The 57,671-nt window shown below is 64.5% G+C and carries 48 protein-coding genes and 1 pseudogene (2 of these 49 only partly in view); 27 read left to right on the top strand and 22 right to left on the bottom strand.

Annotation, left to right across the window (positions count from 1 at the left end):
- Positions 1-978 carry the 5' portion of an MBL fold metallo-hydrolase gene (locus ACVJGD_RS36835; protein WP_456638795.1) on the bottom strand. 183 nt of this gene lie to the left of the window's left edge, so only the first 978 of its 1,161 coding nucleotides appear in the window; its start codon is at positions 976-978; its stop codon lies beyond the left edge, outside the window.
- Positions 979-1,457: 479 nt separating this feature from the next.
- On the opposite strand from ACVJGD_RS36835, the gene ACVJGD_RS36840 reads away from it, so the two are divergent.
- Complete coding sequence (locus ACVJGD_RS36840) at positions 1,458-1,670, top strand: hypothetical protein (RefSeq protein ID WP_456638796.1); 213 nt, start codon at positions 1,458-1,460, stop codon at positions 1,668-1,670.
- A 52-nt stretch (positions 1,671-1,722) separates the two neighbouring features.
- On the opposite strand, the pseudogene ACVJGD_RS36845 reads toward ACVJGD_RS36840, so the two are convergent.
- Positions 1,723-2,641, bottom strand: a pseudogene (locus ACVJGD_RS36845) (LysR family transcriptional regulator).
- Positions 2,642-2,735: 94 nt separating this feature from the next.
- Here ACVJGD_RS36845 and ACVJGD_RS36850 point away from each other — a divergent pair.
- Positions 2,736-3,179: a nuclear transport factor 2 family protein gene (locus tag ACVJGD_RS36850; RefSeq protein WP_456638797.1), complete on the top strand. Its 444-nt coding sequence runs from the start codon at positions 2,736-2,738 to the stop codon at positions 3,177-3,179.
- A 98-nt stretch (positions 3,180-3,277) separates the two neighbouring features.
- Here ACVJGD_RS36850 and ACVJGD_RS36855 read toward each other — a convergent pair whose 3' ends face one another.
- Positions 3,278-4,138, bottom strand: coding sequence for a tetratricopeptide repeat protein (locus tag ACVJGD_RS36855; protein ID WP_456638798.1), 861 nt, complete (start codon positions 4,136-4,138; stop codon positions 3,278-3,280).
- Positions 4,139-4,246: 108 nt separating this feature from the next.
- Positions 4,247-4,906, bottom strand: coding sequence for a FecR family protein (locus ACVJGD_RS36860; RefSeq protein WP_456638799.1), 660 nt, complete (start codon positions 4,904-4,906; stop codon positions 4,247-4,249).
- 451 nt (positions 4,907-5,357) lie between these two features.
- Between ACVJGD_RS36860 and ACVJGD_RS36865 the strand changes: the two genes are divergently transcribed.
- Positions 5,358-8,264, top strand: coding sequence for a VCBS domain-containing protein (locus ACVJGD_RS36865; protein ID WP_456638800.1), 2,907 nt, complete (start codon positions 5,358-5,360; stop codon positions 8,262-8,264).
- Positions 8,265-8,363: 99 nt separating this feature from the next.
- On the opposite strand, the gene ACVJGD_RS36870 is transcribed toward ACVJGD_RS36865, so the two are convergent.
- The 3 genes from ACVJGD_RS36870 to ACVJGD_RS36880 form a co-directional block, all read right to left on the bottom strand.
- Positions 8,364-9,050, bottom strand: coding sequence for a glutathione S-transferase family protein (locus ACVJGD_RS36870; protein ID WP_456638801.1), 687 nt, complete (start codon positions 9,048-9,050; stop codon positions 8,364-8,366).
- 137 nt (positions 9,051-9,187) lie between these two features.
- Complete coding sequence (locus tag ACVJGD_RS36875) at positions 9,188-9,514, bottom strand: hypothetical protein (RefSeq protein ID WP_456638802.1); 327 nt, start codon at positions 9,512-9,514, stop codon at positions 9,188-9,190.
- 307 nt (positions 9,515-9,821) lie between these two features.
- Positions 9,822-10,955, bottom strand: coding sequence for a DNA methyltransferase (locus ACVJGD_RS36880; RefSeq protein WP_456638803.1), 1,134 nt, complete (start codon positions 10,953-10,955; stop codon positions 9,822-9,824).
- A 392-nt stretch (positions 10,956-11,347) separates the two neighbouring features.
- On the opposite strand from ACVJGD_RS36880, the gene ypfJ reads away from it, so the two are divergent.
- Together ypfJ and moaB are read left to right on the top strand one after the other, a co-directional pair.
- Entirely contained in the window at positions 11,348-12,283 is a 936-nt protein-coding gene (ypfJ, locus tag ACVJGD_RS36885) for a KPN_02809 family neutral zinc metallopeptidase (RefSeq protein WP_456638804.1), read from the top strand.
- A gap of 141 nt (positions 12,284-12,424) precedes the next feature.
- Positions 12,425-12,988, top strand: a complete 564-nt coding sequence (gene moaB / locus ACVJGD_RS36890) for a molybdenum cofactor biosynthesis protein B (RefSeq protein WP_456638805.1) — start codon at positions 12,425-12,427, stop codon at positions 12,986-12,988.
- A gap of 134 nt (positions 12,989-13,122) precedes the next feature.
- On the opposite strand, the gene ACVJGD_RS36895 is transcribed toward moaB, so the two are convergent.
- From ACVJGD_RS36895 to ACVJGD_RS36905, 3 genes are all read right to left on the bottom strand, one after another.
- Entirely contained in the window at positions 13,123-13,266 is a 144-nt protein-coding gene (locus ACVJGD_RS36895) for an RSP_7527 family protein (RefSeq protein ID WP_456640491.1), read from the bottom strand.
- A 5-nt stretch (positions 13,267-13,271) separates the two neighbouring features.
- The gene (locus ACVJGD_RS36900) at positions 13,272-14,195 is read right to left on the bottom strand and encodes a bifunctional helix-turn-helix transcriptional regulator/GNAT family N-acetyltransferase (protein WP_456638806.1); all 924 of its coding nucleotides are present in this window, start codon (positions 14,193-14,195) and stop codon (positions 13,272-13,274) included.
- 215 nt (positions 14,196-14,410) lie between these two features.
- Positions 14,411-14,992 carry a glycosyl transferase gene (locus ACVJGD_RS36905; protein ID WP_456638807.1) on the bottom strand — a complete coding sequence of 194 codons (582 nt, stop codon included), beginning with the start codon at positions 14,990-14,992 and terminating at the stop codon, positions 14,411-14,413.
- Between the two features lie 163 nt (positions 14,993-15,155).
- Here ACVJGD_RS36905 and ACVJGD_RS36910 point away from each other — a divergent pair, with 163 nt between their 5' ends.
- Positions 15,156-16,319, top strand: a complete 1,164-nt coding sequence (locus ACVJGD_RS36910; protein WP_456638808.1) for a PA0069 family radical SAM protein — start codon at positions 15,156-15,158, stop codon at positions 16,317-16,319.
- Positions 16,320-16,580: 261 nt separating this feature from the next.
- On the opposite strand, the gene ACVJGD_RS36915 is transcribed toward ACVJGD_RS36910, so the two are convergent.
- Positions 16,581-17,918: an IS1182 family transposase gene (locus ACVJGD_RS36915; protein WP_456633186.1), complete on the bottom strand. Its 1,338-nt coding sequence runs from the start codon at positions 17,916-17,918 to the stop codon at positions 16,581-16,583.
- Positions 17,919-18,282: 364 nt separating this feature from the next.
- On the opposite strand from ACVJGD_RS36915, the gene ACVJGD_RS36920 reads away from it, so the two are divergent.
- Together ACVJGD_RS36920 and ACVJGD_RS36925 are read left to right on the top strand one after the other, a co-directional pair.
- A complete protein-coding gene (locus tag ACVJGD_RS36920; protein WP_456638809.1) occupies positions 18,283-19,026 on the top strand; it encodes a ribonuclease HII in 744 nt (247 codons plus the stop codon).
- Positions 19,027-19,135: 109 nt separating this feature from the next.
- A complete protein-coding gene (locus tag ACVJGD_RS36925) occupies positions 19,136-20,641 on the top strand; it encodes a glycosyltransferase family 39 protein (protein WP_456638810.1) in 1,506 nt (501 codons plus the stop codon).
- 143 nt (positions 20,642-20,784) lie between these two features.
- Here ACVJGD_RS36925 and ACVJGD_RS36930 read toward each other — a convergent pair whose 3' ends face one another.
- A complete protein-coding gene (locus tag ACVJGD_RS36930) occupies positions 20,785-21,618 on the bottom strand; it encodes a uracil-DNA glycosylase (protein ID WP_456638811.1) in 834 nt (277 codons plus the stop codon).
- 143 nt (positions 21,619-21,761) lie between these two features.
- On the opposite strand from ACVJGD_RS36930, the gene ACVJGD_RS36935 reads away from it, so the two are divergent.
- From ACVJGD_RS36935 to ACVJGD_RS36945, 3 genes are all read left to right on the top strand, one after another.
- Entirely contained in the window at positions 21,762-23,420 is a 1,659-nt protein-coding gene (locus tag ACVJGD_RS36935; protein WP_456638812.1) for an electron transfer flavoprotein-ubiquinone oxidoreductase, read from the top strand.
- Between the two features lie 287 nt (positions 23,421-23,707).
- Positions 23,708-25,492: a tetratricopeptide repeat protein gene (locus ACVJGD_RS36940; protein ID WP_456638813.1), complete on the top strand. Its 1,785-nt coding sequence runs from the start codon at positions 23,708-23,710 to the stop codon at positions 25,490-25,492.
- Positions 25,493-25,525: 33 nt separating this feature from the next.
- Positions 25,526-26,413, top strand: a complete 888-nt coding sequence (locus tag ACVJGD_RS36945; RefSeq protein ID WP_456638814.1) for a 4-(cytidine 5'-diphospho)-2-C-methyl-D-erythritol kinase — start codon at positions 25,526-25,528, stop codon at positions 26,411-26,413.
- A 133-nt stretch (positions 26,414-26,546) separates the two neighbouring features.
- Here the strand turns inward: ACVJGD_RS36945 and ACVJGD_RS36950 are convergent, their stop codons facing one another.
- Positions 26,547-27,557 (bottom strand): polyprenyl synthetase family protein, encoded by a 1,011-nt coding sequence (locus ACVJGD_RS36950; protein WP_456638815.1) that lies wholly within the window; start codon positions 27,555-27,557, stop codon positions 26,547-26,549.
- 167 nt (positions 27,558-27,724) lie between these two features.
- Between ACVJGD_RS36950 and ACVJGD_RS36955 the strand changes: the two genes are divergently transcribed.
- The 7 genes from ACVJGD_RS36955 (at position 27,725) to ACVJGD_RS36985 (ending at position 34,857) form a co-directional block, all read left to right on the top strand.
- Positions 27,725-27,952 (top strand): putative signal transducing protein, encoded by a 228-nt coding sequence (locus tag ACVJGD_RS36955; RefSeq protein ID WP_456638816.1) that lies wholly within the window; start codon positions 27,725-27,727, stop codon positions 27,950-27,952.
- On the top strand, positions 27,945-28,721 hold the full coding sequence (locus ACVJGD_RS36960) for a methyltransferase (protein WP_456638817.1): 777 nt from the start codon (positions 27,945-27,947) through the stop codon (positions 28,719-28,721). The genes ACVJGD_RS36955 and ACVJGD_RS36960 overlap by 8 nt, the downstream gene beginning before the upstream one ends.
- A gap of 232 nt (positions 28,722-28,953) precedes the next feature.
- Positions 28,954-29,865, top strand: coding sequence for a S49 family peptidase (locus tag ACVJGD_RS36965; protein WP_456638818.1), 912 nt, complete (start codon positions 28,954-28,956; stop codon positions 29,863-29,865).
- A 92-nt stretch (positions 29,866-29,957) separates the two neighbouring features.
- Positions 29,958-30,149: a hypothetical protein gene (locus ACVJGD_RS36970; protein WP_456638819.1), complete on the top strand. Its 192-nt coding sequence runs from the start codon at positions 29,958-29,960 to the stop codon at positions 30,147-30,149.
- Between the two features lie 270 nt (positions 30,150-30,419).
- Positions 30,420-31,355 carry a glycine--tRNA ligase subunit alpha gene (locus ACVJGD_RS36975; RefSeq protein ID WP_456638820.1) on the top strand — a complete coding sequence of 312 codons (936 nt, stop codon included), beginning with the start codon at positions 30,420-30,422 and terminating at the stop codon, positions 31,353-31,355.
- A complete protein-coding gene (gene glyS / locus ACVJGD_RS36980; RefSeq protein WP_456638821.1) occupies positions 31,355-33,469 on the top strand; it encodes a glycine--tRNA ligase subunit beta in 2,115 nt (704 codons plus the stop codon). The genes ACVJGD_RS36975 and glyS overlap by 1 nt, the downstream gene beginning before the upstream one ends.
- Positions 33,470-33,765: 296 nt before the next feature.
- Entirely contained in the window at positions 33,766-34,857 is a 1,092-nt protein-coding gene (locus ACVJGD_RS36985; protein WP_456638822.1) for a hypothetical protein, read from the top strand.
- A 423-nt stretch (positions 34,858-35,280) separates the two neighbouring features.
- Here the strand turns inward: ACVJGD_RS36985 and ACVJGD_RS36990 are convergent, their stop codons facing one another.
- On the bottom strand, positions 35,281-35,643 hold the full coding sequence (locus ACVJGD_RS36990; protein ID WP_456638823.1) for a DUF1236 domain-containing protein: 363 nt from the start codon (positions 35,641-35,643) through the stop codon (positions 35,281-35,283).
- A gap of 385 nt (positions 35,644-36,028) precedes the next feature.
- Between ACVJGD_RS36990 and ACVJGD_RS36995 the strand changes: the two genes are divergently transcribed.
- The 3 genes from ACVJGD_RS36995 (at position 36,029) to ACVJGD_RS37005 (ending at position 42,327) form a co-directional block, all read left to right on the top strand.
- The gene (locus tag ACVJGD_RS36995; RefSeq protein WP_080663951.1) at positions 36,029-36,184 is read left to right on the top strand and encodes a DUF3096 domain-containing protein; all 156 of its coding nucleotides are present in this window, start codon (positions 36,029-36,031) and stop codon (positions 36,182-36,184) included.
- Positions 36,185-36,275: 91 nt separating this feature from the next.
- On the top strand, positions 36,276-39,236 hold the full coding sequence (gene ppdK / locus ACVJGD_RS37000) for a pyruvate, phosphate dikinase (RefSeq protein WP_456638824.1): 2,961 nt from the start codon (positions 36,276-36,278) through the stop codon (positions 39,234-39,236).
- Positions 39,237-39,765: 529 nt separating this feature from the next.
- Positions 39,766-42,327 (top strand): ATP-binding protein, encoded by a 2,562-nt coding sequence (locus tag ACVJGD_RS37005; protein ID WP_456638825.1) that lies wholly within the window; start codon positions 39,766-39,768, stop codon positions 42,325-42,327.
- Between the two features lie 51 nt (positions 42,328-42,378).
- Here ACVJGD_RS37005 and ACVJGD_RS37010 read toward each other — a convergent pair whose 3' ends face one another.
- A complete protein-coding gene (locus tag ACVJGD_RS37010) occupies positions 42,379-42,834 on the bottom strand; it encodes a winged helix-turn-helix transcriptional regulator (RefSeq protein ID WP_456638826.1) in 456 nt (151 codons plus the stop codon).
- A gap of 129 nt (positions 42,835-42,963) precedes the next feature.
- On the opposite strand from ACVJGD_RS37010, the gene ACVJGD_RS37015 reads away from it, so the two are divergent.
- From ACVJGD_RS37015 to ACVJGD_RS37040, 6 genes are all read left to right on the top strand, one after another.
- Positions 42,964-44,205 (top strand): MFS transporter, encoded by a 1,242-nt coding sequence (locus ACVJGD_RS37015; protein ID WP_456638827.1) that lies wholly within the window; start codon positions 42,964-42,966, stop codon positions 44,203-44,205.
- 268 nt (positions 44,206-44,473) lie between these two features.
- Complete coding sequence (locus ACVJGD_RS37020) at positions 44,474-45,949, top strand: cell wall hydrolase (RefSeq protein WP_456638828.1); 1,476 nt, start codon at positions 44,474-44,476, stop codon at positions 45,947-45,949.
- A 269-nt stretch (positions 45,950-46,218) separates the two neighbouring features.
- Positions 46,219-47,469, top strand: a complete 1,251-nt coding sequence (locus ACVJGD_RS37025) for an MFS transporter (protein WP_456638829.1) — start codon at positions 46,219-46,221, stop codon at positions 47,467-47,469.
- A gap of 150 nt (positions 47,470-47,619) precedes the next feature.
- Positions 47,620-48,606: an acrylyl-CoA reductase (NADPH) gene (acuI, locus tag ACVJGD_RS37030; RefSeq protein WP_456640492.1), complete on the top strand. Its 987-nt coding sequence runs from the start codon at positions 47,620-47,622 to the stop codon at positions 48,604-48,606.
- Between the two features lie 105 nt (positions 48,607-48,711).
- Positions 48,712-49,299, top strand: coding sequence for a hypothetical protein (locus ACVJGD_RS37035; RefSeq protein ID WP_456638830.1), 588 nt, complete (start codon positions 48,712-48,714; stop codon positions 49,297-49,299).
- 148 nt (positions 49,300-49,447) lie between these two features.
- Positions 49,448-49,681, top strand: a complete 234-nt coding sequence (locus ACVJGD_RS37040; RefSeq protein ID WP_225118947.1) for a DUF6894 family protein — start codon at positions 49,448-49,450, stop codon at positions 49,679-49,681.
- 206 nt (positions 49,682-49,887) lie between these two features.
- Here the strand turns inward: ACVJGD_RS37040 and ACVJGD_RS37045 are convergent, their stop codons facing one another.
- From ACVJGD_RS37045 to ygfZ, 7 genes are all read right to left on the bottom strand, one after another.
- The gene (locus tag ACVJGD_RS37045; RefSeq protein ID WP_456638831.1) at positions 49,888-51,762 is read right to left on the bottom strand and encodes a CHASE2 domain-containing protein; all 1,875 of its coding nucleotides are present in this window, start codon (positions 51,760-51,762) and stop codon (positions 49,888-49,890) included.
- 6 nt (positions 51,763-51,768) lie between these two features.
- Positions 51,769-52,302 carry a FecR domain-containing protein gene (locus ACVJGD_RS37050; protein ID WP_456638832.1) on the bottom strand — a complete coding sequence of 178 codons (534 nt, stop codon included), beginning with the start codon at positions 52,300-52,302 and terminating at the stop codon, positions 51,769-51,771.
- A 201-nt stretch (positions 52,303-52,503) separates the two neighbouring features.
- Positions 52,504-55,194, bottom strand: coding sequence for a DUF2339 domain-containing protein (locus ACVJGD_RS37055; protein ID WP_456638833.1), 2,691 nt, complete (start codon positions 55,192-55,194; stop codon positions 52,504-52,506).
- 217 nt (positions 55,195-55,411) lie between these two features.
- Positions 55,412-55,918: a tyrosine phosphatase family protein gene (locus tag ACVJGD_RS37060; RefSeq protein WP_456640493.1), complete on the bottom strand. Its 507-nt coding sequence runs from the start codon at positions 55,916-55,918 to the stop codon at positions 55,412-55,414.
- Between the two features lie 133 nt (positions 55,919-56,051).
- Positions 56,052-56,666 (bottom strand): YfbR-like 5'-deoxynucleotidase, encoded by a 615-nt coding sequence (locus tag ACVJGD_RS37065; RefSeq protein WP_456638834.1) that lies wholly within the window; start codon positions 56,664-56,666, stop codon positions 56,052-56,054.
- Complete coding sequence (locus tag ACVJGD_RS37070; RefSeq protein ID WP_456638835.1) at positions 56,663-57,289, bottom strand: DNA-3-methyladenine glycosylase I; 627 nt, start codon at positions 57,287-57,289, stop codon at positions 56,663-56,665. The genes ACVJGD_RS37065 and ACVJGD_RS37070 overlap by 4 nt, the downstream gene beginning before the upstream one ends.
- On the bottom strand, positions 57,286-57,671 hold the end of the coding sequence (gene ygfZ, locus ACVJGD_RS37075; protein ID WP_456638836.1) for a CAF17-like 4Fe-4S cluster assembly/insertion protein YgfZ. Its footprint extends 496 nt past the window's final position; the window shows 386 of its 882 coding nt (coding positions 497-882); the start codon falls outside the window, past its right edge; its stop codon occupies positions 57,286-57,288. Before ygfZ ends, ACVJGD_RS37070 begins: the two co-directional genes overlap by 4 nt.

The raw sequence follows: 57,671 nt of genomic DNA on the forward strand, positions 1-57,671 counted from the left end.
GAATCCGCCCATTACCGCATGAACCTTTTTCACCCCTGAGGCCGCCTGGGCCTGCTTGACTGCATTCACGACGCCGCGGTGGCTGCACGACGTCAGCACCACCAGCCCGCGTCCTTTCAGATTGAAGGTGGTTGCAATCTCGTGACGGAATTCGTCGGGGACGACACCCTTGGCGCGATCCTCTGCGGAGACCCGTTGGGGATAGCAGCCGAATCCCTGCTCCACACCGACCTTCATTGCACTTGGGGACAGCAATCTCTCGAAGCTGGTCAGCCGGATTTGGCCGCTCGTAAACCCGTGGTCGGCGACCAGCGCCGGTCCCTCGGCATAGGTGACGGTCACGTTGGCATCGTTCAGCGCCTTGCGGTCGAGCGCGCCGAAATCTCCCCGCACCGGTGGCGCCGTCCACTCGCGCGAGCAGAAGCAATCCTCGCCGCCAACGTAGAATGGAAGCCCCGTTCTCAGCCTGCCGCTGTTTTGCTTCAAGAAGCCGACCAGCCCGCCGAAATGATCGTAGTGGCCATGACTCAGGACGAGGGCGTCGATCGCGGCTGGGTCGATTCCCAATAATTCAATGTTGTTGTTGAGCGCTTCCGGCGTGAAGCCGAAATCCACCAGAATTTGGCGTCGGTCGTTTCCGAATTGGGACTCGGCATGCATCGAAAGACCAAACTCGCTGATCAGCGTCTTGCGCGGCGGTTTGCCACCACCGATGCCCCACCCAAACCGCTGAATTTCGACATTACCGGCCTTCGTGCTGGGCGCCACCGCGATCTGATAGCTATCGATGACGACGCGTACTGCAACACGGTCGACCTCGGGCACGGGACCAGAGATCGGCTGGGCCCGCGCAGGCTTCGCGCCGCCGAGCAGCGAGGCTACGATCGCGCTGAACACGGCGGCACCACCACCGCAAACAACATCCCGTCGACGCATGGATATGTCTTCGCTGTCAATCAACATGACGCCACCCTCCATCGATAGGGCTTCGCCGCTCGAAGGCGCCCGCCGGTTGCAACGGAGCAAGTGCTTTCACGCGGTCCGCTGCCTCATGGGCGTAGGAAGAGGTCTGCAAGGGCGAGTTCTGTGCGGTCGACGTTCGTTGCGAGATGCCGCCGCTATGGCCGCACGACCCGCGACGGCATAACGAAAAAAACTTCCTTCAGATCCGGATCCATTACAAGACAGTACCTCTGCCGAAATCTCGCGATGGCATTCCTCACCGGCAGTAATCAGCGCCAAGTCAGCCCCTGGCTCTTTTTTGACCTCGCGCGATGTCCGGCCTGAGTTGGTTATGCGCACTAAAGCGAACATCCGCTGGCCAGCAAAATCGTGAACTCACAACTTGGAAGACACGAGCGCGTGAGATGTGAGGCAATTCACGCTCGCCGGCCGCGTTTCAACCTATTCAAGCTGCTGCAAGCTGACCTTTCGAAATCGAACAGGAGGTTTCACACATGAAGCATCCGATGATTTTTGCAATCGCAGCCGTCGCCTTGCTCGCAGCAACCACCATGCTCTGGTCGCATACGCCGTCAACCAGGATGTCCGCCGGAGCTGCCGCTATGCCGCCATTACAAGATCTCCACGTCACGGCCAACTTAGGTAGGCTCCCCGACCAGGAAATTGAGGATCAGTCACTGATCTATCCAAGCTTGCCGAAGCACTAAGCAGCGAGAGGCGCCCGGAACGACGGAGGGAGTCGTCGCGCGCGACGCGGATTTACGTCTTTCGCCGATCCAGCTCCCGGCCCGTCTCCAGCATCAATTGGCGCAGCCAGATCGAGCCGGGGTCCATCTGGGCGCGGGTGGGATAGAACATGTACTGCTCGTCGATGCCGGGATCGAGCGGCGGCGTCACGGTCAGCAGTGACAATTGCTGGGCGAGTGCTGTGATCAGGCGGCGCGGCACGAAGGCGACGAGGTCGGTGCGGGCTGTCACATGCAGCGCCTCGATATAGCCGGGGACCACGAGGGCGATGCGCCGCTCGATGCCCTTGGAGCGCAGCCAGCTATCGATCAGATCCTCGTTCTGGCCACGGATCACGACGGCGACATGCCTTGCCGCAAGGAACGTTTCGCGCTTCTTCAACCTCGCTCCGACGGGATGGCCGCGGCGCACCGCGAGTGCGTCGCCGTCGACATAGAGGCGCTGGCGGTGAAAGCCCTTGAAGGCAGGCGTCGCCGATCGAGATCACGAGGTCGATGGTGCGGGCGAACTCCGCGGTGAAGATCGCGGGTCCCCGCCACGGCACCACGTCGATCGTCACATGCGGCGCGATCCGTGTGACCTTCTCCATCAACGGCGGCATCAGGAGCTCGACCGCGAGGTCCGGCATCATCAGGCGGAAATGCCGGTCGCTGCTGACGGCGTCGAACGCGTCGGGAACGAACAGCGCGCGCACCTGGTCGAGTGCCTGCGCCAGCGGCGCGCGCAACGCCTGCGCCCGCGGCGTCAGCTCCATGCGGGCGCCGCTGCGCACCAGGAGCGGATCGCCGATCAGATCGCGCAGGCGCTGCAGCGCGTGGCTTGCGGCCGGCTGCGACAGATGAAGCCGCATCGCGGCGCGGCTGACGCTGGCGTCCCGCAGCAGCGCGTCGAGCGCGGTCAGGAGGTTGAGGTCAAGCGAATTCAAATTCATTGGACGAATAGATATCATATTGGATATCGATTTGAAGAATGGTCTCCTGCGCGGCACAAGGAGGCGTACTCAATCAGCCATTGGAGACGTCGCCATGAGCGCAACCGACAACAAGAAACTGATGCAGCAGATCTTTGCCGCCGCCGGAAATCCCGATCCCGCGGCGCGCGATCGCACGCTGTTCACCGCGAGCCTCGCCGAGGATGCGACATGGACGGTGACCGGACAGTATTCCTGGTCGCGCACGTTCGGCGGCAAGCAATCGATCCTCAACGACCTGCACGGTCACGTTCGTTCGCTGTTGGCAGAACGGGCGCGCACCGTCGCCCATCGCTTCATCGCCGACGGCGACCACGTCGTGGTCGAAGCCAAGGGCGACAACGTCACCAAGCAAGGCGTTCGCTACGACAATGACTATTGCCTGGTGTTCCGCCTCGAGGACGGCAAGATCAAGGAGATCAGGGAATATTGCGACTCGGTGCTGACCGAGAAGGCGCTGGGGCTGCTTCCGGCGTCGCAGCATCGCGCGGCGGGTTGAGGCGTCGCGCCTGTGCCGACAAGGGCTCATATCGACGGTGGCGAGCGCTCGAACTTTTCGGGTTCGACGCTTGCCGCGTTCACGCGCGAGGCTGGTACCTACCGCACCCCATAGCGCGTGAAGTCGTTGCCGATCCTGGCCTGGATCGTCCTTGCCGATGCAATATCGGCGTCGCTGCCCGCTTTGTCGCCCGTCTTCAGCCTGGCAAGCCCGCGTCCATAGAGTGCGTTCGCGAGCTTCGGGTCGAGGTGCAGCGCAGAACTGTAGTCCTCGATCGCCGCATCGAATTTGCCCATCTTGAGGTAGATCAGCCCGCGCGAGTCATAGGTTGCGGCGTTGTTCGGCGCTAATTGAAGCGCCTTGTTGCAGTCCTCCAGCGCCGCCTCCAACGCGCCGCGGATGGCCCGCGTCCAACAGCGTCCGCTCCACACCGCTTCCAGATTGGGCTCAAGACGAGTTGCCTCGTCATAGTCCCGGGCCGCACGATCGTACTCGTTCTTCTTCAGGTAGGCTCGGGCTCGGTTGGCGAAAGCGCCGCCGTAGCTGGGATTGATCCGGATCGCATCATCCAGAGCCTTGATGGCGAGGTCGTATTCGCCTTTCTTGAGGTGAGCCACGCCGCGATTGTTGAAGGCCTTGGCGTAAGTCGGGTTGAGCTTGATCGATTGACCGAAATCCTGGATGGCGCGGTCGTAGTCCCCCTTTGCCATGTAGGCATTGCCGCGATTGTTATAGGCAATAGCCAGGGCGGTCGGCTTGCTGTGACTCGACGCGATGAGCGCCGTGCAGCCACCGACCCTGGCTTCAAGCGAGGCATGATCCGAGCCGTTGCACGACGCGATGTCAGTCAGATAGTTGCCCTTCTTTGCTTCCTGCGCCGATGCGGGTGAACCGAGCGACAGCAGGATGAGCATGCATGCCACGCCGCCAATGATGCCTCCCCTTGCACTAGCGTCCATATCAGGCTTCCTGACCTTGGAGATTGCGGAACGTGCGGTCGTCGATTCCCGCGAAAAGGGCGTCCGTCCGGCTGGCTTCTTGCGCCGAGACCGGCTCAAGACATCGGCCTAGCACCCTCGGCAGATATTCAAATTGAGCTTGCGATTGGCTTTCTGTTCGGATTGCTGCGCTGCGGATGGGCCGGACTTTTTCGTCAGCTTGCTCTTGCCCTCTTCGATAAGGGTTGAAAACCTGACTGTCCCGTCATCCGAAACTTCGACATGTGGAGTCGTGCCCCGAATACCCATGGTTGCGACTGGGGTATCGACCTTCATGTCGCCGGTCTTCGCGACATTGCCGGCAACAAACGTAAGTGTTCCGTTGGTTAGATTGAACAAGGTCGAGTTGGATTTCCCGTTCGGGTCGTACACGAATTCGTCCAACGCCATCCGGGCGTTGCTCGATAGCTTGAACGAACTGCCATCGGCAAAATTGATCCCGACCTTGCCGTCGGCCCCGGTCTGCACCACGTCGCCGAGGTAAACGATATCACCAACCTTCGTCTGGGCGATTTGGCCGGAGATATTTGCCTGGATGACCATTGCCCTCGCGCGCTCGATTGTCACCGAGCCGGTGGTGGTCACAACTGTTCCGATGGGCTTTGCGGATGCGAGATCCTGAACGGCGGGCCCGGGAGGGTTGACCTGCGCATGGGCTGCATCAGCCAAAAGGCTGGCTAGCGCCAGAGCCAAACTCGCCACCGACGCGATAATTGGATGCGTGCACATGATCCCCCCTTCCTGAGAAGATCTTTTTTGCCGCGCGACAGCCCGCTGACCTCAATGGTCAGCCAGGTCGCCATAAACTTGCAGTACGTACAATGTCGGGGCGGCCATGACCGGCCACCTCATTTTAAATCTGTCGTCATATTAATCCCCCGGGCGGCCTAGTGCCACTAAAACGTTGCATCTTGAGGGGCCGCAATTGTAGCGAGCCAGAGAGACGCCGCGCTCCGCGAAACAGTGATTTAATCCCTCCATCGGGCGAGTTAATTCATGCATTGAATGCATCCGATTTTACCGATATGTTGGATTAAATTTGGATCAGGATGTTTCGGCGGGCGAGCCCAGGGCTGCCCAACGCCAAGAATATTTTGACCTCATGGCGTAGGCAAAGCCAGAGCAAGAAAAGTTCGGCACCACGCTGGCCTGAGAGTACGCAGCAGGCGAGGTCGAAGCGATGTTGGTTGCGTCTTGCGTCGAGCCCAGCCGCGACGTCAAGGTGGTAGGCTCTGAGCTTCCCCAAATCATAGGCGAGGTGCAAACCGCGATCGGTTGCTGCATCCTCACCCGTGCGACCGGCATTGCCGTTCAACTCACCGCTGGCGATCCCGTTTGTCAGGGAGACGTGATCGAGACCGCGGCCGACGGGCGGATCGGAATTCGCTTTATCGACGGCACCGTGTTCAACCTGTCTCCCGGCACCCGTCTGGTGTTGAGCGAATTGATCTGCGACTCCGACGGCTCCTCGCATTCGGCTCTGTTTGGCGTGACCAGAGGGACCTTCGCTTTCATTGTCGGACGGGTGGCGAGCACCGGCTGTCTCACGGTCGATACGCCTGTTGGAAGCATTCGGGGCCGCGCTCATGCCGGCGGGATCGGCACGTTGACACTCGCGGCACTGACCTTCGCGGCTATGAAAGAAGTCCAGGCGGCGGAGCCAAACGTCACATATCTCGATGACGACAACATCACATACAAGGATCTCGAGCATGGCGTATTCGAGCTCGTGACCAAAGAGCCGATCCCGCGACACATTATTGTCGAGGATCCCGGAGAGACGACCATCCTGAGCAGGAGAGGGTCCTCGGTCAGCGTGAACCAATCAGCGAATAGTGCGACTCGCATGGAGGAGTTGCACGCCGCCCAGCAGGACGTACTGGCCAACTTCGCGAAGGAACAGGGGGCAACCGGGTCGAGCACACCGCCCTCGATCGATCGGCTGCCGGTGCAGCGAATCGATTTTATTCAGACTGACACTCTCCCGATCCATAATTCGCTCCCGCCGCTGCCGTCGATGACAGTTCCTGAACTGTTTGTCGTGCGTTCGCCGCCGGTGTTGACCGCGGCATCGGGGCCAACGGAAATCGATACGGTGGTGTTTGACCAGTTCGCTGCGACGAGCGGAACGTTCGTTGCCAGCAGCACCAACAGCGGCGCTGCACTGACCTTTGGCATCGATGGCGGAATCGCCGGCAGCACGGTGCTGGGAGGGGCGACATACGATGTATCGCGCGCCGGTTCCTACGGCACGCTCTACCTCAACAGCGCGACGGGCGCCTACACCTTCGTTCCGGACAGCGGCGCGATCAATGCGCTGACCGCGCCGACGACTGAGGGCTTCGTTGTCACGGTGTCGGACGGCACACTCTCGGCCAATCAGGTCTTCACAATCACCATCAATGGCATCAACGACGCGGCCATCATTTCGGGTTCCACGACTGGCGCAGTGATCGAGGCGGGCGGTGCAGGGCCCGGTACGCTCGCCGCAACCGGCACGCTCACTGACTTTGACGTCGACAATCCGCCGAATACCTTCACCGTGGTCGACTCGCCGAAGGCGAGCGACGGCGGCTACGGCACCTTCACGGTGACGGCGGCGGGCGTGTGGACCTACTCGCTCAACGAGGCCAACGGCGCGGTGCAGGCGCTCAATGTCGGCGACACCTTGACCGACACCTTCACGGTGACCACCGTGGACGGCACCGCTCAGGTGGTGACGATCACCATCAGCGGCACCAATGACGCCGCCATCGTTTCCGGCGCGACGATCGGCTCCGTGATCGAGGCGAGCGGTGCTGTGCCGGGCACGCTGACCGCGACCGGCACGCTCACCGCCAGCGACGTCGACAATGCGTCCAACACCTTCATGGCGGTCAATTCGCCAACGGCGAGTCATGTTGGCTACGGCACTTTCACGATGACCGCGGCCGGTGCGTGGACCTATACGCTCAACGACGCCAACGGCGCGGTGCAGGCGCTCAATGTCGGCGACCACCTGACCGATACCTTCACGGTGACCACCGCGGACGGCACTGCACAAGTGGTGACGATCACCATCCACGGCACCAACGATGCGGCCGTGATTTCCGGCGTCACCACCGGCTGCGTGGTCGAGGCCGGGTGCGTCGCCAATGCTAATCCGGGCTCGCCGACCGCAACCGGCACGCTCGCTGCTGCCGACGTCGACAATCCGCCCGATCTGTTCACGGCGGTCACTTCGCCGACGGCGAGCACCGGCGGCTACGGCACCTTCACGATGACGGCGGCCGGCGTGTGGACCTACACGCTCGACAACGGCAACGGCGCCGTGCAGGCGCTCAACGTCTGCGACCGCCTGACCGACACCTTCACGGTGACCACCGCGGACGGCACTGCACAAGTGGTGACGATCACCATCAACGGCACCAACGACGCGGCCGTCATTTCCGGCGCCACCACGGGCTGCGTGATCGAAGCTGGCGAGGATGGGCCCGGCACGCCAACCGCGACCGGCACGCTTACCGATACCGACGTTGACAATCCGCCCGATACTTTCACGGCGGTCTGCTCGCCGCGAGCGAGCGATGGCGGCTACGGCACCTTCACGATGACGGCGGCCGGCGTGTGGACCTACACGCTCGACAACTGCAACCGCGCGGTGCAGGCGCTCGACGACGGCGACACCCTGACCGATACCTTCACGGTGACCACCATCGACGGCACCCCCCAGGTCGTGGCCATCACCATCAAGGGCGCCTGCGACGCAGACCCCGACGATTTCAAGCATGCCGATGCGGCGGATTTCGAGCGATCCTCAACTGCCGATGCGATGTTCGGGTCAGAGGCGGCCGGAACGAGCGTGGTTGAAGACGCATTCCACTTCAAGGACGGGAACTCAGCTCCTGGAGGTTCGGACGGCTTCGCCCCCGGAAATGCCGACCATGACCTGGCATCGAGCAATCATCGCGAAGATGCTGCGGGAGAGGGAGCGCAGCTCATTGAGCCGGCTCTGCAGGAGCAGCACTCGGCTGACGGTTTCAGTTTCGTCTCGGACCTCGCGGGGAGCGCTATCGTCACCCATACGCCGCACGATCTGATGATCTGACGGAACCGAAAGGTGGGCACGGTGCATGCGCCTTTGCCCGCCTTCCCAATTTGCATCGTGGTTCACACACGAGGTGCGTGCCGGCACCGCGAAGGGCGGTCAAGCCACCTTGGTCTTGAGGTGGCCGAACATGAAGCTCTTCGCCTCCTCGTCCATCTCGGCCTTGAAGGTGAACTTGTCCTTCAGCGCGATCGCGCGTGTGGCGGCCGGACGCGCGGAGATCTCGTCGACGAGGCGCTTGACGTTGGGATATTTCGCGTAAGCTTCGTCGCCGAGCACGAAGGCGGCCAGCCGCGCCCAGCCCCAGAACGCCATGTCGACGATGGTGTAGGTGTCGCCGACCATGTAACGGCTCTTGGCGAGATGATCATCAAGAATCTTGTAATGGCGATTGGCTTCGTACTGGTAGCGGTTGTGCGCATACTCCAGCTCTTTCGGGGCCACGGTCTTGAAATGCACCGCCTGCCCCGAATAGGGACCGAGGCCGGTGGCGATGAACATCAGCCAGGACAGCGTCTGCGCGCGGTCGGCCGGCGTGTTGGCGGGCAGGAACTTGCCGGTCTTCTCGGCGAGATAGAGCAGGATCGCGTTGGAGTCGAACACGAAGACGCCGTCATCGTCGATCGCCGGCACCTTGCCGTTCGGGTTGATCTTCAGGAACTCCGGCTTGAACTGCTCGCCCTTGCGGGTGTCGATCGCGACCGGTTCGTAGGGCAGGCCGGACTCTTCCAGGAAGAGCGCGACCTTGTTCGGGTTCGGTGCGCCGTTGAAGTAGAATTTGAGCATCTCAAAAGCTCCGTTTGTTTTGTTGCCGACCAAATCGGGATGCGGGCCGCATGGGCCGCGGGCCGCACTCATGCGCCAAGTTCGGCAGAGCGCGCAAGCAATGAATTTGTGAAGGGCCTCGGGACGGCGGCCGGCGATCAGCCGATGTACATGAAGCCGATCGCGCTGGCGATGATCAGCGCAATCCCTGCCACATCAAGGAGGGCTGCGAGGCGCGTTGCGGTGTGCAGGTCGGTGACCTGAACGGCACGCTCTGTGCTCCGCCCATAGCCGTGGGTGATGATGTCCTCGGTGAAGTGGCTCTGCGCCTCCAGCGCGCTCGTCAGTCCGACGGAGACCAGGAGAACGCCGAAGATGCCGAGGCCGAAAAAGCCGAGCAGGCCGAACAGCAATATCGGGAACATGCCGATAAAGAAGATCGGCAATAGCGGCACAAGCAGCAGCGTGTCGGATTGTCTGCGCATCGGGCAATCCAATCGAAACAGCGACCAACAACTGAATTTTAGGCCCTGCGTTCGCGCCGAATCAAGGCAAAAGCGTTCAACACGTCGTCATCGTGACGTCCAGTGAGGCGTAGCTTTCTGTTCCGCCGAGGCATAACGGAAGTGAGTAGGACTTCTCTTGTCATTCCGGGATGCGCCGACAGGCGCAGGTCCGGAATCCATTGGGGCCGCGGGGCGCAAGTGGTGAAATGGATTCTCTGATGTGCAATTGCACATCATAGTTCTCGCTTGCGCGAGCCCCGGAATGACGGAGGGATTTGAGGGGAGCTCAGCCCGCAGCCATCTCGGAGCGGATTTCGGCGCGTAGCTCGTCGATCAGCTTGAGGCCGTTCTTGGTCTCGACGTGCCAGAAGGTCCAGCCGTTGCAGGCGCCCGACCCTTGCGCAACCGCGCCGATGCGGTGGATCGAGCCGACCTTGTCCCCCAGCATGATGGCGCCGTCGGCGCGCACCAAGGCGCCGACCCGCTTCTTGGCGTCGACCAGCTTGGCGCCCGGCATGATCATGCCGCGCTCGATCAGTTCGGAGAAGGCAACGCGCGGCGCTTCGCGCGCGGTCATGAACGGGGCGAGCGTGGCGTCCGGCAAGGGATCGATGGCGGCGATGCGCGCTTCGGCGGCGGCGGCATAGTCCTTGTCGCGCTCGAAGCCGATGTAGCGGCGGCCGAGACGCTTTGCCACGGCGCCCGTGGTGCCGGTGCCGTTGAAGGGATCGATCACGAGGTCGCCCGGCCTCGACGACGACAGCAGCACGCGCGCGAGCAACTGCTCGGGCTTCTGCGTCGGGTGCACCTTCTTGCCGTCCTTGCCCTTGAGGCGCTCTTCTCCGGTGCACAGCGGGATCAACCAGTCGGAACGCGCCTGTACATCCTCGTTCGCTGCCTTCAGCGCTTCATAATTGAAGGTGTAGCCCTTGGCCTTCTCGTCACGCGCGGCCCAGATCATGGTCTCGTGCGCATTGGTGAAGCGGCGGCCGCGGAAATTCGGCATCGGGTTCGACTTGCGCCAGACGATATCGTTGAGGAGCCAGAAGCCGAGGTCCTGCATGATCGCGCCGACGCGGAAGATATTGTGATAGGAGCCGATCACCCAGATCGTCGCCGACGGCTTCATGACGCGACGAACGGCGAGCAGCCAGGCGCGGGTGAAATCGTCATAGGCGGCGAAAGAGGAAAACTTGTCCCACTCGTCGTTGACGGCATCGACATGGGATTCGTCCGGACGCTTGAGGTCGCCCTTGAGCTGCAGGTTGTACGGTGGATCTGCAAAGACGAGATCGACCGAGCCGGCTGCAAGCTTTGACATCTCTGCGACGCAATCGCCTAGGACGATACGAGCAGATGACGTGGACTCAAATTTAGTGCGGGGCGCCCTTGCAGACGCCCCGCGACGCGACTCAACCATGACTCAAAACTCTGACTCAGGCGACGCTGTCGGCGACGCGGGACCAAACAACCGACTGGCGCCACCATGACCCGCCAAAGTAAAAATCGACTTAATTGAAAATACCGCGCGACAGGTTCTGCGCATCTTGATTGCGTGTTTTCGAATTTTGAAAATCGAGCGCTGCTTTGCAGCATGCGTTATGCGAATTGCGCCAGCGACGGCGGAATCGGAAATCGCATGTTGTTGCCGGGGAGCTCACGCGATTCGTGAAGACATTGGCGGCATCAGGCATGCGCGGATGCCGCAGCGTCGCACTAGGCAACATTTGCCGGGCAGGCTATTGATTAACGGAATGGAAATTTTACGTCTGTTCCGCGTTTACATAGGATAGGACTTAAGGGGAAGCCGCCATGCGTTACGATGATTTCCGTCGCAGCGACGACATCGAGGATCGTCGCGACGAGGGCGGATATGGTGGCGGCGGAGGCGGCGGCTTCGGCATTCCCATGGGCGGCGGCGGGCTCGGCATCGGCACCATCATCGTGCTCGGCCTGCTCGGCTACGCCTTCGGCATCGACCCGCGCATCCTGATCGGCGGCGCCGAGATCCTGACCGGCGGCGGACAGGCGCCGACCTACCAGACCGACCGCCGGACGGCGTCCGGCAAGACCGGCGCGCCCACCGACGAAATGGGCAGCATGATCTCCGGCATCCTGGGCGAGATCGACGATCGCTGGAGCGAGATCTTCCAGGCCAACGGGCAGACCTTCACCGGTCCGAAGATCGTGTTGTTCCGCAACGCCACCAATGGCGGCCGTTGCGGCATGGCGCAGTCGGCGATGGGGCCGTTCTACTGTCCGCCGGACAAGACCATCTATCTCGACACCGCGTTCTTCCGCGAGGTCGAGACGCGCTTCCGCGGCTGCTCGGGCAGTGCGTGCAAATTCACCGCGGCCTATATTATCGCCCATGAGGCGGGCCATCACGTGCAGAACCTGCTCGGCATCATCCCGCGCGTGACGCGGCTGCAACAGGCGGCCGACAGCAAGGCCGAGGCCAATGCGCTGCAGGTGAAGGTCGAACTGCAGGCCGATTGCCTCTCCGGCGTCTGGGTCAACCGCGAAGAGAAGAAGCGGCCGGGCTTCCTCGAGGCCGGCGACATCGACGCCGCGCTCAAGACGGCAACCGCGATCGGCGACGACACGCTGCAGCGGCAGGCGACGGGCAGGGTGGTGCCGGACTCCTTCACCCACGGCTCGGCGCAGCAGCGGCGGCAATGGTTCATGACCGGCTACCAGCAGGGCACGGTGTCGGCCTGCAACACCTTTGGCCAGGGGGCGCTGTAGGTTTGACACCTCTCCCGCTTGCGGGAGAGAGGTGCGTAAGCGCCGGGTGAGGGCTCTCTCCTCACGGAGAGTCCCGATGCCGAGATACCCTCACCCCGACCCTCTCCCGCAAGCGGGAGAGGGAGAACAGAGAGCTACGTCATGGCCTCCACAGACGAATCAAAACCGTTCATTCCGCTCAACATCGCGGTGCTGACGATTTCCGACACCCGCACGCTCGCCGACGACAAGTCCGGAACGACACTGGCGGATCGGATCGCCGGTGCGGGCCACAAGCTTGCGGCGCGAGAGATCGTCACCGACGACGTCGAGGCGATCCGCGCCGTCGTGAAGCGCTGGATCGCCGACGAGGGCGTCGATGCGATCATCACCACCGGCGGCACCGGCTTCACCGGCCGCGACGTGACGCCGGAAGCGATCGAGCCGCTGTTCGAGAAGCGGATGGACGGTTTCTCGATCGCCTTCCACATGCTGAGCCACGCCAAGATCGGCGTCTCGACGATCCAGAGCCGCGCCACCGCCGGTGTCGCGGGCGCGACTTACATCTTCTGCCTGCCGGGCTCGCCCGGCGCCTGCCGCGACGGCTGGGACGGGATTTTGGCGGCGCAGCTCGACTACCGCACCCGCCCCTGCAATTTCGTCGAGATCATGCCGCGGCTGGACGAGCATCTTCGCCGGCCGAAGGCGCAAGGCGCAACGGTTTAGGTTCACCACGACCGTCATTCCGGGGCGCGCGAAGCGCGAGCCCGGAATCCATTTCGCCGCTTGCGCAAGTGGCCCAATGGATTCCGGGTTCATCGCTGCGCGATGCCCCGGAATGACGGTGGAGGTGGTTGGGCTCAATGCCCGCGAAGGGCTTTCATCAGCCAATCCCACAACGCACGCATCATATTTCGACAAGCTTCCTCGCGGAGCGCGTGCGCGCGCTTGATATGGAAGGCAAGCAGCTCCGGTGTGACGCGCCGCGTTGGATCGCGACGCATCGCCTTCACAGCGCCCGCTCCCAGGTCTCGCCGACGAGGTCCTGCCCGAAGCTGCGGTGCGGCTGGCTTTTCACCAGCACGAAGCCTGCGTCCTGATAGATTTTTCGTGCGGCCACCAGAATGCTCTGGGTCCAGAGCGTGATCTTGCGGTAGCCGCAGGCCCTGGCGAAGGTGATGCATTCGCCAACCAGCCGCTTGCCGAGCCCCTGTCCGCGGCCGGCCGGGTCGACCAGGAGCAGCCTGAGCTTGGCGATGTCGTCGGAGTGCCTGACCAGGAACACCGAGCCGACTGGCATGCCGTCGAGATCGGCGATCCAGCAGCGTTCACGCGAGGCGTCGAACGAAGTCAGGAATTTTGCTGCGATCTCGGCGACCAGCGCCTCGAAGGACGAATCGAAGCCGTATTCGCTGGCATAGAGCGCGCCATGGCTCTGCACCACCCAGCCCATGTCGCCCGGGCGGGGATCGCGCAGCACCGCGCGCGGGGCTGCGGCCTCGCCGAGCAGCCGCTCGATCGTGCCCATCGCCGCCGTCAGGCGGGCACGATCGTCCGGCGGAAGCCGCGTCAGCATCGCCGCGACCTCGTCATGCGAGGCGCGGTTGATCCTGGCAAAGGTCTGCCGCCCCTTCGCGGTGAGGCCGAGCTGGTATTGCCGGCGGTCGGAGGCGAGGGGCTCGCGCGTGATGAGCCCGTCCTCGTCGAATTTCTGGAGGATGCGGCTGAGATAGCCGGGATCGAGCCCGAGTTCGGTCCCGATCTCCTTGGCCGATATTTCCTCGCGATGGGCCAGCTCATAGAGCACCCGCGCCTCGCTGAGCGAGAACGGGCTTTTCAATAGATGTTGGTCGAGGAAGCCGAGCTTGCGGGTGTAGAAGCGGTTGAATGCCCGCACCGCGGCGACCTGGTTTTCGGAATCCGGCTCTGACATCGTGCGCACCTCAATAGTTGCCATTGTCAAATAATTATTTGACTTTGGCAAGTATCCAGGTGAGCTACATCGGCAAAGGCGCTGTGCTCCCTCTCCCGCTTGCGGAAGAGGGGGGGTGAGGGTGTCTCCGCATCGGGATTCCCTGGGTGGAGAGAGCCCCCACCCGGCGCTTCGCGCCGACCTCCCTCGCAAGCGGGGGGAGGTGAAGGAGAAGGCTATGCGACCATGATCCGGCTGCGCAGCATCGTGCGGGAGGAGCGGCCGAGCTGCCGCAACAGCCGCGCCTCGGAGCGGCGGGCATCGGGGCGGTAGCCGCCGAGCTGCTCGTAATGATCGCGCGCGATCAAAAGACCCTGCTCGGCGGTCGGGCCGGTCAGCATGCGGGCCACGAACCTGAAGCCGTCGCGCAGGCGGGTGTCGCCATAGGGCGAACGGGCGTAGCGGAAGATGCCCGCCCGCGGCCGGCCGCTGATCGCCACCCCCTGGATGAACTGGCTGGTCTCCTCGATCCAGCCGCTGTCGAGCACGGCGCCGGCATGCAGGAACATCAGCCAGGGCGCGCGCGCCTGGCGGGCGCCGGCCGCCAGCGCTGCGGCGCGGGTGCCGTCGAACGCCATGAAGCGGCAGCCGGCGACATCGGCGACGCGTTCGATCGCGCCGGTCTTGGCGCGATCCTTGGCGCGATCGACCAGCAGCACCTCTTTTATGATTCCGGCCGCAGCGCCCGGAACCAGCGCCGCAAGGGTGGCGACTGCAGCCCGCTCGTCGCCCTCGGTCGGGATAATCACGCTCAGCATTATCTGAGGCTTCGTTGGCTCAAAATGGGTGAAAAGCTCGAAAACTGTTATCACCTTGTCACAATCAAAACAGCCTGAGGGGTGCAGTTTTTTGCGGCAGCGCAATTGTGGAATTTTGCGAATGTGTTCTTGATTTGTTCTATCGGCATGCTAGCTTGGGAACATGAGCCGAGCATCCTCTCATGCCCTCAAGCACCCGCCGGTGACGGCGCCCTCCACACCGGCGGGTGCGCCCTCCGCGTTTCCCGAACTCGCGGTCGCGATCGAGCGCGAGCGGCGACGCGGCCGCGGCGCGCAATCCAATGCCAGCGGCCGTTATGAGGCGGAGGCCCGCGTTGCCTTCGACGATGGCTGGCAGAGCCTGGAAGAGCTGCCGCCGTTCAAGACCACGGTGTCGCTCGACACCTCGCGCAAGGTGATCGCGCGCAACGATTCGCCCGACATCGGGTTCGACCGCTCGATCAATCCGTACCGAGGCTGCGAGCATGGCTGCGTCTACTGCTTCGCGCGGCCGACGCATGCCTATCTCGGCCTGTCGCCGGGACTGGATTTCGAATCGAAGCTATTGGCAAAACCCGATGCGCCGGCTCTGCTCGAGAAGGAGCTTGCGGCGCCTGGTTATGAACCGCGCATGATCGCGATCGGCACCAACACCGATCCGTACCAGCCGATCGAGCGCGAGCACAAGATCATGCGCGGCATCCTCGAGGTGCTGGAGCGTGCCGGCCATCCGGTCGGCATCGTCACCAAGTCGGCGCTGGTGGCGCGCGACATCGATATCCTGCAGCGGATGGCGCGGCGGAACCTGGTCAAGGTCGCGCTGTCGGTGACGACACTCGATGCCAAGCTGGCGCGCACCATGGAGCCGCGCGCCTCGACGCCGCCGAAGCGGCTGGAAACGATCAAGCGGCTTTCGGATGCCGGCATCCCGACCACCGTGATGGTCGCGCCCGTAATCCCTGCGCTGAACGATTCCGAGATCGAGCGCATCCTTGATGCGGCGGCGCATGCCGGCGCCAAGGAAGCGAGCTACGTGCTGCTGCGGCTGCCCCTGGAAGTGCGCGACCTGTTCCGGGAATGGCTGCTGGCGAATTATCCGGACCGCTATCGCCACGTCTTCACCCTGATCCGCGACATGCGCGGCGGGCGCGACTACGACTCGCAGTGGGGGACGCGGATGAAGGGCACCGGGCCGATGGCCTGGATGATCGGCCGCCGCTTCGAGATTGCTTGCGAGAAGCTCGGCCTGAACAAGCGCCGTTCGAAGCTGACGACCGACCATTTCGTCAAGCCGAAGCAAAGCGGCGAGCAACTGAGCCTGTTCTGAGAGCGGCGCGAGCAATATGAAATAGAACTTGGTGGGCAGTCCCCTCGCGGCCCATCCTTCGAGACGCCCGCCTTCGGCGGGCTCCTCAGAGGGTGAGAATGATTCGCCTTGTCCGGAGAATTTTACATGTGATGGGCTGGAAGGCACAGACCGTAAAGCTTTTCGGTTGAGCCGGCGCCGAATGACCGCGATCTGACCTCCGGGCCGGTGCTGCGGCTGCTGCGGCGCTTTGTGGGCACCTGCTGGCGTGGACGCCTCTGTTCATGCCGCGACCTGCGCCTTGGCGTGCAAGGCGAGGAAGCGCATCATGTTGTGAGCGACGGCGAACCACAGCAGATGGAGGCGGGCCTTGATCTTGCCGCGCAGGGTTAGCTGGCGCAGTCCCATGCGGCGGGCATGGGCATTGATGCATTCGTGCTCGGCGCGCAGTCGGTAGAATGCCTTACCGTCCTTGCTCTGCATGCGTTCACGCCAATCCGCGACGCCAACACCGTCACCCTGCTTCGGCGCATAAGGGTCGGTGCCGTGCCTGGTTTGCCCCGCCGGGCACCACAGTTTGATATCTTTGGCGTGGGCCCACTCGATGTCGTCGTTCTTGGTGAAGCCGCCGTCGACCAGATAGTTGGAGGGGTCGTAGCCTTCAGCGTGCACCGTCTCGATCCCCGGTTGCGCCAGGCCGCGATCCGAGCCGCTGGTATCGATGTCGACCGCAACGATCACCTGGTGTTCCGGCGCCGAGATGATCTGCATGTTATAAGCCGGACGCCACCCACCATCGGCCATCTTCATCACCCGCGCGTCGGTATCGGTGGTCGAAGCGCGCGGCTCCTTCTGCTTGGCCACCTGGTTCTTGTTGGTCTTCTCGCGCCGCTCCCGCTCGACCTCCAGTTCCTTCATGCGCTGCTGCGCCGCCGCGATCCGCGCCTCGCGCTCGCGGGCGCCACGCGCCTTCGCCGCCCGCTGGCGACGATCGCCAGCCGCCGGATCCGTCTCGGCTTCAGCGCGCAGGCGCGCCACCCGCGTCTGCGCCGCGGTGAGCAGATCATCAAGCCGCGCGCGCCGGCGGAAGGAACTCGCCCCGGCACCCGCGCGCACCCGCAAGCCATCCTGCGCCAACGTGTCGAGCGACACCAGGCCAGCTTCCACCATGGATGCGACCCCCTGCGCCAGCAGCCGCTCCAGAACTGCCATATGCGCGATCCGGAAGTTCGACAGGCTGTGATAGTTCATCGACACCCCGCCGCATAACCAGCGATAGACCAGATGATCGCGGCACAGCCGATCCAGTTGGCGGGCGCTGCCCACCCCATCGACCGTGGCCCACAGCCAAAGCGCCAACATCAGTTCCGGTGCTGCTGGCGGATGTCCGGGCTGGCCCTCGCGCGCCTTGATCACCTCGTGCAACGCCGACAGATCCAGCCCCTCGACGAACGCCCAGACCGAGCGGACCGGATGATCCTCCGAGATCAGATCGTCCAATGCCGCCACCTGCATGCCGATCTGACTGCGTTCCGGCACCCGCAGCCGCAGCGCACCACGCCCTTCGGCCTGCGGTCTTTCCTGCTCAGGTAACCCCTCGAACAATTGCTCGTCAGCCATCGTCAGCCCCTGCCTCGCGCGCAATGCAAGCGAATCACAGCACCGCGGCTGTGGCAAATGCTCATTGCCTAAAGATTCTCACGCTCTCAGGATGAGGTCTGATTTCGCGGCGGGATCTTAGATCCTCATGGTGAGGAGCGCCGCTTGCGGCGCGTCTCGAGACGATGCTGCGCATCGCTCGGAGAACCATGAGGCCCGCCTCGTTCACAGGCACCAAACAGCTATATGCGATAGCCCTGTCCGCAAGCGGGAGAGGGAGCGCAGCTCCATCGCGGCGACGATTCCAGATCATTAGATTGAATAATGGGGACGGGCGCCGGGTTCCCGGTTGCGCGGTGGCGGTTGCTTGAGCACAGTCGCGCCCATGATTCGGGACAAGTCCGAGAACAAGAAGCCGGTCAAACCGGCGAAGGGCGTGATCGCCGTGACGCCGCCGAGCTTTCGACGCGAGCGCGCGCTGATCAAGCGCGGGGTGTGGCCGGTTGCCGGCTGCGACGAGGCCGGGCGCGGTCCCTTAGCAGGTCCCGTGGTGGCCGCGGCCGTGGTGCTCGATCCCAAGCGGATTCCGAAGGGCATCGATGATTCGAAGCGGCTGACGCCGGAGCGGCGGGAAGAGCTGTTCGCGCAGATCTGCGCGACGTCGGCATTCGCGGTCGCCTTCGCCTCGCCCGCGCGAATCGATCGCGACAATATCCTGCGCGCCTCGCTCTGGGCCTTAGCGCGCGCTGTGCAAGCGCTGCCCGAGGCGCCGCAGCATGTCTTCGTCGACGGCCGCGACAAGGTCGCCGTGACCTGCGATTGCGAGGCCGTGATCGGCGGTGACGGGATCGTGATGTCGATCGCGGCCGCTTCCATCATCGCCAAGGTGACACGTGACCGGCTGATGTGCGCGCTGGCGCTGGATTGCCCCGGCTATGGGTTCGAGCAGCACAAGGGCTATGCGGTGCCGGAACATCTGGAGGCGCTCGATCGCCTCGGCCCGAGCGCGCATCACCGCAGCTTCTTCGCGCCCGTGATCGCCGCCCGGCAGAAGCATTTTCCGGAAACGATCGAGCCCGATCTGTTCACGGTGGATCCGACGGCCGAGGCCGAGGCGACCGCCGCATAGAGCATATTCGCGCTTTAGGGGCCCGGTTGCTTCCGTCACGCGCGGCCTTTATCAAATCTCGGGATCAAATGAGGCCGCACACCGGGCTGGTTCTGGGCATTTTGGACGCATGCGTTTCACCTCCCTGGTCGTCGAACTGATCCGCGCCCGGCCGCGGCTCGTGGTCTGGATCGTGGTGTTGGCGCAGGCGGCGTTGTGGCTGCTGGTGCCGCTTCTGATCTATCGCAGTCCGCCCGGCGACGTCGCGACCGTGCTCGCCTTTGGCCGGGAGTACCAAGTCGGCACCGATCTCGGCCCGCCGCTCGCCTTCTGGCTCGCCGACATCGCGTTCCGCGCCGCCGGCAATCACGTCGTCGGCGTCTACTTTCTCGCGCAGATTTGCGCGGTCGCGACCTTCGTGAGCCTCTATCACCTTGGCCGCGCCATCGTCGGCGGACAGCAGGCGGTGCTCGCGGTGCTGCTCACGATGACGGTCACCGCCTTTTCTTCGCCTGGCCTCGAGTTCGGCCCGCTGGTGCTGGCGCGTCCGCTCTGGGCGCTTTTGCTGCTGCATTCCTGGCAATTGTTCGGCCAGAACCGGCGCAGCGCCTGGTTTGCCTGGTCGATCGATTGCGGCCTGTTGTTGCTGACGACGCCGGTGGCGATCGGGATGATCCTGCTCGTCGTGGCGTTTGCGCTGGCGAGCGCGCGCGGACGCCGCACGCTGGCGTCGTTCGATCCGCTGTTCGCGCTGCTCGTGGTGGTCGTGCTGGCGCTGCCTTACCTGATCTGGCTGATGCGGTCGGACGTGCTGACGCTGCCGCCGCTCCCGGAAATCGCGGACCTGCGCACGCGGACGATGCGCTCCGGCGTCCTGCTCGGTGGGCTGGTGGTGTCGATGGCCGGCATCGCACTGCTCCTCGTCCTCAATTCTCCGTGGTTTGCCCGCAAGCCGGAGGAGGCGCCGGTCATCCACCGGCCGCCGCTCGATCCGCTGGGGCGGCAGTTCGTCTATTTCTTCGCCTTCGCGCCGGCGTTGCTGGGCAGCCTGCTCGCCGGCCTGTTCCGTCTCGATCACGTGGTCGGCGGGGCAGGCGTCGCGTTGATGCTGTCGGGACTGGCCGTGATCGTCAACGCCGGCGATCTCATCCACCTCTACCGCCAGCGGCTGTTGCGCTCGGCCTGGGCGGCGGCGATTGCCGCGCCGGCCCTGGCCGTCGTCGCGGCGACGCTGTTCGTGCCCTGGACCGGCACCGCCGAAGTGCGGACCTCGATGCCGGCGGCCTCGATCGGGCACTTCTTCGCCGACAGTTTTGAACGGCGCACCAACCAGCGGCTGCGCGCGGTGGCCGGCGATCCCGAGCTTGCGCGCCTGATCGCGATGGACCCGGAGCGCCCGCATCTGCTCCTCGACGGAAAGCCGCGGACGCCCTGGCTCTCGCCGGCGAAGTTCAACCAGACCGGCGGGCTGATCGTCTGGCGCGCGTCCGACACGTCGGGCACGCCGCCGCCCGAGATCGCGCAACGTTTCCCCGGCCTGGTGCCGGAAGTGCCGCGGTCTTTCGAATGGCTGGTCAACGGCCGTCAGCCGCTGCTGCGGATCGGCTGGGCCATCGTGCGGCCGAAGGGGCCGTAGGGCCATTTCCTCGCCGTCAGCCCCTCATGGTGAGGAGCGCGTCTTCGCGCGTCTCGAACCATGAGGCCCCAGTCTCGCCTGTGGCCCATCCTTCGAGACGCACGCTGCGCGTGCTCCTCAGGATGAGGGGAATCCTACGCGGCTCAGGATGAAGGGGAGCCTTGCTGCCCCAACAGCTTCGCAATCGCGCGGAGGTCCTGCCATGACATCCGCTTGTAGGAGGGCGAGCGCAACAGATAAGCGGGGTGGAAGGTGGCGATGGCGCGGATCACGCGGGTGCCGGTGTCGTAGTCGAACCATTTGCCGCGGGTGCGCATGATGCCCTCGCGCGTGCCGATCAGGGCCTGCGTCGAGGGATTGCCGAGCGTGACCAGCACATCGGGATTCACCAGTTCGATCTGGCGCTGGATGAAGGGCAGGCACACCTGAGTTTCCTGCGGCGTCGGCGTGCGGTTGCCGGGCGGACGCCACGGGATCACGTTGGCGATATAGGCCTTGCTGCGGTCGAGCCCGATCGCCGCGATCATGCGGTCCAGAAGCTTGCCGGAGCGACCGACAAAGGGCAGCCCCTCGATGTCCTCGTCACGCCCGGGCGCCTCGCCGACGAACATCACCTGCGCCGCGGGGTTGCCGTCGGCGAACACAAGCTTGGTCGCGGTGTGCTTCAAAGCGCAGCCGTCGAAATTCTCGAGCAGCGTCCGCAGCGCTTCCAGCGTCGGCGCGGTCCGCGCCATCTCGCGCGCGGAGGCCACCGCCGCATCCGGCGCGATGCTGATTTCGCTGCGCGGAACTGCCGGCGCCGCAAGCGGCATCTCCCGCACAGCACGCGGCGGCGCCACCTCGCGCGGCGGCGCGGCGGGAACAGGCTCAGGCTCCGCGAGCCGGTTGACCGGCTCGTCGCTAAGCGCGCAATCGACCCCGGCCTCGAGATAAAAGGCCAGCAATTGCTTCAGGGTAGGGGCGGGCTCGGGCATCATGGCGGGGCAGGGGTCCTCGAGGCTTAGTTTAGGATGCATCGCGCCGTCGCGAAATGCATTTCAATGGTTGTCCTCGCGGCAAAAATCGGAAACAACGCAGCCTAACGAATTAGAAGCGTTCTCAACCGGGCTGAGAAGAGACCATGAGCACCGAAGAACTACCGCCCCGCGAATCCATGGAATTCGACGTCGTGATCGTCGGCGCCGGACCGTCGGGCCTCTCGGCTGCGATCCGGCTGAAACAGCTCAATCCCGATCTCAGCATCGTCGTGGTGGAAAAGGGTTCCGAGGTCGGCGCGCATATCCTCTCCGGCGCGGTGATCGATCCGGTGTCGCTCGACAAATTGATTCCGGACTGGCGCGAGGATGCCGACTGTCCGCTGAAGACCCAGGTGAAGGACGATCGCTTCTATTGGATGACGGCTGCCGGCGCGATCCGGCTGCCGAACTTCATGATGCCGCCTCTGATGAACAATCATCACTGCTATATCGGTTCGCTCGGCAATGTCTGCCGCTGGCTGGCGCCGAAGGCGGAAGCGCTGGGCGTCGAGATCTACCCGGGCTTTGCTGCCGCCGAAGTGCTCTACGACGACAACGGCAACGTGCGCGGCATCGCGACCGGCGACATGGGTATCGCGAAAGACGGCTCGCACAAGGACTCCTACACCCGCGGCATGGAGCTCGTCGGCAAATACACGCTGTTCGCCGAAGGCGCGCGCGGCAGCCTGTCGAAGCAACTCATTGCGAAGTACCAGCTCGATGCGAAGAGCGAGCCGCCGAAATTCGGCATCGGCCTGAAAGAGGTGTGGCAGATCGATCCCGCCAAGCACCGGAAGGGCCTGATCCAGCATTCCTTCGGCTGGCCGCTCGGCAATTCCACCGGCGGCGGCTCGTTCCTCTATCACTACGACGACAACCGCGTCGCGGTCGGCTTCGTCGTGCATCTCAATTACGACGATCCGTATCTGTCGCCGTTCGACGAATTCCAGCGTTTCAAGACGCACCCGTCGATCCGCCCCGTGTTCGAAGGTGGCAAGCGGCTCGCCTATGGCGCACGCGCCATCACCGAAGGCGGCTACCAGTCGGTGCCGCGGCTGACTTTCCCGGGCGGCGCGCTGATCGGCTGTGCCGCCGGTTTCGTCAACGTGCCCCGCATCAAGGGCGTCCACAACGCGATGGGCAGCGGCATGCTCGCCGCCGAGCACGTGGCGGCTGCGCTCGCCGCCGGCCGCGCCAATGACGAACTCGTGGAATACGAAAACGCCTGGCGCGATTCCGCCGTCGGCAAGGACCTGCATCGTGTCAGGAACGTCAAGCCGCTGTGGTCGAAGTTCGGCACCATTGTCGGCGTCGCGCTCGGCGGCATCGACATGTGGTGCAACACGCTTGGCTTCTCGCTGTTCGGAACCCAGTCGCACGCCAAGCCGGACCGCAAGACGCTGGATCCGGCGAAGAGCCACCAGCCGATCGCCTATCCGAAGCCGGACGGCAAGATTTCGTTCGACAAATTGTCCTCGGTGTTCCTCTCCAATACCAACCATGAGGAGGACCAGCCGGTTCATCTCAAGGTCGCCGACATGAACCTGCAGAAGACGTCGGAGCACGACGTCTATGCCGGTCCGTCCAACCGCTATTGCCCGGCCGGCGTCTATGAATGGGTCGAGGAAGCCTCTGGTCCGCGCTTCCAGATCAACGCGCAGAACTGCGTCCACTGCAAAACCTGCGACGTGAAGGATCCCAACGGTAACATCACCTGGGTTCCGCCGGAGGGCGGCGGAGGGCCCAACTACGAGGCGATGTGACCGCCGCGGTGTGGGACGGCCGGTCGAACCACAATTGCGTGAGTGGATGCGCCGATAATCCGACAGGGCCGGCCACGATACCGCCACACTGGAAGCGTTTTGCGGTATTGTTGGCTAAATCGGCGGCTTCGAGGCCAATCTGCCAATCGATTCGCCACCCGTGTCCTTGCGGTTGAAGGCCAAAAACGGCATTGTCGCTGGCCGGGATGCCGCCGCTTGGGTTCGCGCATTCGATACTGATCTTTAAGAGATCGCCGCCGTAAATCCCTGGAGCAAGGCGAACCGTGATGCTTTCAACACGCTTTAACCGCTGGACGATTGCTGCTCTCAGCCTGGCCGTGCTCGTCGCACCCGGCGCACTCTACGCGCAGACGCCGGATCATCCCGCGGACAACGCGGCGCAGTTTCCGACCAAGAACGATCTGAAATCGCTGACCACGGCCGGCAGCTATCTTGCCGCCCGCCACGCCAGCGTCGAGCGCGACGCGGCGTCTGCTGCGGCATTTTACCGCTCGGCACTCCGTACCGATCCGAAGAACAACGAACTGCTCGATCGAGCCTTCATCTCCTCGCTGGCGGAAGGCGACATCGACGAGGCGGTCAAGCTCGCCGACCGCATCCTCGCGCAGGACAAGTCGAACCGCGTGGCGCGGCTCGTCGTCGGCGTGCGCGACCTGAAGCTGAAGAAATATGCGGCCGCGCAGATCAACGTCAACCAGTCGATCCGTGGACCGATCACCGATCTGGTCGCGACGCTGCTGGCAGGTTGGGCGAGCTATGGCGCGGGCGATGCCAAGGCGGCGGTCGCCAGCATCGACAAACTCACCGGTCCGGAATGGTATCCGCTGTTCAAGGATCTCCACGCCGGGATGATCCTGGAGCTTTCCGGCAAGGAGAAGGACGCAGGCACCCGCTTCGAGCGCGCCTACAAGCTCGACGATTCGATGCTGCGGATCGTGGACGAATATGCGCGCTGGTCGTCGCGCAACAAGGACGCGGCTGCCGCGACTTCGCTCTATGAGGCCTTCGACAAGAAGCTGCCGCGCCATCCGTTGGTGCAGGAAGGCATCCGCGAGACCAAGGCCGGCAAGAAACTGCCGCCGCTGGTCGATTCGGCGCAGGCTGGAGCTGCCGAAGCGCTCTACGGCATCGGCGCGACGCTGACGCGCCGGGGCGGCGAGGATCTGGCGCTGGTCTATCTGCAGCTTGCGCTGTACCTGCAGCCCAACCATCCGCTGGCGCTGCTCTCGCTCGCGGACCTCTATGAGAGCGTCAAGAAGCCCCAGATGGCGATCAAGGTCTACGAGCGGGTGCCGGCCTCATCGCCGCTGAAGCGCAACGCGCAGATCCAGCTTGCGACCGATCTCGATGCCGCCGACCGCAGCGACGAGGCGATCAAGATCCTGAAGGACGTCACCGCCGAATCGCCGAAAGACATCGAGGCCATCATGGCGCTCGGCAATATCGAGCGTGGCCGCAAGAAATTCGCCGATTGCTCCAACACCTATACGCAGGCGCTCGACGCGATGCCGACGGCCGGCGACAAGAACGCCTGGGTCACCTACTACTATCGCGGCATCTGCGAGGAGCGCTCCAAGCAGTGGAGCAAGGCCGAAGCCGACATGCGCAAGGCGCTGGAGATGCAGCCCGAGCAGCCGCATGTGCTGAACTATCTCGGCTATTCCTGGATCGATCAGGGCATCAATCTCGACGAGGGCATGAAGATGATCAAGCGTGCCGTCGAGCAGCGCCCCGACGACGGCTACATCGTGGACTCGCTCGGCTGGGCCTATTACCGGATCGGCAATTACGACGAGGCGGTGAAGCAGCTCGAGCGCGCGATCGACCTCAAGCCGGAAGATCCGACCATCAACGACCATCTCGGCGACGCCTATTGGCGGGTCGGCCGCACGCTGGAAGCCAAGTTCCAGTGGGCGCATGCGCGCGACCTCAAACCCGAGCCCGATGAGCTGCCGAAGATCGAAGCCAAGATCGAGAATGGCCTTGGAGAGGACACCTCCAACGCTGCCGCCGTCGAGAAGAAGAAAGAAGACGGTAAGGGCGGCGGATGAGGCTGATCGGTTGGTTCTGGGGGCGCTTCGCCGATGCCGGCGCTAATTGAGGACGCGCGTGCCAAGGTCAACCTGACCCTGCGCGTGGTCGGGCGGCGCGTCGACGGCTATCACGACCTCGAAAGCGTGGTGGCGTTCGCCGATTGCGCCGATCGCCTGACGCTGACGCCGGGCGAAGAGCTCACCCTCACCACCTCGGGGCCGATGGCGGAAGCCTGCGGCGAGACTGCGGACAATCTGGTGCTGAAGGCCGCGCGCCTGCTCGGCGAGCGCGTTCCCGATCTGAAGACCGGCAGCTTTGCGCTGGAGAAGGTGTTACCGGTGGCCGCCGGGATCGGCGGCGGTTCGGCGGATGCCGCGGCGGCGCTGCGGCTGCTTGCACGGCTCAACGATCTCGCCCTCGACGACGAGCGCCTGCGCGACGTTGCCCTGCAAACCGGCGCCGACGTGCCGGTCTGCGTCGTCTCGCACGCCTGCGACATGACAGGGGTCGGCGAGACGCTGATGCCGCTCAATCTGCCGAAGATGCCGTGCGTGATGGTCAATCCGCGGATTCCCGTCGCTACCAAGGACGTGTTCGCGGAGCTTGGCTTGCGTCCCGGCGACCTCCTGGTCGGGGCAACCGACGTGGTGTTGCAAGGCCCGTCCTGGCCCGAGCAGGGCGGCTCGCTGGAGGAGTGGGTCGAGGCCCTTGCCGGCAGCTCGAACGATCTGGAGGCGCCGGCGGTGCGCATCCAGCCCGTGATCGGCGAGGTGATCGCCGCGCTCAACGCCACCAATGGTGCCTGGCTCGCGCGGATGTCCGGCTCGGGCGCCACCTGCTTTGCGATCTACGAGAACACCGCCGACGCCCAGCGCGCGGCCGAGAAGCTTCGCCGCGAGCACCCGCTTTGGTGGGTGCATTCAGGCGTGCTGAGCTGACGCGTTTTCGTCGCTCTCCGCCGTCGTCACCCGCGAAGGCGGGTGACCCAGTATTCCAGAGATATAAAGAGCAGAATCGAGAGGCCGCCGTTTACTGGATACCCCGCCTTCGCGGGGTATGACGGCTAAACAATCAATGCGAGCGCGCCAAACAGAACGCCACCACCTGCTCCAAGGCGGTCTTCATCGGCGAGGCCGGAAACAGCGCCAGCGCGTCCACCGCCATGGCGCCGTAGTGGTGGGCGCGGGTCAGCGTATCCTCGAGCGCGCGGTGCTTGGTCATCAGACCGATGGCATGGTCGAGATCGCCGCCGCGGATTTCGCCTTGCTCCAGCGCCCTGACCCAGAACTCGCGCTCGCTGTCGTTGCCGCGGCGGAAGGCGAGCACCACCGGCAGCGTGATCTTGCCTTCGCGGAAATCGTCGCCGACGTTCTTGCCGAGCTTGGCGGACTTGCCGCCATAGTCGAGCACGTCGTCGACGAGCTGGAAGGCGATGCCGAGATTCATGCCGACCGAGCGGCATGCGGTCTGCTCCGCCTTCGGCCGGTTGGCGATGACGGGGCCAACCTCGCAGGCGGCCGCGAACAGCTCGGCGGTCTTGCCGCGGATCACGGCGAGATATTCGTCCTCGGTGGTGGCGGTGTTCTTGGCCGCGGCAAGCTGCATCACCTCGCCCTCGGCGATGGTGGCGGCGGCGGAGGAGAGGATGTCGAGCGCGCGCAGCGAGCCGACCTCGACCATCATGCGGAAGGCCTGGCCGAGCAGGAAGTCGCCGACCAGGACGCTGGCCTCGTTGCCCCAGAGCATCCGCGCCGACAATTTGCCGCGCCGGAGCTCGCTTTCGTCGACCACGTCGTCGTGCAGCAGCGTCGCGGTATGCATGAACTCGACGGCCGCCGCGAGCTTGATATGGCCGTCGCCGGAGTAGCCGGAGAGCTGGGCCATCGCCAATGTCAGGATCGGCCGCAGGCGTTTTCCCCCGGAGGAGATCAGGTGGTTGGCGACCTCCGGGATCATCGTGACCTCGGAGCCGGTCCGCGCCAGGATGGTCGCGTTGACGCGTTCCATGTCGGCGGCGACCAGGGCGACCAGCGGCTCTATCGAAGCGTTCGACGGGTTCTCAAAGGGGACAATAACCGCCACGCTGGTCTCCAAATTTGCCGAAATCACACTATCCTAGGGCGTGATCCGGCAAATCGATCACTGCACCTGAAGACTACAATAGAAACTGCGCGCAGGGGCGGCAAGGGTATGAAGCTGTTGACATCTGTCGCATGGTCTGCGCTGGGCTGAACATGGAGAACGAACACTTGCGGGAATTGGTCCGAACCAATGACATGGTGCTGGTCTCAGCGATCACCGCATTGCTCGACGGCGCCAACATCCATCATCTGGTGCTGGACCAGAACATGAGCGTCATCGAGGGATCGCTCGGCATCCTGCCGCGGCGCATCCTGGTCCATGAGGACGACAACCGCGCGGCGCGCAAGTTGCTGGCCGATGCAGGGCTCGCGCATGAATTGCGCGCCGATGAGTGACGAGGTCACCGAGAACGGTGACGGCGTCACCGAGGACGCCTTTCTCGGCGGACGATTGCTGCTGCGACAGCTCAAGTCGGGCCACCGCGCCGGACATGACGCGATGCTGCTCGCGGCCGCGACGCGCGCGCGTTCCGGCGATCGCGTGGCCGACCTGGGTGCGGGCGTCGGCGCCGCCGGCCTTGCGCTGGCCAAGCGCGTTGCCGGCATCGACCTGGTGCTGGTCGAGATCGACGCAGAGCTCGCGGCACTGGCGCGCGCGAACGCCGCCGCCAATGCGATTGCCACTGAGGTGATCGTGCTCGACGTCGAAGCATCGGCGGAGGCCTTCGCCGCCGCCCGCCTGCCGCCTGACAGCGTCGATGTCGTGCTGATGAACCCGCCGTTCAATGATTTGAGGCGCCACCGCGCGTCGCCGGACAAAGCGCGCGAGGTCGCGCACATCGCGTCGGCGACGACCTTGCCGGGCTGGATCCATGCCGCGCGGCGCATCCTGAAATCCGGGGGAGAGCTGACGCTGATCTGGCGCGCCGATGGAATTGCCGAGGTGCTGGCCGCGCTCGATCGCGGTTTCGGCAGCCTCGAGATCCTGCCCGTTCACGCCGATGTGACCGCGGTAGCGGGCCGCATCCTGCTTCGCGCGGTCAAAGGCGGGCGCGCGCCGACGCGACTTCATGCCGCGCTGGTGCTCAATGACGAGCAAGGCGTGCCCAACAAAGAGGTTCAGGAGAGTCTGATGGGGAAGGGGATATTACCGCTCGCTCGGTGAAAATGCCGGACCGCGGACATGTCCTCTACTGCTGCGGGAGCGTGTCCGACTGCCGTTCGGGTGTCGCGGTGAAGTGAACCGCCGCGAGCAGGGTACCGATCAGCAAAATCAGCAGATAGATTTTCATCTTGCTCTCCGCTGCGCGATTGCAGCTAGAACACCGCGAAGCAAGCGGCGTTCCACCAGTGGAAGACAGTGCGGGATAAAAAACGGTTAATTCGAGGTAACGGGAATGAGTGAACAAAGAATTGATCGCCCCGGACTGCCGGGCCTTCTCGAGAGGCTCGAGGGCTGGCTCCCGGCGCGGCTGCGGCGCGGCACGGCCGTGGTGCCGGTGGTGCGACTGTCGGGCGTGATCGGCGCGGTGACGCCGCTCCGGCCCGGCATGACGCTCGCCGGCGTCGCGAAAACGCTCGAACGTGCGTTCGCGGTCCGCAACGCCAAGGCGGTGGCGCTGGTGATCAACTCGCCCGGCGGCTCGCCGGTGCAGTCGCGCCAGATCTACCTGCGGATCCGGCAGCTCGCCGCCGAAAAGAAATTGCCGGTGCTGGTGTTCGTCGAGGACGTCGCGGCCTCCGGCGGCTACATGATCGCCTGTGCGGGCGATGAGATCTTCTGCGACCCGTCGTCCATCCTCGGTTCGATCGGGGTGGTCGGCGGCAGCTTCGGTTTCCAGGAACTGATCCGGAAGATCGGCGTCGAGCGGCGGCTCTATACCGCCGGCGAGCACAAGGCGATGCTCGATCCGTTCCTGCCCGAGAAGCCCGAAGAGGTGGCGCGGCTGAAGACGATCCAGCGCGAGATCCATGAAATCTTCATCGCTCTGGTCAAGCAGAGCCGCGGGGCGCGGCTGAAGGGCGCCGACGATGTCCTCTTCACCGGCGAATATTGGGCCGGCGAATCCTCGATTGCGCTCGGCCTGGCCGACGGGATCGGCGACCTCCGCTCGACGCTCCGCGCCCGCTATGGCGAGAAGGTGCTGACGCCGGTAATCGCGCCGGCGAGCGGGCTGTTGTCGGGGCTTCTGGGAAGGCGGGCGCCGGGGGCAGGTTCGCTGGCGGCGCTGGATGGGCTCGGAGGACTGCCGGATGATTTGATCTCGGCGCTGGAGACGCGGGCGATCTGGGCCAAATTCGGGTTTTGAGACTAGTACCAAAAGGTTGATTGCGGACCGGCCCAGCTTAAGCGAAAATACTGCGTATTGGGGGTCCGACAGTGAACGACAAGGATCGATCGATGCCAGCCATGATCGCATTTGCGGGCGTTTTGGGTGGGCTCGCCGTGGTCCGCTGGGCCTATCGCACGGCGCTTCGGGTCAATGAGGAACTGGAAGAGGCGCGTCGCGCCCGCATGGCCGAGGCAGTCAGCCGGAGCGAGATTCCGACACTTCGCCGCGACCCCGTCACCGGCGCCTACCGGCCGGGCTAGGGGCCTGCGCTCCCTCTCCCGCTTGCGGGGGAGGGCCGGAGTGGGGGTGCCTCCGCATTGGGACTCCCCGAGTGGAGAGAGCCCTCACCCGGCGCCTTAGCCGAAGCTTCGCTTCGGCGTCTCTTAAGAACGGCCGCCAAAGGCGGCCTATGCCCCTCCCGCAAGCGGGAGAGGTGAGGACCGGTGGTCCTCGTTCGCCTTGATTCCCCGCTTCCCCGCCGATACGGTCCGCGCGCTTTCAAACCCCTCATCGCGAGACCGATACCGACGATGGATTCCCTGCCAGCCCATATGCGCCCGGAACGTTCGTTCCAGGGACTGATCCTGACGCTGCAGCGCTACTGGGCGGATTACGGCTGCGTGATCCTGCAGCCCTACGACATGGAGGTCGGCGCCGGCACCTTCCATCCCGCCACCACCCTGCGCGCGCTGGGCCCTAAGCGCTGGAACGCGGCCTATGTGCAGCCCTCGCGGCGGCCGAAGGACGGCCGCTATGGCGAGAACCCCAACCGTCTCCAGCATTATTACCAGTTCCAGGTGATCCTGAAGCCGTCGCCATCAGATATCCAGGAGCTCTACCTGAAATCGCTCGCCGCGATCGGCGTCGATTCGGCGCTGCACGACATCCGCTTTGTCGAGGACGACTGGGAGAGCCCGACGCTCGGGGCCTGGGGCCTGGGCTGGGAATGCTGGTGCGACGGCATGGAAGTGTCGCAGTTCACCTATTTCCAGCAGGTCGCGGGCGTCGAATGCGCGCCGGTGGCGGGCGAGCTCACTTACGGGCTCGAGCGGCTGGCGATGTATGTGCAGGGCGTCGACCGCGTCTACGACCTCAACTTCAACGGCCGCGAAGGCGCCGAGAAGGTGACCTATGGCGACGTGTTCCTGCAGGCCGAGCAGGAATATTCACGGCACAATTTCGAGATTGCCGACACCGCGATGCTGTTCGAGCAGTTCAGGATGGCGGAAGAAGCCTGCAAGAAATATCTCGCGGCCGGCTGGCGCGAGGGCGGCAACCAGCGGGAGCACCTGATGGCGCTGCCGGCCTATGACCAGTGCATCAAGGCAAGCCACGTGTTCAACTTACTCGATGCGCGCGGCGTGATCTCGGTGACGGAGCGGCAGAGCTACATCCTGCGGGTGCGCGACTTGGCGAAAGCCTGCGGCGAAGCCTGGGTGCACACCGAAGCCGGCAGGGCCGCCTGATGCCTGATCTCCTGCTCGAACTGTTTTCCGAGGAAATCCCCGCGCGCATGCAGGCGAAGGCGGCGGACGATCTGCGCCGCATGGTGACCGACAAGCTCGTCGCCGAGGGATTGGTTTACGAGGGCGCCCGCGCGTTCGCGACGCCGCGGCGGCTGGCGCTGACCGTGCACGGCATTCCGGCGCGGCAGCCGGACCTGAAGGAAGAGCGCCGCGGCCCGCGCGTCGGCGGGCCCGAATCCGCGATCCAGGGATTCTTGAAAGCCACCGGTCTTGCCTCGATCAGTGAGGCAAAAATCCAGAGCGACAAGAAGGGCGATTTCTACATCGCGCTGATCGAGAAGCCGGGCCGCCCCGCGCTCGACGTGCTCGCCGAGATCCTGCCGGTCATCGTCAGAACCTTCCCCTGGCCGAAATCGATGCGCTGGGGCGCGCGTTCGGCACGGCCCGGCGCGCTCACCTGGGTGCGCCCGCTGCATGCGATCACCGCCACCTTCGGTCCGGAGACCGAAGAGCCCGACGTCGTGCAATTCTCGGTCGACGGCATCGAGGCGGGGCAGACCACGTTCGGCCATCGCTTCATGGCCCCAAGCGCGATCGCCGTCCGCCATTTTCATGACTACGAGGCCAAGCTGAAAGCGGCCAAGGTCGTGCTCGACCCAGAGGCGCGCAAGGACATGATCCTGGCGGATGCAAAAACGCTGGCGCAGGCGCAGAATTTTGAGCTGGTCGAGGACCAGGGGCTGCTGGACGAGGTCGCCGGCCTCGTCGAATGGCCGGTCGCGCTGATGGGCTCGTTCGACAAGGAATTCCTGTCGATCCCGGACGAGGTGATCCGCGCCACCATCCGCAACAACCAGAAATGCTTCGTGGTCAGCGATCCCAACACGGGCAAGCTGACCAACAAGTTCATCCTCACCGCCAACATCGAGGCCAGCGACGGCGGCAAGGCCATCGTCGCCGGCAACGAGCGCGTGATCCGCGCGCGGCTGAGCGATGCGAAGTTCTTCTACGAGACGGATCTGAAGACGAAGCTCGAGGACCGGCTGCCGAAGTTCGACCACATCGTGTTCCACGAGAAGCTGGGCACGCAGGGCGAGCGCATCAAGCGGATCGAGCGTTTGGCCGCGGAGATCGCGCCGCTCGTTGGCGCCGATGTCGAGAAGACGAAACGCGCTGCGCGTCTGGCGAAGGCGGATTTGCTGACGGAGGTCGTCGGCGAATTCCCCGAGCTGCAGGGCTTGATGGGAAAATACTACGCGCTTGCGCAGGGCGAGGATGCATCCGTCGCTGCGGCGAGCGAGGAGCACTACAAGCCGCAGGGCCCGACGGATCGCGTGCCGACCGATCCGGTGAGCGTGGCGGTCGCGCTGGCGGACAAGATCGATACGCTGGTCGGGTTCTGGGCGATCGACGAGAAGCCGACGGGAAGCAAGGATCCGTATGCGCTAAGGCGTGCGGCGCTCGGGGTGATCAGGCTTATCCTCGAGAACAATATTCGTACCAGTCTAATCAAGACGATCACGACCTTCGTCGTCGCGTTGCTTGAGAGCGACGCTGTAAAGGCCGCTGAGAGTCCGATTGCCATCGCGCCAGCACTGTTGGTCTTCTTCGCCGACCGCCTGAAGGTCCAACTCCGCGAGCAGGGCGCGCGTTACGATCTGGTCGATGCCGTGTTCTCGCTCGGCGGTCAGGACGATCTGTTGCTCGTCGTCCGTCGCGTCGAGGCGCTCGGCAAATTCCTCGATACCGACGACGGCAAGAACCTGCTCACAGGTACCAAACGCGCGAGCAACATCCTTGCGATCGAGGAGAAGAGGGACAAGCGCACGTTCGATGGTGCGCCCGATCCGTCGCTCTATCGGCAGGACGAAGAGAAGGCGCTGGCGAAGGCGATCGATCAGGTCAAGCGCGAGGCAAGTAGCGCGGTGGCGCGCGAAGATTTCGCCGGCGCGATGAGCGTGATGGCGACGCTGCGGCCGGCGGTGGATGCGTTCTTCGACAAGGTCAAGGTCAATGACGACGATCCTGACGTGCGCGAGAACCGGCTGAAGCTGCTGAATGAAATCCGCGCGGCGACGCGGGCGGTGGCGGATTTCTCGAAGATCCAGGATTGATGTCAGACCCTCATGGTGAGGAGGCGCGTTAGCGCCGTCTCCGGACGATGCTTCGCATCACCGGGAGAACCATGAGGCCCCGGTGCCCGCGGCCCATCCCTCGAGACGCCGCTGGCGCGGCTCCTCGGGATGAGGTTGAGTGTGTGGCGAGACGGTTATGGCGACCATCCCAGTCACTCACCCCCCGCCAGAAATATCCCGCAACATTTACCCCCTGTTAACCACGTCCTGCGAAGGTCGCGCGGGTGAACGATTTCTTAAGAAATCGTCCCGCGCGCAAATGCAGGAATTTCCCGATGACCTCCATCGGCACGGCGCTCAATCCTTACGCTCAGGTTGGTTCGGCCTATGCGCGGGCGGCGGCGACGCCGTCGCTGGCGTCGACATTATCCAACGACAGCGCGGGCAATGATCCGCTCGCGTCCAACAGCGCGACCAACCTGACCCTGTCGGAAGCGGCCCGCGCGCAGCTCGCCAAGGCATCGCCGATCGATTTCACGATAGTCACGAATGACGCGCGCGCGACGCTCGACCGGCTGTATACGGCGGCCGGCGTGAAGGGACCGCTGGTCGATGGCAAGACGACGATCGATCTCTCGACTTTCGATCGACGCTCGCTGTTTGCGATCTCCACCAACAATGGCGGCCAGTTCAGCCCCGATGAACAGGCGGTGGCGGCGGGCGAGCTGAAGCAGCGCTTCGATGCGGCGCTGGCGCCGTCGCTGGCGACCACGCGGCTGACCGGCGACTACAATGTCAGCTACAAGGCGGCGCTGGATTATCTCGACGGCGCAAGTCCCGAAGAGAAGGCGACGACGACGTGGGCGGCCCAGCGTGCCGCGGTGCTCAAGGGCTATCAGGCGACGCAGCAAGATCCGACGGTGGCGCCGTCAGGGATCGACGGCGATCCGATCGCGGCCGCGCTCGCCGGCACGGTCACGCCTACGCCGACCAAGAGCCGTGACTTCGGCGATATAGCGAGCGACGTGCGCGGGTTCCTCGACCGCCAGAAGAGCGAGGCGGCAAGCAACGGCAAGGAGCTGGTCTACGATCCCAGGCGCAAGACCGGGCAATTGGCCGATCTGTCCTCACTCGACAATCGCTCGCTGTCGGCGATCACGCTCAACCAGGGCAATCGCTTCTCCGGTGAGGAGATCTATGCGGCCAAGCAGGAATTGAGTGCGCGGACGCGCGCTTCCGTGCTCGACGCGCTGAAGCAGAGTCAATCGAGCGGCGATCCGCGCCAGCTCAGCCTCGGCATCCTGAAAGCCTATTCCTCGATGAGCTCCGAAGAGCGACTGGCGACGAACTGGTCGCCCGAATTCCAGGATGCCGCGATCAAGAACTACAAGTCGACCTCGACGCTGCTCTCGATGCTGCGATCGTAGATGATCTCGAGAATCTCCGATGTGCAATTGCACATCGTAGTTCGATGCTTCGCATCGCCCGGAATGACGGGAATTAGAGTAGTCGCTGATTGGTGTTGGAACGCACCCGCGGCTGACGCTCGCTCCCTCTCCCGCTTGCGGGGGAGGGCTGGGGTGGGGGTGTCTCCGCATCGGGACTCTTTGAACGGAGAGAGCCCTCACCCGGCGCTTCGCCATAGCCGAAGCTCCGCTTCGGCGTCTCTTGAGAACGGCCGCCGAAGGCGGCCTACGCCTCTCCCGCAAGCGGGAGAGGTGAAGATTCACAAAGCAAAGCCCCGCCTGGAGGGGAGGGCCAGACGGGGCTCTTGGGTCCGGTCGCGCCTCGCGCACATCCGCTTGCACGGCGCCCGGACTTTTTTGCCAGATGATCGGGAGCTGGAAGTGTTAGTCGATCACCTGAACGATGCGCCGCGAGCGTGGCTCGACCAGCACCGTCTCACCGTTCACGACGGTGTAGCGGAACGGGGTTGAGCCGAAGCGCTGCGGCACGTCGTAGACTGTCACGCCGGTATCGGGCAGCACGGTGCCGACCACGACGCGATCCGGAATCGTGTAATTCGGCACGCGTTCGCGCACGATGTATTCGCGGAATGCCGGCCGCTGCTCGACCGTGATTCCGCCGCCTTCTTCGACGACAACGGTATTGCCGCCGACCACGCCGGTGGTGGTCGTGCCCTGCGCCTGCGCCGCGACCGGTGCACTGATAGCGCACGCCATCGCTGCAACGGCAAGTAATCGGTTTCGCATGGCTCACTCCTTCGCGACGATTTTGCTTTAAGGCGGGGTCTCCTCTGAGACGCCGCGCGTGCCGGCTTTTTGCCGATGCACAATGTGGGGCCAATGCATCGCGCGCGCCGATGTTCCGCAAAAAGCGCGGCCGTATCCGCGGCAATTTTGAGCAATTTTCGTGAATGGCGGAACCGATTGAACCGCCGGACGTCTCTCATGCTGGGCCGCGCTGGCTGGCGGGGCGGGGCCTCGGTTTGACGCGTTTTCTGCGCAGATAAGTCTACGCAATCTGCGTAAACTTGATTGCTATGCGAAACCGGTACCACTTCGCTCGAAAACGCTATGCCAGTACAATGCCCGCCTCGATTCGACTTCCCGAACACATCCGCCGGAGCTTCTTCAAATGGTCATCACTGCTGCGCATGTTCCTGCCATCGTGGCCCTGATCGCAGGCATTCTGATCCTGGTCATGCCGCGGCTGCTGAACTTCATCGTCGCGATCTACCTGATCTTCGTGGGTCTGGTCGGCATGGGGCTTTTGCGCTGGCTGCATTTGTAGGATCGAAAGCCCGTTCGCAGCTTGCGCCCGACACACCAAAGTGGTGTAAGGCCCGCATCTTCCTGCCCCTCTATCCGGATTATTGAAAGCCATGGCCAAAGCCGTCGCGAAGTCCAAGAAAATCGCAGAGAAAAGCGCAGCGAAATCAAAGCCATCCGCCACGGCCAGCAAGGCCGCCCCGGCGGCGCGAAAGGCGCTGAAGAAGAGCCCGCCAAAAGTGGCGGCAAAGCCTCCGGTCAAGGCCCCTGCCAAAGTCGCTGCCAAGGCTCCCGCCAAGACTGCTGTTAGGGCTGCCGTTAAGACCCCCGCCAAGCCGGCGGCGAAGTCCGTAACCAAGGCGCCGGTGTCAAAGCCGGCCGCGACTGCGATCAAGCCCAACAAATGGGTCTACACCTTCGGCGACGGCAAGGCCGAGGGCAAAGCCGATATGCGCGATCTGCTCGGCGGCAAGGGGGCCAACCTCGCCGAGATGGCCAATCTGGGCCTGCCGGTGCCGCCCGGCTTCACGATCCCGACCTCGGTCTGCACTTATTTCTACGAGCATGAGAAGACCTATCCGAAGGAGCTGAAGACGCAGGTCGAGAAGGCGCTCGACTATGTCGGCAAGCTGACCGGCAAGATCTTCGGCGACGCCAAGAACCCGCTGCTGGTCTCGGTCCGCTCCGGCGCCCGCGCCTCGATGCCGGGCATGATGGACACCGTGCTCAACCTCGGGCTGAACGACCAGACCGTGGAGGCGCTGGCCGAGCTCTCCGGCGACCGCCGCTTCGCCTATGACAGCTACCGCCGCTTCATCACGATGTATTCGGACGTGGTGCTCGGCTTCGAGCATCATCACTTCGAAGACATCCTCGACGCCTTCAAGGACAGCCAGGGCTATTCGCTGGACACCGACCTGACCGGTGACGACTGGGTCGAACTGGTCGGCAAGTACAAGGAAGCCGTCGAGCGCGAGACCGGCCATCCGTTCCCGCAGGATCCGCACGACCAGTTGTGGGGCGCGATCGGCGCGGTGTTCTCCTCCTGGATGAACGCGCGCGCGGTCACTTACCGCAAGCTGCACGACATCCCGGAGTCGTGGGGCACCGCCGTCAACGTGCAGGCGATGGTGTTCGGCAATATGGGCGAGACGTCGGCGACAGGCGTTGCCTTCACCCGCAATCCCTCGACCGGCGAGAGCAAGCTCTACGGCGAATTTCTGATCAACGCGCAGGGCGAGGACGTCGTCGCCGGCATCCGCACGCCGCAGGACATCACCGAATACGCGCGCCAGGAAAGCGGCTCCGACAAGCCGTCGATGGAAACCGCGATGCCCGACGCCTTCAAGGAGCTGACGCGGATCTACACGCTGCTCGAAAAACACTACCGCGACATGCAGGACATGGAGTTCACGGTCGAAGAGGGCAAATTGTGGATGCTGCAGACCCGCGGCGGCAAGCGCACCGCCAAGGCGGCGCTGCGCATCGCCGTCGAGCTCGCCAACGAGGGCCTGATCTCGAAAGAAGACGCGGTGGCGCGGATCGATCCGGCCTCGCTCGACCAGTTGCTGCATCCGACCATTGATCCGGCCGCGACGCGCGACGTGATCGCGACCGGCCTGCCGGCCTCGCCGGGCGCCGCCTCCGGCGAGATCGTGTTCTCCTCCGACGAAGCGGCCAAGCTGCAGGCCGACGGCCGCAAGGTCATCCTGGTTCGTGTCGAGACCAGCCCGGAAGACATCCACGGCATGCACGCCGCCGAAGGCATCCTGACCACCCGCGGCGGCATGACCTCGCATGCCGCGGTGGTGGCGCGCGGCATGGGCAAGCCCTGCGTCTCCGGCTGCGGCACCATCCGCGTCGACTACGGCCGCGGCACCATGAGCGTGGGCTCGCGCACCTTCAAGGCGGGCGACGTCATCACCATCGACGGCGGCGTCGGCCAGGTGCTGGCCGGGCGCATGCCGATGATCGAGCCGGAGCTGTCCGGCGAGTTCGGCACGCTGATGGGATGGGCCGATGCCGTCCGCAAGCTCGGCGTCCGCGTCAACGGCGACACGCCTGACGATGCGCGCACCGCGGTGAAGTTCGGCGCCGAGGGCATCGGCCTCTGCCGCACCGAGCACATGTTCTTCGAGGAGACGCGCATCCGCACGGTGCGCGAGATGATCCTGTCGGAAGACGAGCAATCGCGCCGCGCCGCGCTGTCGAAGCTGTTGCCGATGCAGCGCGCCGACTTCGTCGAGCTGTTCGAGATCATGAAGGGTCTGCCCGTCACGATCCGCCTGCTCGATCCGCCGCTGCACGAGTTCCTGCCGCACACCCAGGCCGAGATCGAGGAAGTCGCGCGCGCGATGAATACCGATCCGCGCCGGCTCGCCGATCGCGCCCGCGAACTGGCCGAGTTCAACCCGATGCTCGGCTTCCGCGGTTGCCGTCTGGCGATCGCCTATCCCGAAATCGCCGAGATGCAGGCGCGCGCGATCTTCGAGGCCGCGGTCGAAGCCGGCAAGCGTACCGGCAAGGCCGTCGGGCTCGAGGTGATGGTGCCGCTGATCGCCACCAAGGCCGAGTTCGACCTGGTGAAGGCGCGGATCGACGCCACCGCGCATGCGGTGATGAAGGAGACCGGCGCCAAGCTGACCTACCAGGTCGGCACCATGATCGAGCTGCCGCGCGCCTGCCTGATGGCCGGCAAGGTCGCCGAGACCGCCGAGTTCTTCTCGTTCGGCACCAACGACCTGACCCAGACCACCTACGGCATCAGCCGCGACGACGCCGCGAGCTTCCTCGGCACCTATATCGCCAAGGGTATCCTCGAGATCGATCCCTTCATTTCGGTCGATCGCGACGGTGTCGGCGAACTGGTCAAGATCGGCGTGGAGCGCGGCCGCAAGACGCGTCCCAATTTGAAAGTCGGCATCTGCGGCGAGCATGGCGGCGATCCCGCCTCCGTCGCGTTCTGTCACGAGGTCGGGCTCGACTATGTTTCCTGCTCGCCCTATCGCGTGCCGATCGCGCGGCTGGCGGCAGCCCAGGCGGCGCTCGGCAAGGCGATCGCAAGCCAGGCGTGACGCACTTCACCTCTCCCGCTTGCGGCGCAAGTGGGAGAAAAGGAACCCGCACCTCGTTCGCCGCGCAGCGGCCTTTGGAGTTACCTCTCCCGCTTGCGGGAGAGGTCGGCGCACAGCGCCGGGTGAGGGCTCTCTCCACACGAAGAATCCCGCTGTGGAGAGAGCCCTCACCCCAGCCCTCTCCCGCAAGCGGGAGAGGGAGCGCAGCATCGATCGCGGATGCAACTCGATCTCTCTCTCTTCATGCGCTAACTGAGAATGGCCGGGCTTTCCCGGCCGTTTCTTTTTGTGCGACGTGCGCGGGAGGAGGTTCAGCATGATCCTGCAGCAGCCGCTGCAAGGGAAGACGTTACAGCCGTAACCCAACTTTCGGCGTTCTGAAATCGAACCGTAACCCGGGCTCCGAATGCTCAGCCGATGAAGTTGAGGTTGGCACGAGATGGTTCAGATTGTTTTTGCGTCTTCAATTGAGATCAGGGCAGCGTCGGCCCAATGGCGGACGAGCGTCAGGATCGGGGCCTGATGGGAAGTGACCCTTCTATCACGGCTGCTTGTGCTGGTGGCTGTCGCTCTGCTGCCGGCAATAGCGATCCAAGCGTATAATGAATTCGACCTGCGTCGCGCCCGTCAGATCGAGGTGCAGAACCAGGCGCTCAATCTGGCCGAACTTGCCGCCGCGGAGCAACAGCAGATCGTCCAGGGAATTCATCAGGTCCTGATCACGCTGTCGGAGCTTCCGTCGATCAAGGCGAAGGACAGCGAACTATGCAATGCATATATGGGCGCGATAAAGCAGCGCTTCCCGGCTTTCCTTACCGTCGTCGTCACCGATCTGAACGGCGTCACCTTTTGCACCCCCGACAACAATCGTAGGCCGGTCGATGTCTCGAGAAGGGCCTACTTCGCCAATTTGCGGAAGACCGGCGCATTCTCCGTCGGCGAGTTCTCGATGGGCCTGTCATCGGGTCGAAGGGCCATTCAGTTTGCATTGCCTTTCTACGAACAGGGCGGGCAGATGGGGGGCGCCATCATCGCAACCCTCAGCCTGGATTGGCTCGCCGACTACATTGCGCGAAAGGGCGCTCCGGTGGGAGCTGCGCTCGGAATCATGGACCGCAACGGGAGATACCTTGCCCGTTTTCCCGACAACGCACGCTTTGTCGGGCGAACCCTGAGCGAGGAGCATGATTCACACTTCGAGAAATCGGGTGCGGCCGACACCATGGATCTCGACGGCGTGGAGCGGATCGTCGGCTATGCAGCTCTGCCGGACAGTTCCGGAGGCCTTCTGATCAGCTTTGGCCTGGACAAGGACCGGGCATTCACCGCAATCCAGCACGGCACGCAGCGCGGCATCTTCCTGATCGTCCTGAGCACCGCGCTGGTGCTGATCCTGACGTCATTGGGCGCCCGGCGGTTCGTCCGTCGTCCGCTTGGGCAATTGGTCGACGCTGCCAACCGATGGCGGCTCGGCGATTTTACCCGGCGGGTGGACATCCGCGGCACGTCCGAAATCGCGCGGGTCGCCGATGCATTCAACACCATGGCCGACGCGCTGGAACAGCGCGAGCACGAACTGTCCGACGCGAGGAAGAAAGCGGAAGAAGCCGCGGCCCGGATCACGATGATCTTCGAGAGCACCACCGACAGCGTGCTGATCATCGATCGGGACTGGCGCCTCACCTATCTCAACGGACCTGCCTGGGCAGACATTGCGGAAGGCCAGGACGTCAGGGGCATGACGTTGTCCGAGGCATTTCCGGACGCCGACGACCTCGATATCACCAACCAGATCCTGGAGGTGACGTCGACGCAGCGGCCGGCATTCCTCGAAGTGTTCTGCACGCGTCGACAGGTCTGGTACGCCATCAATGCGTTTCCCTCCAGCCAGGGTCTGGCGATCTTTCTCCGCGACATCACCGATCACAAGCATGCGGTGGAGGCGCGCCGGCTGATCGAGGAGCAATTCCACCAGAGCCAAAAGATGGAGTCGGTCGGTCAGCTCACCGGCGGTATCGCGCACGACTTCAACAATCTGCTCACGGTGGTCTCGAACAGCCTCAACCTCATCGAGGATGCAGGCGACATCTCGAAGGTCCGGCAGTTCGCCGCGGCGGCGCGGCGCGCCACCCAGCGCGGGGTCAAGCTGACGTCGCAGCTTCTCGCCTTCTCGCGGCGACAGATACTCAATCCCAAATTCGTCAACGCGAACCAGCTCGTTTGCGACTTCCAGGGTCTGATCCAGCAAGCGGTCGGGGGAGGGTGCGAGGTCAGGCTGCGGCCCGACGAGCACTTGTGGCTGTGCCATGTCGATCCCTCGCTGCTGGAGACCGCGCTCCTCAACCTTGCGCTCAATGGGCGCGATGCGATGCCGGACGGCGGCGTGCTCGAGATCGAGACGCGGAATGTCGAACTGGAGGAGGGGGCCGTGGCCGAGTGTCTGGCGGGATCGTATGTAAGGCTGGCGGTCACGGATTCCGGCTACGGGATGCCGCCCGAAGTGCGGGAGAGGATCTTCGAGCCCTTCTTCACGACCAAGGAAGTCGGCAAGGGGACCGGGCTCGGCCTCAGTATGGTCTACGGCTTCGTTCGACAGTCCGGTGGGCACGTTACCGTCGAAAGCACGCCGGGAGCAGGCACCACGGTCGCGCTCTACCTGCCCAAGGCCGACAAGGCGCCCGATGCGCCGGTGCAAGAACGGAAGGCGCGAGCCGTACCGGGTGGTTCGGAGCGGATCCTCGTCGTCGACGACAATGAAGATCTGCTCGAGGTCACCGCGGCGATGTTGAGTTCGTTCGGTTACGAAGTCGTCTGTGCCCGTAACGGCCTGGAAGCCCTGACGATGTTGAGGGGCGGCGAGCAGTTCGCGCTCCTGTTCAGCGACATTGTGATGCCGAGCGGCATGAACGGCATCGAGCTTGCGCGCGAAGCCAGGCGGCTGTGCACGGACATCAAGATCCTGCTCACCTCCGGTTACGCGGGAGATGCACTGGAGCGGCATCACGCGGTGGACGAGTTTCCGATCATCGAGAAGCCGTTCCATGTCGCCGACCTGGCGCGGCGCCTGCAGGCCATCCTGCACGAAGGCTAGGATCGCGTCGTGTGGCGCGTCGTGTCGCGAGCGCCTCGCGCCGGGTCGTACTCAGCCCGGCCTTTCTGCGTCCTTCACCTGTGTTTCATTCCAGGCGAGCGCGCGTCCATCCGCCGCCCGCAGTCTGAGGCGGGCGACCGGATCGCCGTTCGCCCGATCGACCAACACCGAATGCCGTTCGCCCGCACGGTAGAGATGGTCCTCGCCCCATTGCCGTAGGGCGACGATCGCGAGGAAGAGTCCGCGTCCCCTCTCGGTCAGGACGTATTCCTTGTAGGCGCTCCCGTCGGAGGCCGGCGCAGTCTCCAGCACGCCCCTCTCGGTGAGATCGCGCAGACGCGTCGCCAGCATCCCCTTGGCGATGCCGAGCCCGGTCTGGAACTCGCTGAAACGCCGCACGCCTTCGAACGCGTCGCGGATGATCAGCAGCGACCACCAGTCGCCGATCACATCCAGCGCCCGCGCCACCGGGCAATCCGCTCCCGACAGGCTGACACGCTTCACCATGGCCGCCGCTCTCCTCCTTCGCGCCCGAATACGCCGAATCTTGTTCTAAAATAGAACTAGATTTGCGTGCTGCAAGTAGTCTTAAGATAGGACCAGCTAGTTAGTGAAGCGCGACGAGGAGCCGATACGATGAGGCGCAATGAGACGGGTGAAACGGCAGACCAACCGCATGATGGGCTGTCGAGGACCACGACGCTCGTCTTCGCTGTCGCGGCAGGTCTTAGCGTCGCGAATATTTACTATGCGCAGCCGCTGCTCGACGCGATGGCCGATGATTTCGGGATTTCGCCGGCAGCGATCGGCCTCGTCGTGACGCTCACGCAGATCGGCTACGCATTGGGGCTGATCTTCATCGTGCCGCTTGGCGATCTCCTCGACCGTCGTCGTCTCATCGTGGTCCAGGGCATCATATCGACGGCCGCTCTTGCGGCTGTCGCGACAGCCAGGACCGAAGCTGTGTTGTTCGCCGGCATGGCGGTGGTCGGCCTGGTGGCGGTCGTGGTCCAGGTGCTCGTCGCCTTTGCCGCCACGCTGGCCTTGCCTTCGGAGCGCGGCAAGGCGGTCGGAACGGTGACCAGCGGCGTCGTGATCGGTATCCTGGCTGCGCGCTTCGTCGCCGGAATCCTCGCCGATCTCGGCGGGTGGCGGGCGGTCTATCTGACCTCGGCCGTGCTGACGCTCGCCATGGGCGGCATCCTGTTCCGCATCCTGCCGAAACATCTTCCGCCGCAAAGTTCCGACAGCTATTTCGTCACGCTGCGTTCGATCCCCAGGCTTTTCCTGCGCGAGCCCATCCTTCTCGTTCGCGGCATCCTCGCGCTGTTCATCTTTGCTGCGTTCAGCACCTTCTGGACGGCGCTGGTGCTTCCGCTCAGTGCTCCCCCGTTCTCGCTCTCGCACGGCCAGATCGGCCTTTTCGGTCTTGTCGGCGTGGCCGGCGCTGCCGCAGCAGGCAGCGCAGGGAGGCTGGCGGATCGCGGTCTCGGCCAATGGACGACGGGCCTGTCGCTCATGCTGCTGATCGCATCGTGGGGATTGATCGCGCTGTTGCCGCTGTCGATCCTCGCGCTCGTCAGCGGCGTGGTGCTGCTCGACCTCGCGGTGCAAGCGGTCCACGTGACCAATCAAAGCACCATCTTCGCGCTTCATCCGGAAGCGCGCAGCCGCCTCGTCGGCGGCTACATGGTGTTCTATTCGATCGGCAGCGCCATCGGCGCGATTGCTTCGACGACAGCCAATGCTCATGCGGGGTGGACCGGCGTCTCGATATTGGGAGCGGCCTTCAGCGCTGCCGCGTTGCTGGTCTGGGTTTCAACGCGTCGGATGGGTTCGTCGCTGCACGCGCGAATGTCGCCGGTCGCTTCGACGTAGGCGGTTGAAGATGCAGCGAGGGCAATCCGGAAAGCTGTGCATCTTCACGCGCATCACTCTCTTCGTTGACCTCGCATTTACCATTTTCATCCGCGAGGCATTTACCAACGCGTTCGATGCGTCGCGCAAGATCTCTGCGATTGCTTGCCTGTAGCGTGCAAGCCACGCCGATTAACTCCGCGGCAACCTAAATTCGATACCAACAAATTTGGTCGAATTGCACGGATGTACTGCGTTCGGTCGGTGTAAGCGTTGCGTGAGCGTATCGATGTTAGTGTTGCGTAACCATCCGAAGGGCGCACGGTTCGCGCTCTTCGGACTCGGTCTTAGCATCTTCGCATTGATGCCGACCGAGATCGGATATCAGGACATCGCGTCACTGCTTGCCCGTCAGCCCGGCGTCGCCGAGCGCTGGCAGACGCGCATGTTCTCCGCCATGGGAACGATCCAAGTCGCTGCCTACAGTTTCGGCCGACCGATCGGAACGTCCTCGCCGCAAGTTGCGACCTATCGGCTGGCGAGGCTCGACAGCCAGGGCGGCGACCTCGCCGGTTCCATCACCCGCAATCCGATCGTCGCGCCGCCGCCGCGCTATGTCGCCTCCGATTTTCCCAAGGTCGACCGCACGCTGAAGGGCGATCGTCTCGCCGTCGCGCCGCCGGCGCCGGCTGCAGCCGCGCCCAGCGAGTCCGCGCCCGCAAGCGAAGACCCGTCGACCTCGAATTCTTCCGTCAGCGGCATGAAGACCGCTGCGCCCGCGCCCGCCGAACATGTGCCGCTCGATCCGGAATTGCAGGCCGCGCTCAACGCGCCGCCATTACCGCAATATGCGCCGTCGCAGCCGCCGTCCGACGTCTCGCTGTCGCTGGAGGTCAATCCGCTCGGCGACTTCAAGAACGCGCAGCCCAAGGCGCCGGCGGCCGCGCCGGAGGCGGCGTCACCGCCGCGCGATGCATTCTCGTTCAAGACCTCGAGCCTGTTCTTCGGCTCGGCGCTCGGAACACCCGAGACGATGGAGCGATGGCAGCCCGGCGAGGAGCCGACGATTGTCGTTCCCGATGCGTCGCCAGATCCGGACATGAAGGTGATGGCCTCGCTGCCGGTCGACGCCGACGGCCCGGTGCGCGCCGGCGACATGGGCGAGAGCATCGCGCCGAAGGGCGAGGTCAATGCCGACAACCAGCACGCCAAGACGCCGGCCGAGCGGCTCGGCCTGTTCGACGAGAAGTCGCGCGCCAAGTCGGAAAAGTGTCTGGCTGAAGCCGTCTATTTCGAAGCGAGAGGCGAGGCGGTGCGTGGCCAGATCGCGGTGGCGCAGGTGGTGTTGAACCGCGCCTTCTCCGGCAAATATCCGACGACGGTCTGCGGCGTGGTCTACCAGAACAAGTACCGCCACTTCGCCTGCCAGTTCACCTTCGCCTGCGACAACGTCCGCGACGTGATCCGCGAGCCGGACATGTGGGACCGCGCGCGGAAGATCGCCAAGGAGATGCTCGATGGCCGGCTCTGGCTGCCCGAGGTCGACAAGTCGACGCACTATCACGCCTATTGGGTGCGCCCGTCCTGGGTCAGCGAGATGAAGAAGACGTACAAGTTCGGCGTCCACACCTTCTATCGCCCGCGCGCCTGGGGCGACGGCAGCGACGCGCCGAGCTGGGGCAGCCCGGCCGAGACCGCGGAGATCTCCGCAGAACTCGCCGAGGCCGCGCAAAGCTCCGCCGAGCAGGCCAGCGCGAAGCGGTAGCCCTAACGAGCGATAGGTACTGCGCCAGGACCACGAAGTCGTCATTGCGAGCGGAGCGAAGCAATCCATCTCGCCACACGCGGAGGCATGGATTGCTTCGCTCCGCTCGCAATGACGGGGGAGAGAGTTCGTCTCATTTTGCAGAGCTGCCCTGCGCTGAAATTTTTTTCTCCGGCCCTCTTGGGGTTTTCATGCAGATGCATTAACTCCGTGTAACCTTTCGCTCGGCCGGTTCCGGGCGCCATGTTTTCTAGCGGGGAAATCATTCGATGGCTGTGACCACCGGCGACCTTCGGCCTTCCTCCGGCCTCGATACGTGGCGGACGCCGCTGATCATCATCATCTGCGGCTGCGCGATCGCGCTGCTCAGCTTTGGGCCGCGCTCGGCGCTCGGCTTCTTCGTGCAGCCGATGAGCCGGGAATTCGCCTGGGGCCGCGATGTCTTCGGCCTCGCGCTGGCGCTGCAGAATCTGTTGTGGGGACTGGGCCAGCCGATCGCCGGCGCGATCGCCGACCGCTTCGGCATCATGCGCGTGATGATCGTCGGCGCGCTGCTCTATGCCGGCGGCCTCTACATGATGCGCTATTCGGCGACGCCGCTGTCGCTCGACATCGGCGCCGGCGTCCTGATCGGTTTCGGCCTGTCCGGCTCCTCGTTCAACCTGGTGCTGTCGGCTTTCAGCAAGTTATTGCCGCCGGAGAAGCGCGGCCTCGCGCTCGGCGCCGGCACTGCGGCGGGCTCGTTCGGCCAGTTCCTGTTCGCGCCGTTCGGCGTGGCGATGATCGACAATTTCGGCTGGCAGGCCGCGCTCACCGTGTTCGCCGCGCTGATGCTCCTGATCGTGCCGCTGTCGCTGGCGATCGCAACGCCGCGGGCGGAGACGACGAACGCGCCGGCCGGCGACCAGCAGTCGTTCAAGACGGCGATGGCGGAAGCGTTCGGCCACCGTTCCTATGTGCTGCTCGTGCTCGGCTTCTTCACCTGCGGCTTCCAGCTTGCCTTCATCACCGTGCACCTGCCGGCCTATCTCGTCGATCGGGGCATTCCGACCTCGACCGGCGGCTGGGTGATCGCGGCGATCGGCCTGTTCAACATCATGGGCTCGCTCGGCGTCGGCTGGCTGCAGAACTTCTTCCCCAAGCGCTACATCCTGTCGGTGATCTACTTCACCCGCGCGCTGGCAACCATTGCCTTCATTTCGTTCCCGATCACGACGTTCTCCGCGGTCGCCTTCGGCGCCATCTCCGGCCTGACCTGGCTGTCGACGGTGCCGCCGACCTCGGCACTGGTGGCGCTGATGTTCGGCACGCGCTGGTTCGCCACGCTCTATGGCTTCGCCTTCGTCAGCCATCAGGTCGGCGGGTTCCTCGGCGTCTGGCTCGGCGGCATCGTGTTCGAGCAGTTCGGTTCCTACACGCCGATCTGGTGGCTCTCGATCATGTTCGGCGTGCTGTCGGCGTTGATCAACCTGCCGATCGTGGAGGCGCCAGTGTCGCGCCCGGTTGCGCAGCCTGCCTGATGCGATAAACCAGTCCCAAACTTGATTTTCGTCATGCCCGGGCTTGTCCCGGGCATCCACGTCTGTCGAACTGCGGGCAAGAACGTGGATGGCCGGGACAAGCCCGGCCATGACGCACGAGAGATCAACGCGAGTTTGGGAGAGATTATCGTGGCGACGTTCAAGGCGATCAGGATCGACAAGGCGGACAAGGGTACGACCGCCGCGCTCACGCAATTCGACGACGCGGAATTGATGGATGGCGATGTCACCATCCGCGTCGAATGGTCGACGCTGAACTACAAGGACGGCCTGGCGCTGACCGGCAAGGCGCCGGTGGTACGGCGCTTCCCGATGATCGCCGGCATCGATTTCGCCGGCACCGTCGAGCAATCCGCCCATCCCGACTGGAAGGCCGGCGACAAGGTCGTCTGCAACGGTTGGGGCATGGGCGAGACCCATCTTGGCGCCTATGCCCAGAAGGCGCGCGTCAAGGGCGACTGGCTGGTGCGCCTGCCCGACGGGATCTCGGCGCGCGACGCGATGGCGATCGGCACGGCCGGCTACACCGCGATGCTCTCGGTGCTGGCGCTGGAGGACCACGGGCTCACCCCCAAGAGCGGCCCGATCGTGGTGACGGGGGCTGCCGGCGGGGTCGGTTCGGTTGCGACAGCCGTGCTGTCGAAGCTCGGCTATCACGTGATCGCCTCGACCGGGCGGCAATCGGAGGCGGCCTACCTCAAGGGCCTCGGCGCTGCCGAGGTGATCGACCGCGGCGAACTGACCGTCCCGGTCAAGCCGCTTGCGAAGGAGCGCTGGGCCGGCGGCATCGACAGCGTCGGTTCGACCACGCTCGCCAACATGCTCTCGATGACCAAGTACGGCGGCGCCATCGCCGCGTGCGGCCTTGCGGCCGGCATGGACCTGCCTTCTTCGGTCGCCCCGTTCATTTTGCGTGGAGTGTGCCTTATCGGCATCGATTCGGTGATGTGCCCGATCGAACGTCGCAAGCGGGCCTGGAGCCGCCTCGCCGGCGATTTGGACAAGGCAAAACTCGCTGATATCACTCACGAAATCAGCCTGGATCAGGCTATCTCCTATGGCCCGAAAATCCTCGCGGGCGAGGTCCGCGGCCGGATCGTGGTAAAGATAGTCTGACGGCGTTCAGAATTTACCAACCAAACTGCTCCAATGTTGCCTTGGTTGGTATGGTAAGCAGCGGGTAAAGGCGGGGTGCCCGCGCTGGGTAAGTTGGAGTGGCTCATGCTTGCGCGTCTGCTATTGGGGACGGTCATGGCCGGGGCGACGGTCGTGCCCGCGCTGGCCGGAATGATGAACGCTGAAGAGGCCAGGCGATTTGTCGCTGGCAAGGTATTCGCCTTCACCTGCTTTGACGGTACCCGCGGCGCGGGCCGTATCCTCGACGACATGGGCGCCGCCGGTTCGATCCAGTTCTCCGGCTCCGGCCCGATTCGCCACGTCAGGTTGCCGGGCAACACGCTGCAGGTTCGCGGCCAGGCCGTCTGCGCCTCGCTGAAGGGCCTTCCGTTCGAGCCCTGCTTCAATCTCGACAAGCGCGACGATCGCTCGTTCCGCGGCTCGGTGTCGGGCATGGGCTTTGCCTATTGCGACTTCCGCCACCAGGGCGTCAAGCAGATGCTGCTGGCGCGCTCGGTGGCGCGGCCGCGCTCGCTGCGTGCCTCGGAAGCGACCCGCTCGGCCGACGCCGCGCGCACCGAAGTGTCCGCGCGCGTCGAGACGCCGGCCGTCGAGCGTACCAAGCTCGAGGCGGTGAAGCCCGAACCGGCGCAACCGGAAGGCGCGTCGGAATTGCGCCGTTCGACCGAGTAACTGGAAGCACCAGTCCTGCCGACGTCGCCTGATCGCAGTGGCGGCGAAGACCCGTAGTGCTACGGGTTCGTGAATTCATGGCTTGGTAGCGACTGGCCGCCTATCTAATGTGAGGACGGCCGGGGGTGGGCCAACAACTGAGTTCCACATGCCGCAATATTTCTTCAGGATCAGCCACGGTCGCTTCGCGGGCGCGTCCGATCAGGGGTCGGAATTCGAAAGCCGTGAGGCCGCATGGGCCGAGATGACCAAGGTCAGCGGCAATCTTCTCGGCAGCATTGCGCGCAGCCTCAAGCAGGACGCCGAGTGGCAGATGGAATTGATCGACGAGAGCAAGAAGCCCGTGTTCAGGATCCGCCTGATCGCGGAGTCGGTCGACTAGAGCTGACTTTTGTTGAATCGGCGTGACCGCAGTGTTCACCTCTCCCATAGGGAAAGGTCGGCGCGCAGCGCCGGGTGAGGGGTTACGGTCCCTCGATACGGCTCATCCCCCTCACGCGGATCGCATTCCGCTGCGCTGCATGCGATCCGACCTCTCCCCGATGGGGAGAGGTAAGGCACTTCCGACGCGGCACTAACCTGAGCTCATCACACTTTAGCTTGGTCTCCCGAATCATTGCGCCATAGCCAGACCGAGAGCGGGCGGGTGCGTCCGCGGATGCGCGTCTCGCTGGGACCGGCGAGCGTGCCGCTCTCGAACAATGCGGATGCGGGGCCGGCCTGTCGCAAGAGGTCGTCGCTGAGCGCCAGTGCCGCGCCTTGTTTGGCCGCAACCTCCATCAGACGGCTCGCCACGTTCACGGTATCGCCGGTCGCGGTGATGTGCTGATAGCTGCCGCCAAGCCGCGAGGCGACGATCGGGCCGAAATGCGCGCCGACCTTGAAGCCGATCCGTGGTGCCATCGTTCCCGGCAACGAATCGATCCATTGCGCGACGCGATTGCAAAGCGTGACGGAGCAGTGCGCGGCTGTGCGGGCATCGTCCTCGGTGGCTTCCGGCAGGCCAAACAGGATCATGGCGCCATCGCCGAGGAAGCTCGTGATGATCCCACCGTGGGCCTCGACCTCGTCGTCGACCAGGGTGTGAAAATCCTTGAGCAGCGCCAGCCCCGCATCGATATCGAGCGTCTCGCTCAGTGCCGTGAAGCCCGAGAGGTCGATGAAGATGACCGCTGCATCCTGGTGCCGCGGCTCGAGCAGGAACGCCGGATTGCCGGTCAGCCATTTGTTGAGCGCCGGCGCCTGGAATTGCTGCAACAGCTCGCTCTTCACAGCGAAATATTGCGCCTGCCGCCGATTGAGCCAAAGCTGGATCGATCCGAACAGGATCGCCGGCGGTCCGGCGGCCGCGATGGGCAATGCCGCGCTGAGCCAGATGCCGCGCGAAAATGCGACGTAGTTCATGACAGCCCAGATCGCCACCAGCGCCGCGATCGAGAGCAGGCCAGCCGCGCTGCGCCGCCACGCCAACAGGCCGACCACCGCAAGCGTCAGCGCCACTGCGAGGATCGCGTCAATCAGGCGTGTCGAACGATCGCGCAGGATGCCGCCGCCGGTCATCAGGTGATCGATCGCGGTCGCGACGATCTCGACACCGGGCATCACGGGATCGAACGGCGTCGGAAACACGTCGCCGCCGCCTGTCACCGTCGCACCGATGACGACGATGCGGTCGCGGATGGCCGCTTGCGCGACGTCACCATCCAGCACCGACGCGGCACTCACGGTAGGCACCGTGCCGCGCCGGCCGTAATAGGCGAGCGGCAGCACATGATCGATGTCGGTCGGGATGTTCCGGCCCGCAAGGCGGACGCTGTCCGCCTCGATCACCGGCTCGTGGCCTGTGGCCAGTGCCGCGACGCGCAGCGGAAACGACAATTCGACCTTGTCGCTGGTTCGAACCAGCAGGGGAATGCCGCGCGGCGTGCCCGATTTGTCGGTCGTCAGGTTGACGACGCCGACTGCCGCATGTTCAGCGAACACGGGAAGCGGGCGCAGGAATTTCTCCGCCCGCGGCAGGCGGCCGAGCGGGCTCTTGTCGTCCGCCTCCAGGATCTGGATCGCATCGGGAAACACCGCGGCAGCGGCAATGGCGGAGGGACGCTTTGCGAGCGCCTGCGCGAGCGCCGCATCGCCGCCGTCCTTGCCCGGGTCGAGCAGCAAGAGGTCGACCGCGATCGCGCGCGGCCCGTAGCTTGCGATCTTCTCGATGATCGCGGCGAGGTCGGCGCGTGGCAGCGGATAGCCGCCTTGCTTGGCGACCGTCTCATCGTCGATGGCGACGATCGTGACGAGGTCGGGTGCCGCGCGCTCACCACGCGCCAGCAACCGCAGGTCGGTCAGCGCACCTTCGGCACGGTCGAGGAATTGAACGTCGCCGTTCCAGTAGCCTGTTCCCAGCGCGGCCGCCCAGACGAACGAGAGCAGAAGCGCGATTGTCGTTTGAAGGATCCGGCCGGTCACCAAGGATCATTGTCCGAGGCGCGCGAGCAGCGCGTCGATGCGCGGCTGCCCCCAGCGCTTGACCGCCAACGGCTCATTCCCCGGATCGACGTCGACGCCTTCGCCCGGACCAAGCACCACCTGGTTTCCGCCGCGCGGTCGCCGCACCGCGACCCGGCCCTGCAGCACGAGCACCGATGTCCTCGCCTCCTGCACATCGACCGCCCATTTGGTCCCGCGCACGGCCGCAATGGCTTGTGGCGTGTTGACGCGAAACCGATTCCTGCCGCGCTGTTTGGGCTCGTCGAGTAGCAGCGCCTTGCTCTGCAGATCGACCGACGTCGCGCTGCCGTCGTGACCTTGCAGCGTGAACCTCGCGCCGTCCTCGGCGACGATGATCAGCCCGTCGTGGCAGCGCAGGACTTGCGTCGCTCTCGGGCCTGGCGACGACGGACATGTCGCGGCCATCGTCTGCGCTGCCGCAGGCTGGATCGCAAGTGTGGTGTAGATGATAATGAGGCTCGCCAGCCGCACGAGCGCTCCCGCAATGTCTCGGTGCAAAACGCTCCCCTCGCTAAAATGGTCGGTCACTGCAATATCGCTCTTTGAAACTCACACTATGTCGAGAAAATGTCTACTTGGATCCAGTACCATAGGCATGAGCCGACGCGACACGTCGCCATGCACGGAGTCGTGTCACAGGGACGTGATGTCGGCCATGCCCCGGGCGGGCCTGCGCGCGCGTGATGGGAACCTGCCGGTTTATCCCGCGACCGGCGGCGACGCCGCCTGTCGCCGGAACAGGATGCGCTGGTAGAACCAGCCGATCGCGACCAGCACCACGCCGAGGCACATGAAGGACAGCGCGCGGTAGACGCCGGTGAGCTGCGACATGTCGATGACGAATGCCTTGACGATGGTCAGCGCGATGACGGCGGCAGATGCCATCCGCGCGCGCTGCGAGCCAACGACGATGCCGATCCCGAGCAGCACGACGCCGAACGCCAGCCAGGCGATCGAATAGGTGTATTGTTCGGCACCGGTGGTCGGGCCATGCGACAGCACGGGACCGTGGTAGAGCCGGCGGATTTCAAAGCTGACATAGGTAAGCGCGAGGATCAGCGCGCCGGCCGCGAGCGTGTTGCCGTAGGCGGCCGGGCGCCGGCCCGCCACCGCGTAGGACAACAATAGCGCCAGCACTGCGGGCAGGGCATAGCCGAGCAGGAGCAGGTTGATGAAGCTGCCGCCGACATTGATCGGCCACAGGATCGGCGTCTCCAGCAGCATCAGGCCGAAGACGGCAGCAAGCCCGGCGAACGCCGTCAGCAGCACCGCGCCGATGTTGTGCACGATGCTGGCCGTACGGATGCGCAGGCGCTCCAGCCCGATCGCCATCGCCAGCGCCGTGCAGACCTGCAGCGCGACCTCGGTGAGGCCGGCGCTGTTGCGGTAGACGTCGCCCTGGTTGACGGCGTGGCGGATCTCCATGAAAGCGAGCAGGACCGTGAACAGGATCGCGGCCGACTCCACCGCGCGGAGCGGCGCATCGTCGCCATTGCGGCGCAGGAAGACGCTGGCGGCCCAGAACGAGGCGGCGGGAATGCCGTAGCCCCAGAGCAGCCAGTTGAAGATCGGCGTAGTGCCGACGGCATCGCCGACAATCCGCGGCTCGTAGCCGATGCGCAGCACCACGATGCTGGCGAGGATGGCGGCCAATGTGCGCAGGAATGGAATTGGCCGCTGCAGCGAAATCCAGGCGGTGCCGAGCGACATCAGCGCCAGCGCGATCGTAAGCCAGCCCTTTTCCAGCGCGAATGTGAGCGCGAGCGCCAGCGCGGCGAGCGTGCCGGTCGCAAACAGCGCGATCGAAGCGGACAGTCCGGGACGGTCCTCGCGCCTGGACAGGAATTCGGTCGCGGCGGCGAAGGCCGCGGCGAGCAGTACCGCGAGAATCGCGAACGGGATCGAGCGGTCGAGCTGCGCGATCCGCGCGTAGAGCGCGATCAATAGCGCGAGCGGCGTGAAGGTCGCGACGGCTGCCCACGGCACCGTGATCGCGGTCGCGGTGAAGCGGCGCTGCGCGAGGAAGCCGGTCACGCCGAACATGCTGGCGAAGATCGCCGCCGTGGTCAGGTGCAGCGAGACCGAGCCGTCGGTGGCGTTCGGGCCGATGCCGGGCAGGGGGCCGCCGGGCAGCACCAGCATGTCCGGATTGCCGCGCACCGCCCATTCGGCGAACGCGACGAACACGAACAGCGCGCTGGCGACGATCGCGGCGGTGGCCGCCGGCGTCCGCCAGGCGACGAACAGGCTGCCGGCGACCAGAAGGCCGAAGGTGATCAGCGCGGGGTCGGCGTGAAAGCTGTTCAGCACGATCAGCAGCGCGCCGACCAGATAGGCGATCAGCGCGCTCGATGAGATCGGCTCGACCTGCTCGCCCTCTGCCTCCGGTCCGAACATGAAGCCGCAGACGACGAGCAGCGCAGCGAGGATGAATCCCGCGATGACATGGAAGGCGTGCGGCCCGATCATCGACGGCCCGCATTGCAGGCAGGGAAAGGTCCAGAGCAGCGCGAACACGACCGTGGTGACGGCGAGCCAGCGCCACAGCCGGATGCGGGCGAGACCGAAGGATGCCGCGGTGACGATCGCAAGATAGATGTAGAGCGCCCAGAAATCCGGCTTGTCGGATGACACGAGGATCGGCGTGGCGAAGGCGCCGACCACGCCAAGCCCCGCCAGCGCCGGCCCGTGCAGCAGCGCCGCGGCGAGCGTGCCGAGTGCGACCAGTCCGAGCAGCACGAAGGCGGTGGCCGGCGCAAGGAAGTCGTAGAGCGCATAGGCCGCGTAGACGGTCGCGAATGCCACCGCCGTTCCGGCGGCGGTCAGGATCGATGGAATATTGGCGATCGGCAGCGGCGCGATCGCGGAAATGCTTTCCTTGCGCCGCGTCCATTCGCCGGCCGCGAGCAGTGCCAGCGCGAACAGGCCGCCGAGCATGGTGCGCACGCCCGGCCCGAACAGGCCGGCCTCGATCGAATAGCGCACCATGAAGAAGCCGCCGAGCGCCAGCGTCAGGCCGCCGAGCCACACCACCCACCGGGTGCCGATGGTCTCCTCGAAGCCGGGTTGCGCAGGCGGCAGCGGCGGCGGAGCAGGCGGTGCGCCGCTTGGCGCATCCGGCTCCGCAGCATGCTCGAACATAGCTGGCGAGACCTGAATGGCCTCGGGCGGCAATGGCGGTGGCGTGGCCGCAGCCGGCGACGAGGTCGCAAGCGTCGGCTCCGGCTCGTGCTCCGGGGCGAGTGGCGGCGGCGATACCGGCCGTGCCGCTGCAGCGTTCGCGCTTTCGATGGCGTCCAGCCGCGTGCGCAGCGCGGCCACCTCGTTCATTGACTTCAGCGCAAACGCAAATGCGACGATCGCAATGACGAAAACAATGAACTCAAGCATCAGGCCTCCGGGCGGGCGCGCTAGAGCATGATCCGGAAAAGTGTGAAGCGGTTTTCCGAAAGGATCATGCTTAAACGATAACCTAAAGCGCGATGATGATTCATCCTTATCTCATCGCGCTTTTGGGCGTAACGAGTCACGTCCGCGGTCGTCGCAATCCATTGAGTGGAGGTTGCCCCGCAAAAAGTTCAAATGATAAGCGGCATTTCCACGCGGCTCACTCGAGGTGGACCCGGAACGGCTGGTTTTCGACGCTCATCGCGCCGGGCCCGATCTCGTCGAGCGCGCGCAGCATCCGCCCCTCCCGCCCGAGCGCCTTGTCGGCGAGGCTCACCATCAGCCGGTTGGGCGAGGCGATCGGGGAGGCGGCGCGGATCTTGCGCGCGATCTCGACCTCGTCGCGATGCGGATTGAGCGCGCAGGCGGCGGCAAACGCGCTCGCGGTCGAGCGGCTGATGCCGGCATAACAGTGCACCACCATCGGGGCCCTGCGGTCCCAGCTCCGCACGAAGTTCAGGACTTTCTCGATGTGCTCTTCCGACGGCGCGATGAATCCATCAATCACTTCGGTGATGTCGTCCATCTGCACGCGCAGATGGTTGGCCTCGAGCACCGAGGCCGGCCGCTGAACCTGCGCGACATTGGCCATCACGGTGAGGATGTGGCTGGCGCCGGTCAGTCTTACGGTTTCGGGAAGCGCGGCGAGCGAGCAGACGTGAAGCATCATGGTCCTTGGGCACGTGGTTGGGGCCGATTATAGCCGCTGCCGTATGGCGGGCAAAGCGCAGCGTGCCCACCATATCTCCACGATCTCGCTTGGAACGGTGGGCACGCTGCGCTTTGCCCACCCTACGCACCTACGCCGCTACCGCGTTGAAGCGTTCGAGGAACCGCTTCTCGGCTCTCGCGGCGGTCCATGGTGTCAGGTAGTCGCGCTCGGTTGCTTCCGGCAGGGCGGGATCGCGGCCGAACAGGCGCCTGGCTTCGGCTTCCGAGAATCCCGCAAGGCGGGTTGCTTCGAGATAGGCGGCGCCGCGGTCGGCGGCCTTGATCTGCTGCGTGATCTCCTCAGTCAGCACGGCAGGCAGGCCGAAGCGGATGTGGATCGCGGAGAGCAGGCGCCTCTCCACGGTCTTGTAGTCGCCGCCGAGCACCGCCTTGAACGGCGAGATCATGTCGCCGATGACATATTCCGGCGCATCGTGCAGCAGCGCCGCGCGCCGCACGCTGACATCGACGCGCGGCATCTGTTGGCGCATCACCGCTTCCACCAGCAGCGTATGCTGCGCGACCGAGAAGATATGCGCGCCACTGGTCTGCCCGTTCCAGCGCGCGACGCGGGCGAGCCCGTGGGCGATGTCGGCGATCTCGATGTCGAGCGGCGAAGGATCGAGCAGATCGAGCCGCCGCCCGGACAGCATGCGTTGCCAGGCCCGCGCGTCCTGCTTGGGCGCCGGTGATCTTCCGGTCATTTCACTTTGAAGCGCGGGTTGCGATGCTTGCCGCCGCAACTCTCGTGGCAGAAGCAGGTGACGAGATGGTCGTTGACGATGCCGGTCGCCTGCATGAAGGCGTAGACGATGGTCGGGCCGACGAACTTGAAGCCGCGCGAGGCCAGTTCTTTCGAGACCTTGATCGACAGCGGCGTCGAGGCCGGCACGCTCGCCGTGGTCTTGAACTCGTTGACCTTGGGCCGGCCGTCAACAAAATCCCACAGGAATTTCGAGAAGCCCGGTCCTTCTTCCATGATCTTCAAGTAGGACTTCGCGCTCGCGATCGTGCCCTCGATCTTGGCGCGGTTGCGCACGATGCCGACATCGTTCATCAGCGCATGGACCTTCTTGGCGTTGTAGCGCGCGATCTTTTCGGGCTGGAAGTCGTCGAAGGCTTTGCGGAAATTCTCGCGCTTGCGCAGGATCGTGATCCAGGAGAGGCCGGCCTGGAAACCGTCGAGGATCAGTTTCTCGTAAAGCGCGCGGTCGTCATATTCCGGCACGCCCCATTCCTCGTCATGATAGGCGACGTAGAACGGATCTTCGCCCGGCCACGGGCAGCGAATCTTGCCGTCGGGATGCAGTTTCGCGGTGCGGCTCATGCGACGGTCTTTTTCGGCGCGGCGCGGACGACGTCAGGTTCGGCGAGCTTTAGGCCGAGGCCGCCGGCGGAGAGCGAAAGCCCGGCATCGAGCGCATCGGTGACGCGGTCGGTGCGGACCAGCGCCAGGCCGTTCTGTCCGGCGGCCGAGCCCATGGTGCCGACCGGCTTGTCGCCGGCGAGGATGGTGGCGCCCGGCTCGGGCGAGAGGTCGTCCAGGATGACCTTGACGGTGCGCGTGCGCGCGGTGCCGCGATGCTGCATTCGCGACACCACTTCCTGGCCGACATAGCAGCCCTTGTCGAAATCGACGCCGCCGAGCCGGTCCATGTTGGTCTCGTGCGGGAAGGCATCGCCATAGCTGAAATCGAGGCCGCCGCGCG

It is taken from the genome of Bradyrhizobium sp. USDA 10063, assembly GCF_054063735.1.

Bases quoted from the DNA above. Each gene is read 5' to 3' on its own strand.
- ACVJGD_RS36840 (WP_456638796.1), top strand. From the start codon at position 1,458: ATGAAGCATCCGATGATTTTTGCAATCGCAGCCGTCGCCTTGCTCGCA.
- ACVJGD_RS36850 (WP_456638797.1), top strand. From the start codon at position 2,736: ATGAGCGCAACCGACAACAAGAAACTGATGCAGCAGATCTTTGCCGCC.
- ACVJGD_RS36855 (WP_456638798.1), bottom strand. From the start codon at position 4,138: ATGGACGCTAGTGCAAGGGGAGGCATCATTGGCGGCGTGGCATGCATG.
- ACVJGD_RS36860 (WP_456638799.1), bottom strand. From the start codon at position 4,906: ATGTGCACGCATCCAATTATCGCGTCGGTGGCGAGTTTGGCTCTGGCG.
- ACVJGD_RS36865 (WP_456638800.1), top strand. From the start codon at position 5,358: ATGTTGGTTGCGTCTTGCGTCGAGCCCAGCCGCGACGTCAAGGTGGTA.
- ACVJGD_RS36870 (WP_456638801.1), bottom strand. From the start codon at position 9,050: ATGCTCAAATTCTACTTCAACGGCGCACCGAACCCGAACAAGGTCGCG.
- ACVJGD_RS36875 (WP_456638802.1), bottom strand. From the start codon at position 9,514: ATGCGCAGACAATCCGACACGCTGCTGCTTGTGCCGCTATTGCCGATC.
- ACVJGD_RS36880 (WP_456638803.1), bottom strand. From the start codon at position 10,955: ATGGTTGAGTCGCGTCGCGGGGCGTCTGCAAGGGCGCCCCGCACTAAA.
- ypfJ (WP_456638804.1), top strand. From the start codon at position 11,348: ATGCGTTACGATGATTTCCGTCGCAGCGACGACATCGAGGATCGTCGC.
- moaB (WP_456638805.1), top strand. From the start codon at position 12,425: ATGGCCTCCACAGACGAATCAAAACCGTTCATTCCGCTCAACATCGCG.
- ACVJGD_RS36895 (WP_456640491.1), bottom strand. From the start codon at position 13,266: ATGCGTCGCGATCCAACGCGGCGCGTCACACCGGAGCTGCTTGCCTTC.
- ACVJGD_RS36900 (WP_456638806.1), bottom strand. From the start codon at position 14,195: ATGTCAGAGCCGGATTCCGAAAACCAGGTCGCCGCGGTGCGGGCATTC.
- ACVJGD_RS36905 (WP_456638807.1), bottom strand. From the start codon at position 14,992: ATGCTGAGCGTGATTATCCCGACCGAGGGCGACGAGCGGGCTGCAGTC.
- ACVJGD_RS36910 (WP_456638808.1), top strand. From the start codon at position 15,156: ATGAGCCGAGCATCCTCTCATGCCCTCAAGCACCCGCCGGTGACGGCG.
- ACVJGD_RS36915 (WP_456633186.1), bottom strand. From the start codon at position 17,918: ATGGCTGACGAGCAATTGTTCGAGGGGTTACCTGAGCAGGAAAGACCG.
- ACVJGD_RS36920 (WP_456638809.1), top strand. From the start codon at position 18,283: ATGATTCGGGACAAGTCCGAGAACAAGAAGCCGGTCAAACCGGCGAAG.
- ACVJGD_RS36925 (WP_456638810.1), top strand. From the start codon at position 19,136: ATGCGTTTCACCTCCCTGGTCGTCGAACTGATCCGCGCCCGGCCGCGG.
- ACVJGD_RS36930 (WP_456638811.1), bottom strand. From the start codon at position 21,618: ATGATGCCCGAGCCCGCCCCTACCCTGAAGCAATTGCTGGCCTTTTAT.
- ACVJGD_RS36935 (WP_456638812.1), top strand. From the start codon at position 21,762: ATGAGCACCGAAGAACTACCGCCCCGCGAATCCATGGAATTCGACGTC.
- ACVJGD_RS36940 (WP_456638813.1), top strand. From the start codon at position 23,708: ATGCTTTCAACACGCTTTAACCGCTGGACGATTGCTGCTCTCAGCCTG.
- ACVJGD_RS36945 (WP_456638814.1), top strand. From the start codon at position 25,526: ATGCCGGCGCTAATTGAGGACGCGCGTGCCAAGGTCAACCTGACCCTG.
- ACVJGD_RS36960 (WP_456638817.1), top strand. From the start codon at position 27,945: ATGAGTGACGAGGTCACCGAGAACGGTGACGGCGTCACCGAGGACGCC.
- ACVJGD_RS36965 (WP_456638818.1), top strand. From the start codon at position 28,954: ATGAGTGAACAAAGAATTGATCGCCCCGGACTGCCGGGCCTTCTCGAG.
- ACVJGD_RS36970 (WP_456638819.1), top strand. From the start codon at position 29,958: ATGCCAGCCATGATCGCATTTGCGGGCGTTTTGGGTGGGCTCGCCGTG.
- ACVJGD_RS36975 (WP_456638820.1), top strand. From the start codon at position 30,420: ATGGATTCCCTGCCAGCCCATATGCGCCCGGAACGTTCGTTCCAGGGA.
- glyS (WP_456638821.1), top strand. From the start codon at position 31,355: ATGCCTGATCTCCTGCTCGAACTGTTTTCCGAGGAAATCCCCGCGCGC.
- ACVJGD_RS36985 (WP_456638822.1), top strand. From the start codon at position 33,766: ATGACCTCCATCGGCACGGCGCTCAATCCTTACGCTCAGGTTGGTTCG.
- ACVJGD_RS36990 (WP_456638823.1), bottom strand. From the start codon at position 35,643: ATGCGAAACCGATTACTTGCCGTTGCAGCGATGGCGTGCGCTATCAGT.
- ACVJGD_RS36995 (WP_080663951.1), top strand. From the start codon at position 36,029: ATGGTCATCACTGCTGCGCATGTTCCTGCCATCGTGGCCCTGATCGCA.
- ppdK (WP_456638824.1), top strand. From the start codon at position 36,276: ATGGCCAAAGCCGTCGCGAAGTCCAAGAAAATCGCAGAGAAAAGCGCA.
- ACVJGD_RS37010 (WP_456638826.1), bottom strand. From the start codon at position 42,834: ATGGTGAAGCGTGTCAGCCTGTCGGGAGCGGATTGCCCGGTGGCGCGG.
- ACVJGD_RS37015 (WP_456638827.1), top strand. From the start codon at position 42,964: ATGAGGCGCAATGAGACGGGTGAAACGGCAGACCAACCGCATGATGGG.
- ACVJGD_RS37020 (WP_456638828.1), top strand. From the start codon at position 44,474: ATGTTAGTGTTGCGTAACCATCCGAAGGGCGCACGGTTCGCGCTCTTC.
- ACVJGD_RS37025 (WP_456638829.1), top strand. From the start codon at position 46,219: ATGGCTGTGACCACCGGCGACCTTCGGCCTTCCTCCGGCCTCGATACG.
- ACVJGD_RS37035 (WP_456638830.1), top strand. From the start codon at position 48,712: ATGCTTGCGCGTCTGCTATTGGGGACGGTCATGGCCGGGGCGACGGTC.
- ACVJGD_RS37040 (WP_225118947.1), top strand. From the start codon at position 49,448: ATGCCGCAATATTTCTTCAGGATCAGCCACGGTCGCTTCGCGGGCGCG.
- ACVJGD_RS37055 (WP_456638833.1), bottom strand. From the start codon at position 55,194: ATGCTTGAGTTCATTGTTTTCGTCATTGCGATCGTCGCATTTGCGTTT.
- ACVJGD_RS37060 (WP_456640493.1), bottom strand. From the start codon at position 55,918: ATGCTTCACGTCTGCTCGCTCGCCGCGCTTCCCGAAACCGTAAGACTG.
- ACVJGD_RS37065 (WP_456638834.1), bottom strand. From the start codon at position 56,666: ATGACCGGAAGATCACCGGCGCCCAAGCAGGACGCGCGGGCCTGGCAA.
- ACVJGD_RS37070 (WP_456638835.1), bottom strand. From the start codon at position 57,289: ATGAGCCGCACCGCGAAACTGCATCCCGACGGCAAGATTCGCTGCCCG.